General features: G+C 61.6%; 52 protein-coding genes. 24 read left to right on the forward strand and 28 right to left on the reverse strand.

The genetic code is table 11. From position 1 onward, the window contains the following. On the forward strand, nt 1–471 hold a 471-nt coding region (locus tag MOV76_RS18930; RefSeq protein WP_247265073.1), incomplete at its 5' end, for a hypothetical protein. Between the two features lie 220 nt (nt 472–691). Here MOV76_RS18930 and MOV76_RS18935 read toward each other — a convergent pair. Continuing rightward, entirely contained in the window at nt 692–1,594 is a 903-nt protein-coding gene (locus tag MOV76_RS18935) for a proline iminopeptidase-family hydrolase (protein ID WP_018246938.1), read from the reverse strand. Nucleotides 1,595–1,657: 63 nt separating this feature from the next. After that, nucleotides 1,658–2,470, reverse strand: a complete 813-nt coding sequence (locus MOV76_RS18940) for a LuxR family transcriptional regulator (protein WP_018246939.1) — start codon at nt 2,468–2,470, stop codon at nt 1,658–1,660. Nucleotides 2,471–2,599: 129 nt separating this feature from the next. On the opposite strand from MOV76_RS18940, the gene MOV76_RS18945 reads away from it, so the two are divergent. Genes MOV76_RS18945 through MOV76_RS18965 form a run of 5 tightly spaced genes read left to right on the forward strand, consistent with a single transcriptional unit; the run spans nt 2,600 to nt 8,568 of the window. Beyond that, nucleotides 2,600–3,490, forward strand: coding sequence for a proline iminopeptidase-family hydrolase (locus MOV76_RS18945; protein ID WP_018449004.1), 891 nt, complete (start codon nt 2,600–2,602; stop codon nt 3,488–3,490). Between the two features lie 51 nt (nt 3,491–3,541). Beyond that, nucleotides 3,542–4,480, forward strand: coding sequence for an ABC transporter permease (locus MOV76_RS18950; RefSeq protein WP_018246941.1), 939 nt, complete (start codon nt 3,542–3,544; stop codon nt 4,478–4,480). Continuing rightward, the gene (locus MOV76_RS18955) at nt 4,477–5,328 is read left to right on the forward strand and encodes an ABC transporter permease (RefSeq protein ID WP_018449003.1); all 852 of its coding nucleotides are present in this window, start codon (nt 4,477–4,479) and stop codon (nt 5,326–5,328) included. Before MOV76_RS18950 ends, MOV76_RS18955 begins: the two co-directional genes overlap by 4 nt. After that, complete coding sequence (locus tag MOV76_RS18960; RefSeq protein ID WP_193445082.1) at nt 5,325–7,034, forward strand: ABC transporter ATP-binding protein; 1,710 nt, start codon at nt 5,325–5,327, stop codon at nt 7,032–7,034. The genes MOV76_RS18955 and MOV76_RS18960 overlap by 4 nt, the downstream gene beginning before the upstream one ends. Nucleotides 7,035–7,053: 19 nt before the next feature. Beyond that, nucleotides 7,054–8,568, forward strand: a complete 1,515-nt coding sequence (locus MOV76_RS18965) for an ABC transporter substrate-binding protein (RefSeq protein WP_247265061.1) — start codon at nt 7,054–7,056, stop codon at nt 8,566–8,568. Between the two features lie 84 nt (nt 8,569–8,652). Here the strand turns inward: MOV76_RS18965 and yghU are convergent, their stop codons facing one another. Then, a complete protein-coding gene (gene yghU / locus MOV76_RS18970) occupies nt 8,653–9,528 on the reverse strand; it encodes a glutathione-dependent disulfide-bond oxidoreductase (RefSeq protein WP_130654194.1) in 876 nt (291 codons plus the stop codon). A 192-nt stretch (nt 9,529–9,720) separates the two neighbouring features. Next, on the reverse strand, nt 9,721–10,623 hold the full coding sequence (locus tag MOV76_RS18975) for an NAD(P)-dependent oxidoreductase (protein ID WP_130654193.1): 903 nt from the start codon (nt 10,621–10,623) through the stop codon (nt 9,721–9,723). 160 nt (nt 10,624–10,783) lie between these two features. On the opposite strand from MOV76_RS18975, the gene MOV76_RS18980 reads away from it, so the two are divergent. The 3 genes from MOV76_RS18980 (at nt 10,784) to MOV76_RS18990 (ending at nt 12,612) form a co-directional block, all read left to right on the forward strand. Further along, entirely contained in the window at nt 10,784–11,251 is a 468-nt protein-coding gene (locus tag MOV76_RS18980; protein ID WP_130654192.1) for a universal stress protein, read from the forward strand. Between the two features lie 120 nt (nt 11,252–11,371). Continuing rightward, nucleotides 11,372–12,286, forward strand: coding sequence for a DnaJ C-terminal domain-containing protein (locus tag MOV76_RS18985; protein WP_130654191.1), 915 nt, complete (start codon nt 11,372–11,374; stop codon nt 12,284–12,286). Nucleotides 12,287–12,288: 2 nt separating this feature from the next. Next, complete coding sequence (locus MOV76_RS18990) at nt 12,289–12,612, forward strand: chaperone modulator CbpM (protein WP_018246950.1); 324 nt, start codon at nt 12,289–12,291, stop codon at nt 12,610–12,612. 13 nt (nt 12,613–12,625) lie between these two features. Here MOV76_RS18990 and MOV76_RS18995 read toward each other — a convergent pair whose 3' ends face one another. The 3 genes from MOV76_RS18995 to MOV76_RS19005 are packed head-to-tail and all read right to left on the reverse strand — an operon-like array spanning nt 12,626 to nt 14,798. Then, nucleotides 12,626–13,555, reverse strand: coding sequence for a phosphatidate cytidylyltransferase (locus tag MOV76_RS18995; protein ID WP_130654190.1), 930 nt, complete (start codon nt 13,553–13,555; stop codon nt 12,626–12,628). Then, the gene (locus tag MOV76_RS19000) at nt 13,552–14,172 is read right to left on the reverse strand and encodes a 1-acyl-sn-glycerol-3-phosphate acyltransferase (RefSeq protein ID WP_018246952.1); all 621 of its coding nucleotides are present in this window, start codon (nt 14,170–14,172) and stop codon (nt 13,552–13,554) included. The genes MOV76_RS18995 and MOV76_RS19000 overlap by 4 nt, the downstream gene beginning before the upstream one ends. Continuing rightward, entirely contained in the window at nt 14,169–14,798 is a 630-nt protein-coding gene (locus MOV76_RS19005) for a CDP-alcohol phosphatidyltransferase family protein (RefSeq protein WP_018448995.1), read from the reverse strand. Before MOV76_RS19005 ends, MOV76_RS19000 begins: the two co-directional genes overlap by 4 nt. Nucleotides 14,799–15,006: 208 nt before the next feature. Between MOV76_RS19005 and MOV76_RS19010 the strand changes: the two genes are divergently transcribed. From MOV76_RS19010 to MOV76_RS19035, 6 genes are read left to right on the forward strand one after another with little or no spacing between them, the layout of a single operon-like run. Continuing rightward, nucleotides 15,007–15,993: a BMP family protein gene (locus MOV76_RS19010; RefSeq protein ID WP_018448994.1), complete on the forward strand. Its 987-nt coding sequence runs from the start codon at nt 15,007–15,009 to the stop codon at nt 15,991–15,993. 8 nt (nt 15,994–16,001) lie between these two features. Beyond that, nucleotides 16,002–17,414, forward strand: a complete 1,413-nt coding sequence (locus tag MOV76_RS19015) for an amidase (RefSeq protein ID WP_130654189.1) — start codon at nt 16,002–16,004, stop codon at nt 17,412–17,414. Continuing rightward, the gene (locus MOV76_RS19020) at nt 17,411–18,943 is read left to right on the forward strand and encodes an ABC transporter ATP-binding protein (RefSeq protein ID WP_130654188.1); all 1,533 of its coding nucleotides are present in this window, start codon (nt 17,411–17,413) and stop codon (nt 18,941–18,943) included. The genes MOV76_RS19015 and MOV76_RS19020 overlap by 4 nt, the downstream gene beginning before the upstream one ends. After that, nucleotides 18,933–19,982: an ABC transporter permease gene (locus MOV76_RS19025; RefSeq protein WP_130654187.1), complete on the forward strand. Its 1,050-nt coding sequence runs from the start codon at nt 18,933–18,935 to the stop codon at nt 19,980–19,982. Before MOV76_RS19020 ends, MOV76_RS19025 begins: the two co-directional genes overlap by 11 nt. After that, nucleotides 19,979–20,923: an ABC transporter permease gene (locus MOV76_RS19030; protein ID WP_028732446.1), complete on the forward strand. Its 945-nt coding sequence runs from the start codon at nt 19,979–19,981 to the stop codon at nt 20,921–20,923. The genes MOV76_RS19025 and MOV76_RS19030 overlap by 4 nt, the downstream gene beginning before the upstream one ends. Nucleotides 20,924–20,948: 25 nt before the next feature. Next, the gene (locus tag MOV76_RS19035; RefSeq protein ID WP_130654186.1) at nt 20,949–22,238 is read left to right on the forward strand and encodes an amidohydrolase family protein; all 1,290 of its coding nucleotides are present in this window, start codon (nt 20,949–20,951) and stop codon (nt 22,236–22,238) included. Between the two features lie 63 nt (nt 22,239–22,301). On the opposite strand, the gene MOV76_RS19040 is transcribed toward MOV76_RS19035, so the two are convergent. Both MOV76_RS19040 and MOV76_RS19045 read right to left on the reverse strand, forming a co-directional pair. Beyond that, entirely contained in the window at nt 22,302–23,000 is a 699-nt protein-coding gene (locus MOV76_RS19040; RefSeq protein ID WP_130654185.1) for a ribonuclease activity regulator RraA, read from the reverse strand. Between the two features lie 27 nt (nt 23,001–23,027). Beyond that, the gene (locus MOV76_RS19045) at nt 23,028–23,813 is read right to left on the reverse strand and encodes an SDR family oxidoreductase (RefSeq protein WP_247265062.1); all 786 of its coding nucleotides are present in this window, start codon (nt 23,811–23,813) and stop codon (nt 23,028–23,030) included. Nucleotides 23,814–23,906: 93 nt separating this feature from the next. On the opposite strand from MOV76_RS19045, the gene MOV76_RS19050 reads away from it, so the two are divergent. After that, complete coding sequence (locus tag MOV76_RS19050; protein WP_247265063.1) at nt 23,907–24,779, forward strand: LysR family transcriptional regulator; 873 nt, start codon at nt 23,907–23,909, stop codon at nt 24,777–24,779. A gap of 6 nt (nt 24,780–24,785) precedes the next feature. Here the strand turns inward: MOV76_RS19050 and msrA are convergent, their stop codons facing one another. Then, nucleotides 24,786–25,295: a peptide-methionine (S)-S-oxide reductase MsrA gene (gene msrA, locus MOV76_RS19055; RefSeq protein WP_247265064.1), complete on the reverse strand. Its 510-nt coding sequence runs from the start codon at nt 25,293–25,295 to the stop codon at nt 24,786–24,788. A 185-nt stretch (nt 25,296–25,480) separates the two neighbouring features. On the opposite strand from msrA, the gene MOV76_RS19060 reads away from it, so the two are divergent. The 4 genes from MOV76_RS19060 to MOV76_RS19075 are packed head-to-tail and all read left to right on the forward strand — an operon-like array spanning nt 25,481 to nt 29,454. Beyond that, on the forward strand, nt 25,481–26,626 hold the full coding sequence (locus tag MOV76_RS19060) for an extracellular solute-binding protein (protein ID WP_130654182.1): 1,146 nt from the start codon (nt 25,481–25,483) through the stop codon (nt 26,624–26,626). After that, the gene (locus tag MOV76_RS19065; RefSeq protein ID WP_130654181.1) at nt 26,626–27,516 is read left to right on the forward strand and encodes an ABC transporter permease; all 891 of its coding nucleotides are present in this window, start codon (nt 26,626–26,628) and stop codon (nt 27,514–27,516) included. The genes MOV76_RS19060 and MOV76_RS19065 overlap by 1 nt, the downstream gene beginning before the upstream one ends. After that, nucleotides 27,513–28,340, forward strand: a complete 828-nt coding sequence (locus tag MOV76_RS19070; RefSeq protein ID WP_047622145.1) for an ABC transporter permease — start codon at nt 27,513–27,515, stop codon at nt 28,338–28,340. The genes MOV76_RS19065 and MOV76_RS19070 overlap by 4 nt, the downstream gene beginning before the upstream one ends. Nucleotides 28,341–28,374: 34 nt before the next feature. Further along, the gene (locus tag MOV76_RS19075; protein ID WP_130654180.1) at nt 28,375–29,454 is read left to right on the forward strand and encodes an ABC transporter ATP-binding protein; all 1,080 of its coding nucleotides are present in this window, start codon (nt 28,375–28,377) and stop codon (nt 29,452–29,454) included. Between the two features lie 19 nt (nt 29,455–29,473). Here the strand turns inward: MOV76_RS19075 and MOV76_RS19080 are convergent, their stop codons facing one another. From MOV76_RS19080 to MOV76_RS19155, 16 genes are all read right to left on the reverse strand, one after another. Next, nucleotides 29,474–30,307 carry an inositol monophosphatase family protein gene (locus MOV76_RS19080; RefSeq protein ID WP_018246967.1) on the reverse strand — a complete coding sequence of 278 codons (834 nt, stop codon included), beginning with the start codon at nt 30,305–30,307 and terminating at the stop codon, nt 29,474–29,476. A gap of 96 nt (nt 30,308–30,403) precedes the next feature. Further along, nucleotides 30,404–31,297 carry a ribokinase gene (locus MOV76_RS19085; protein WP_130654179.1) on the reverse strand — a complete coding sequence of 298 codons (894 nt, stop codon included), beginning with the start codon at nt 31,295–31,297 and terminating at the stop codon, nt 30,404–30,406. A gap of 24 nt (nt 31,298–31,321) precedes the next feature. After that, nucleotides 31,322–31,969 carry a TenA family protein gene (locus MOV76_RS19090; protein ID WP_018246969.1) on the reverse strand — a complete coding sequence of 216 codons (648 nt, stop codon included), beginning with the start codon at nt 31,967–31,969 and terminating at the stop codon, nt 31,322–31,324. 2 nt (nt 31,970–31,971) lie between these two features. After that, nucleotides 31,972–32,814, reverse strand: coding sequence for a BtpA/SgcQ family protein (locus MOV76_RS19095; RefSeq protein WP_018448981.1), 843 nt, complete (start codon nt 32,812–32,814; stop codon nt 31,972–31,974). A 35-nt stretch (nt 32,815–32,849) separates the two neighbouring features. After that, nucleotides 32,850–33,623 (reverse strand): glutamine amidotransferase, encoded by a 774-nt coding sequence (locus MOV76_RS19100; protein ID WP_018246971.1) that lies wholly within the window; start codon nt 33,621–33,623, stop codon nt 32,850–32,852. Nucleotides 33,624–33,659: 36 nt separating this feature from the next. Further along, the gene (locus MOV76_RS19105) at nt 33,660–34,739 is read right to left on the reverse strand and encodes a phosphotriesterase (protein ID WP_130654178.1); all 1,080 of its coding nucleotides are present in this window, start codon (nt 34,737–34,739) and stop codon (nt 33,660–33,662) included. A 4-nt stretch (nt 34,740–34,743) separates the two neighbouring features. Further along, nucleotides 34,744–35,748: an ABC transporter permease gene (locus MOV76_RS19110; protein ID WP_130654177.1), complete on the reverse strand. Its 1,005-nt coding sequence runs from the start codon at nt 35,746–35,748 to the stop codon at nt 34,744–34,746. Beyond that, nucleotides 35,745–36,566 (reverse strand): ATP-binding cassette domain-containing protein, encoded by an 822-nt coding sequence (locus MOV76_RS19115; RefSeq protein ID WP_018246974.1) that lies wholly within the window; start codon nt 36,564–36,566, stop codon nt 35,745–35,747. Before MOV76_RS19115 ends, MOV76_RS19110 begins: the two co-directional genes overlap by 4 nt. Further along, nucleotides 36,563–37,516 carry a substrate-binding domain-containing protein gene (locus MOV76_RS19120; RefSeq protein WP_247265065.1) on the reverse strand — a complete coding sequence of 318 codons (954 nt, stop codon included), beginning with the start codon at nt 37,514–37,516 and terminating at the stop codon, nt 36,563–36,565. The genes MOV76_RS19115 and MOV76_RS19120 overlap by 4 nt, the downstream gene beginning before the upstream one ends. A gap of 38 nt (nt 37,517–37,554) precedes the next feature. Next, nucleotides 37,555–38,577: a LacI family DNA-binding transcriptional regulator gene (locus MOV76_RS19125; protein ID WP_247265066.1), complete on the reverse strand. Its 1,023-nt coding sequence runs from the start codon at nt 38,575–38,577 to the stop codon at nt 37,555–37,557. A 252-nt stretch (nt 38,578–38,829) separates the two neighbouring features. Continuing rightward, nucleotides 38,830–39,906 (reverse strand): ABC transporter ATP-binding protein, encoded by a 1,077-nt coding sequence (locus MOV76_RS19130; RefSeq protein ID WP_247265067.1) that lies wholly within the window; start codon nt 39,904–39,906, stop codon nt 38,830–38,832. Between the two features lie 58 nt (nt 39,907–39,964). Next, complete coding sequence (locus tag MOV76_RS19135) at nt 39,965–40,852, reverse strand: carbohydrate ABC transporter permease (protein WP_130654173.1); 888 nt, start codon at nt 40,850–40,852, stop codon at nt 39,965–39,967. 3 nt (nt 40,853–40,855) lie between these two features. Then, the gene (locus MOV76_RS19140) at nt 40,856–41,764 is read right to left on the reverse strand and encodes a carbohydrate ABC transporter permease (RefSeq protein ID WP_131703184.1); all 909 of its coding nucleotides are present in this window, start codon (nt 41,762–41,764) and stop codon (nt 40,856–40,858) included. Between the two features lie 66 nt (nt 41,765–41,830). Beyond that, entirely contained in the window at nt 41,831–43,093 is a 1,263-nt protein-coding gene (locus tag MOV76_RS19145) for an ABC transporter substrate-binding protein (protein ID WP_247265068.1), read from the reverse strand. 103 nt (nt 43,094–43,196) lie between these two features. Next, on the reverse strand, nt 43,197–44,096 hold the full coding sequence (locus tag MOV76_RS19150; protein WP_247265069.1) for a sugar phosphate isomerase/epimerase: 900 nt from the start codon (nt 44,094–44,096) through the stop codon (nt 43,197–43,199). 11 nt (nt 44,097–44,107) lie between these two features. Next, a complete protein-coding gene (locus MOV76_RS19155) occupies nt 44,108–45,142 on the reverse strand; it encodes a Gfo/Idh/MocA family protein (RefSeq protein WP_168278630.1) in 1,035 nt (344 codons plus the stop codon). 134 nt (nt 45,143–45,276) lie between these two features. On the opposite strand from MOV76_RS19155, the gene MOV76_RS19160 reads away from it, so the two are divergent. The 3 genes from MOV76_RS19160 (at nt 45,277) to MOV76_RS19170 (ending at nt 47,115) form a co-directional block, all read left to right on the forward strand. After that, nucleotides 45,277–46,320, forward strand: a complete 1,044-nt coding sequence (locus MOV76_RS19160; RefSeq protein WP_247265070.1) for a substrate-binding domain-containing protein — start codon at nt 45,277–45,279, stop codon at nt 46,318–46,320. 103 nt (nt 46,321–46,423) lie between these two features. Next, nucleotides 46,424–46,684, forward strand: coding sequence for a type II toxin-antitoxin system Phd/YefM family antitoxin (locus tag MOV76_RS19165; RefSeq protein WP_018246983.1), 261 nt, complete (start codon nt 46,424–46,426; stop codon nt 46,682–46,684). Continuing rightward, entirely contained in the window at nt 46,684–47,115 is a 432-nt protein-coding gene (locus MOV76_RS19170) for a type II toxin-antitoxin system VapC family toxin (RefSeq protein WP_018246984.1), read from the forward strand. The genes MOV76_RS19165 and MOV76_RS19170 overlap by 1 nt, the downstream gene beginning before the upstream one ends. On the opposite strand, the gene MOV76_RS19175 is transcribed toward MOV76_RS19170, so the two are convergent. Beyond that, nucleotides 47,112–48,449, reverse strand: a complete 1,338-nt coding sequence (locus MOV76_RS19175) for an LLM class flavin-dependent oxidoreductase (protein WP_247265071.1) — start codon at nt 48,447–48,449, stop codon at nt 47,112–47,114. The two genes, MOV76_RS19170 and MOV76_RS19175, sit on opposite strands and share 4 nt — an antisense overlap. A gap of 320 nt (nt 48,450–48,769) precedes the next feature. On the opposite strand from MOV76_RS19175, the gene MOV76_RS19180 reads away from it, so the two are divergent. After that, entirely contained in the window at nt 48,770–49,987 is a 1,218-nt protein-coding gene (locus MOV76_RS19180) for an SfnB family sulfur acquisition oxidoreductase (RefSeq protein WP_247265072.1), read from the forward strand. A gap of 78 nt (nt 49,988–50,065) precedes the next feature. On the opposite strand, the gene MOV76_RS19185 is transcribed toward MOV76_RS19180, so the two are convergent. Then, nucleotides 50,066–50,326 (reverse strand): acyl-CoA dehydrogenase family protein (locus tag MOV76_RS19185; protein ID WP_258719793.1); only part of this gene is annotated, 261 nt, incomplete at its 5' end.

Consider the following 50,326-nt stretch of genomic DNA (forward strand, 5'->3'; position numbering starts at 1 on the left):
ATTGGTCAGGACGCGATTGTTCCAGATTGCTTCCAGCGACGGAATGAATTCTTCGAGCGGCGGCAGGCTGGGCTTCGTTACATAGATCTTTTCGTTTTTCATGACGCCGTCGAGGAGTTGGGCATTATCGCGCAATGGGCCTGGTACGAACATCACGGCTTAACCTGTTCCCAGGCTGACCAGAACATGATGCCGCAAAGTGTGAGCGGTTTTCGGACGACATCATACTCTAATTATATGCAGCACGATTGCCTCCACGGGATCGCGGCCGAGGTCGATCGCAGCCCGATGGAAAAGATCCTTGCTGATCTTCCGCCGCAGGATCATGCATTCGTGGTCGTCCTCCCAGACGCCATCAAGGCCGGCCGGCACCCCGTCGATATCGCCATGCTTCTGCAGTCGGCGGTGCTCCCGCCCGTCACAGCGGCATTGCGCCCGCACCAGCCGGCCGAATTGATTCCGAGGCGATGATAGGGCGTGCCTGAAATATGCGTGCGGCCGCGCGGAATGCGCAGAAGCTCGCCTCCAGACCGCGCCAGGTACGGCCCCTGCTCGTTGCGAGGATGTTCGCGCTTTCTGTTTGCGGATGATCGTTCATCGGTCCGTTCCATTCACTCTTGAATGGGACGGAGACTATCGCAAGCGCCACTGCCGCAGCAAGAAACGGTGTAGCCGGCGCGGGCGAGTTTTCTCAATCGTGCCGCGACAGGAAACCGGAAACGGTCGCCAGGCAAAGCTGCTTTTCCTCGACATGCGGCATGTGGCTGGAATTTTCGAAGAGCACCCATTCGCAGCCCGGAACGCGTTCGAGATAGGGCCTTACCACCAGGGGCGTCGCTTCGTCGTATTTTCCCGAAATCAGCAGCGTCGGGGCCTCGATTCGGTCGAGCCTGTTCTCGATCGTCCAGTCCTTCATCGTGCCGATGACGTGAAATTCGGTCGGGCCGTTCATGTTGCGGTAGACGGTGTTGTCTTCGTCCATGATCGCAAAGGTCCGCGCCACTTCAGGCGGCCACGGCACCACCCTGCAGACATGGCGGTCATAGAAGACGCGCGAGGCGGCGATATATTCCGGATCGGTGAGGCTTCCCGCCAGTTCATGCTTCAGCAGCGTGTCCTGCACCTCTTTCGGCAGTTCCTGCCTCAGCCGGTTCGCCTCCGAAACCCAGGTGTGCATGTTGGCCGGCGAGTTGGCGATGACGAGCGCCTTCAGGCCTTGTGGCCGGCGCACCGCATGTTCGGCACCGAGCATGCCGCCCCAGGACTGACCGAGGAAGGCATAACGATGCTGAATGCCGAGATGGGAAAGCAGCGCGTCCAACTCTTCGAGAAACAGACCGACCGTCCAGAAATCCGGGCCCTTTTCCGGAAGTCGGGTGGAGTTGCCATTGCCGAGCTGGTCGTAATGGATGACCGGACGGCCGTCGAGGGCGGCGATATCCTTGAAGGAATCGACATAATCATGGGTGCAGCCGGGCCCGCCGTGGGCGACGACGAGAGGTAGCTTGCCGCTCTCCAGCGAACCGGTGACGCGATACCAGGTGTGATAGTCGCGAAAGGGCAGATAGGCTTCGTTGGTCGTGACTTCGCCCACTGGCGTCTCCATCTCTTAGCAATGAGAAAAAGCATAACGCGGCGACGACGGTGAAGGCAGCTATCACAAGTTATAGGGTGGCCAATTATGGGTCGGCCGGTCTTCGAGCAGGCGGTAGTGGGTGGCACGCACCACGGCCTGGGTGCGGTTGCGGGCGCCGAGTTTCTTTGTCGCGGCGTTCAGATGCATCACGACGGTCGGTACGGAACGGTCGATGATGCGGGAAATTTCCTTGGCGGAGTAACCTTCCGCCGAATGACGCAGGCACTCACGTTCCCGCTCGGTCAGGCGGATCGTGCCGACGCTCTTCGCCCGCGTGTCGAAAAGCGAATAGGCGGTCTCATGGAAAACATGGGCAAGCAGGTTAAAGTCGGCGATATAGCGCAGTGCGTGCCGTTCGAAATCTTTGTTCCGGCCGAAGCGGATGCCGGTGACGGTCGCATAGTCGCCGCGTGGCATGTGAACCGGAACGGTGACGCCGGTCGACATATCGCGTTCGCTTAAATAACGCGTCACCGGCGCGGTGTCGTCGTTCATGAAACGGTTGATCAGCGTGTCGGCGTCCGGGTCGTAGTTCCAGAAGAAGGGCGCGGAGGTGCGCAGCGCCACCTGTTGCACCGGATCGATACGGAAATAGCCGCGATTGAACCAGTAGTCGTGCATGTCGTCGGAGATATTCCGCAGCTTCAGCAGCGATGGTATCATGATCGCGCCGTCGAGATCGTAAGGCACCGGCGTATAGTCGTAGATCAGCGCCTCGAAGCCGATCTGCTTCATCGCCTCGAAGGCCTGGTCGATCCGGCCGTCCAGCGTCTCATGCGCTGTGAACTGCCGTCTGATCGTTCCAATGTCGTCAAGAATGGGGTCGTCAAGCATGGGCGGCTCCCGGGTTCGGCATTTCGGCCCACCCTATCACTTCTTATAGCTGGCACAGAATGCGGTTTAAGGTAAAAATTTAGCCGTGCCCAAATATTGAGCAAGCGAAATCTTCTGCCGGAGCGATCAATGTGGCGTGAAATACGGCCAGACGAGCGATTCGAGATCGATGTGGATGGCTATCGCGTCGTTGCCTATAGTTTCGGGACCGGCAGCGAGACAGTTTTCTGCCTGAACGGCGGGCCGGGTCTGCCCTGCGATTACCTGCGCGAGGCGCATTCCTGTCTCACCGACAAGGGCTATCGTGTCGTCGCCTTCGACCAACTCGGCACCGGCGCTTCCGACCGGCCGGACGATCTCTCGCTCTGGACGATCGGCCGTTATGTCGAGGAGACCGAGACGGTGCGTAAAGCGCTGGGGCTCGGCAAGATCCATATGCTCGGCCATTCCTGGGGCGGCTGGCTGGCGATCGATTACGCCCTGACCTATCCCGAGAACCTCAAGACACTGATCCTCGAAGATACTGTCGCCGACATGCCGCATCTGATCTTGGAACTGGAACGGCTGCGCGCAGCGCTCGGCCCGGAAACGGTCTCGATGATGCAGAAGCACGAGGCGCAGGGCACCTACAATCATCCGGAATATCTCGCTGCCGTCACCATCCTCAACTATCGCCACGTCTGCCGTCTGCCGGAATGGCCGGCGCCGGTGCGCCGCTCGCTCGACGATTGGAACATGGCGCCCTATGAGACGATGCAGGGGCCGAACGAGTTCCTCTATATCGGCAACCTCAAGGACTGGAACCGCATCCCCGATCTGCCGCGGCTGACGCTGCCCGTGCTCATCACGACGGGAGAGCATGACGAGCTGACGCCGGCCTGTGCGCTCAGGATGAAGCTTGCGCTGCCGAATGCCGAGCTCAAGGTATTTGCCAATGCCAGCCATATGCCGTTCTATGAGAACCCGCAGGACTATTATCCGGCGCTTCTCGATTTTCTCGACCGGCACGAGGCAGGCTGATGCAAGAGGGAGCGGACCGAACCCGACGAAGACAAAGGGGCGATCGCCGTCATGCATCGCTATAAATTCGTTCTGACGCGACCGCTGCAGTTCCTGCCCGTCATCTTCGGTATCAGCGTCATCACTTTCATTCTGGTCCGGCTGATCCCCGGCGATCCGGCGCGCAATATCCTCGGGACGCGCGCGACGCCGGCAGCGCTTGCCAGCATTCGCGCCCAGTACGGCCTCGACCAGCCGATGTGGCTGCAATATGTCTATTTCCTCAAGAACCTCGCCAACGGCGAGATGGGCAAGTCGATCCTCTACAAGATCGACGTGCTGAAGCTGATTGTCACCCGTATCGAGCCGACACTCGCGCTCGTCGTCTCCAGCGTCGTGCTTTCGGTCCTGATCGCGGTGCCGATGGCCGCAATCGCCGCACGTAATGCCGGCCGGGCGCCGGATCATGCGGTGCGCATCGTCTCGACCTTCGGCATCGGCTTTCCGCCCTTCTGGCTGGGTTTGATGCTGATCATCCTCTTCAGCGTCGAACTCGGTGTGCTGCCGGTCTCGGGCTATGGTGCGACGATCGGCGAAAAGCTGTCGCATCTGGTGCTGCCGAGCCTGACGGTGGCGCTGTCGCTTTCGACCGTGCTGACGCGCAGCCTGAGGGCGGCGATGATCGACCAGCTGAAATCGGATGTTGCGACGGCGGCGCGCGCCCGCGGCATGCCCGAAGGTATCGTCTTCTGGCGGCATGTACTGCCGAATTCGCTGGTGCCGACGATCAACCTGCTCGCCGTCAACATCGGCTGGCTGATCGGCGGTACGGTGGTGGTCGAAAGCGTCTTTGCGCTGCCCGGCATGGGGCAGTTGCTGGTCCGGGCGATATTCTCGCGTGACTACATGGTGGTCCAGGGCGTCGCCATGGTCTTTGCCTGCGCCACCGTGCTTATCAACTTCATCGCAGACATCGTCACCGTCGCAGTCGATCCGAGGGTGAAGCTATGAGCATCGAGGCGAGTGCCCCCGCATCTCTCGGCTGGCGCCGGTTCTTCGGCCGGCGGCTGATGCTTGCCGTCGGTGCCGGCTTGCTGCTGTTCTTCGTCCTGCTGGCGATCGGTGCGCCCATCATCGCGCCCTACGACCCGATCATGCAGAATGCCGAGGTGCGCCTGCAGGCGCCTTCACTGTTGCACCCCTTCGGCACTGACAATTTCGGCCGCGATATTCTCTCCCGCGTTATCTGGGGCGCGCGCCTCGACCTGCAGATGGCGCTGATCGGCGTCATCTTCCCCTTCGTGATCGGCACAACAGTTGGCACGATCGCCGGCTTTTTCGGTGGAATCGTCGATGCGCTGTTCATGCGCCTCGTCGATATCATCCTCGCCTTCCCCTTCCTCGTGCTGATGCTGTCGATCATCGCGATCCTCGGCCCAGGCCTCGGCAGTTTCTATATCGCCATGGCGCTGGTCGGCTGGGTCTCCTATGCGCGGCTGATCCGGGCGCAGATGCTGGTGCTGAAGGGCAGCGACTATGCCGTTGCTGCCGTCAGCCTCGGCTTTAGCCGCCCACGGATCATGTTCCGCCACCTGCTACCGAACGCGATCGCCGGCTCGATTGTCTTTTCGATGTCGGATGCGACGCTGGTGCTGCTCAGCGGCGCTGCTGTCAGCTATCTCGGCCTCGGCGTCCAGCCGCCGATCGCCGAATGGGGTGTCATGGTCGCGGAAGGACAGAGCTTCATCACGACCGCATGGTGGATCACGCTGTTTCCCGGCCTCTCCATCGTTTGCCTCGCCTTCGGTTTCAGCATGCTGGGCGACGCGCTCGGCGAACTGCTGGGGGTGCACGAATGAGCGGCTCCGTGCTGTCCGTCCGTGATCTCACAGTCAGGGCGCATGTCGATTCCGGCCCGCGCACGCTGCTCGATGCGGTCTCGCTCGACCTCGGCAAGGGCGAGATCCTTGGTCTCGTCGGTGAGAGCGGCTCGGGCAAGAGCCTGTTCTGCCGTTCCCTGGTGCGCCTGCTGCCCTCCTCGCTGCTGAAGATCGAAAGCGGTAGCGTGCTGCTCGAAGGGCGCGACCTCATGCGGGTCGACGATGGCGAGATGCTGAAAGTGCGCGGCGGCGAGATCGGCATGATCTTCCAGAACCCGACCAGCCATCTCGACCCGGTGATGCGGATCGGCGATCAGATCGCCGAGGGCATCCGCTATCACCAGGGCCTCAACACCCGGGAGGCTCGCGTCGCGGCGACGGAAATCCTGGCGCAAGTCGGCTTCCCCGATCCGAAGCGCCAGTATGATAGCTATCCGCACGAATTTTCCGGCGGCATGCGGCAGCGGGCGATGATCGGCGTGGCGCTGTCCTGCAATCCGAAGATCCTGATCGCCGACGAGCCGACCACGGCGCTCGACGTGACCATTCAGGCGCAGATCCTGCGGCTGTTGATTGACATTCGCGACCGGCGCGGCCTGTCGATCATTCTGATCACCCACGATCTCGGTATTGTCGCCCAGACCTGCGACCGTATTGCCGTGCTGCGCGGCGGCAAACTGCTCGAAGAGGGGCCGAAGCGGACGATCCTGGCGCGACCGCAGCATCCCTATACGATCAACCTGATCAACAGCCACCCTTCCCTGCCGAGCGCGATATCGGCGCCGTTACCCGAGCTTGCCGGAGCCAGCAACCCGGCGAGGCCGTTGCTCGAAATCGACGATCTCCATGTACGATTCAGAGCGGGCGGCGCCCTGCTCAGGGGGGGTGCCAAGACAGTCAGCGCCGTTGCCGGCGTCAGCCTGCAGATCATGCTGGGCGAGACGGTCGGCATCGTCGGCGAATCCGGCAGCGGCAAGAGCACGCTTGCCCGTGCCGTGCTCGGCCTCACCCCGCTTTCCTCGGGTCACGTCACTTTCGACGGTATCGATCTGGCGCTGCAGAAAAGCGCGGGCCTCGCAAAGCTCAGGCGCGAGACGGCGATGGTCTTCCAGGACCCCTACAATGCGCTCAATCCGCGGCTGACGATCGGGCAGATGCTGGCCGAGGTACTGAAGGTGCAGGGCAAGGTCGCCAGGGCCGATATCCCGGCGCGGATCGGCGAACTGCTCGATCTCGTCGGCCTCGAACGTGAATTCGCCGGCCGCAAACCGCGCAGCATGAGCGGCGGCCAGTGCCAGCGCGCCGGCATCGCCCGAGCCCTCGCCGTCGATCCGAAGATGATCATCGCCGACGAATGCGTGGCCGCCCTCGACGTCACCATCCAGGCGCAGATCATCGAGCTCTTCCGCGAGCTCACGGCGAAGATGAATCTCACGCTGATCTTCATCGCCCATGATCTCGCAATCGTGCGCAATCTCTGCGAACGGGTCGTCGTGATGTATCGCGGCGAGATCGTCGAGGAAGGTCGCTCCGAAGAGGTCTTCGCGCGGCCGAAACATCCCTATACGGCGGCGCTGATTGCCGCCATTCCTGACATCGATCCTGACAAACGGCTGCTTCAAGACGCCGACGGCAAGGACGATCCGCATTCGATGCCGATCCAACCCATCAAACGCATGCCATAACAACGAAGGGAACGAACTCATGACAAACAGGTGGAAATCAATCGGGCTTGCAGCCTTGTTCGCCGGCCTGACGCTCAGTGCAAGCTATGCGGAGGCCGCCGGTGTACTCACCATCGGCCGCCGCGAGGATTCGACGACATTCGATCCGATCAAGACCGCGCAGAACATCGACAACTGGGTGTTCTCCAACGTCTACGACGTGCTGATCCGCGTCGACAAGACAGGCACGAAACTGGAGCCGGGCCTTGCCGAAAGCTGGACCACCTCGGATGACGGGCTGACCTATACGTTCAAGATTCGCGACGCGAAATTTTCCGACGGTACGCCGCTGACGGCGGAAGACGCAGCCTACAGCCTGCTGCGCATCCGCGATGACGCGGCCTCGCTCTGGAGCGATTCCTACAAGGTGATCGACACGGCGGTCGCAACCGACGCCCATACGCTGACGATCAAGCTCAAGAACCCGTCCGCACCGTTCCTTTCGACGCTGGCGCTGCCGAATGCCTCCGTCATCTCCAAGAAGGGCATGGAATCGCTTGGTCCCGATGCCTATGGCGAAAAGCCGATCGCATCCGGCGCCTTCGTGGTCGAGGAATGGCGGCGCGGCGACCGCGTCATTCTCAAGAAGAACCCGAATTTCTGGCAGGCGGACCGGGTGAAGCTCGACGGCGTCGAGTGGATCTCGGTGCCTGACGACAATACCCGCATGCTGAACGTCCAGGCTGGTGAGCTGGATACGGCGATCTTCGTGCCCTTTTCCCGCGTCGAGGAGTTGAAGAAGGACCCGAACCTCAACGTCGATATCGACGCTTCGACCCGCGAAGATCATCTGCTGATCAACCATGCGCATGGCGCGCTCGGCAAAAAGGAAGTCCGCCAGGCGCTGGATCTTGCGATCGACAAGAAGGCGATCGTCGACACCGTCACCTTCGGCCAGGGCACGGTTGCCAACTCCTACATTCCGAAGGGCGCCCTCTATTATTATGCCGACAATCTGCAGCGGCCTTATGATCCCGCAAAGGCAAAGGAGCTGCTGGCGGCTGCCGGCGCCTCGGACCTGACGCTGAGTTATCTGGTCCGCGCCGGCGACGAAGTCGACGAACAGACGGCTGTGCTCGTCCAGCAGCAGTTGCAGAAGGCCGGCATCACCGCCAATCTGCAGAAGGTCGACCCAAGCCAGGAATGGGACATGATCGTTGCCGGCGACTACGACATCTCGGTCAACTACTGGACCAACGACATTCTCGATCCGGACCAGAAGACCACCTTCGTCCTCGGCCACGATTCCAACAACAACTACTCGACCAATTACAAGAGCGAGGCGGTGAAGGAACTGGTTGCCAAGGCGCGCCTCGAGCTCGACCCGAAGAAGCGCGAACAGATGTATGTCGATCTGCAGAAGATGGCCAAGGACGACGTCAACTGGATCGACCTCTATTACAGCCCCTATATCAACGTCTCACGCAAGAATATCGAGAACTTCTACCAGAACCCGCTCGGCCGGTTCTTCCTGGAAGATACGGTCAAGAACTGAGTTCTGACAGCATTCAGATTTTCCGCCGCCGTAAAGGCGGCGGAACATCATTTGTTGCTGCGACACGTGGCTGGGGCCGCTTGCTTACTCGGCGGCCGCGAGCTTGTCCTGCGTCCTGGTGTCGAAGTCGCTGGCGTCGTGGCGCTCATGCAACTGGCTCGAGGGCTCACCGGAGAGGCGGTTGACCATCCGGCCGCGTTGCACGGCCGGCCGGCTGTGGATGGTGTCGGCCCAGCGCAGCACGTTCGTATAGTCCTCGACCTGCAGAAACTCGGCTGCACCGTAGGTCCAGCCCTTCACCAACCCGCCATACCAGGGCCAGACGGCAATATCGGCGATCGTATAATCGCTGCCTGCCAGATACTCGCTTTCGGCAAGGCGACGATCGAGCACGTCGAGCTGACGCTTCACCTCCATGGCGAAGCGGTCGATCGCATATTCGATCTTCGTCGGCGCATAGGCGTAGAAATGGCCGAAGCCGCCGCCGAGATAGGGGGCGCTACCCATCTGCCAGAATAGCCATGACAGGCATTCGGCGCGGGCGGCCGGTTCAGTCGGCAGGAAGGCGTCGAACTTTTCAGCGAGATAGGTCAGGATGGCGCCGGATTCGAAGACACGGATCGGCTTTGGCCCGCTGCGGTCCATCAGCGCCGGTATCTTGGAATTGGGATTGACCGCGACGAAACCGCTGCCGAACTGGTCGCCATCGCCGATCTTGATCAGCCAGGCGTCATACTCGGCACCTTCATGGCCAAGGGCCAGCAGCTCCTCGAGCATGATAGTGACCTTCTGGCCGTTCGGGGTGCCGAGCGAATAGAGCTGCAGCGGATGGCGACCGACCGGAAGCTCCTTGTCATGCGTCGGCCCTGATATCGGGCGGTTGATACTGGCGAATTGGCCGCCATTCGCCTTGTTCCAGGTCCAGACCTTCGGGGGTGTATAATCGGGAGAACCGCTCATCTTTCAAACTCCTGGCATTGATCGGACAGAGCGCGACGCCGGTTGGGGCCGCCGCATTTTTCCTGACATAGCAGAGGCGATGAGGTTTTGTCAGAGGTGTCGGAGAAGGTTCACACAATCGTCAGAGTGTTGGAAAGCCCATGGCTCCATCTCTCATATTCGGTTGCTACGACTATTGCTTGACCATTGCGATCAGTTTTCAGTTCCCGAGGAAGCGATGATCTCGTCCAGCTGTCCGACGAGCACGCGGCTGCCCTCCACGTCGCCAGCCATCCTGGTAAAGAGGTCCGCCATGCCGCGGAAGATGGTCGCCGCCGGATCATCGTCTCCAAGGAAATCGGCAATCTCCTGCATTTCGGCGACCCATCGATAGGCCTTCGGGTACATGTCGGGAATGGATCTCGACAGCTTGCGATCGACGTCCGGAAGGCTTTCGGAGAGTTCGGCTTTCAGGCTTTCGGCAGCACCCGAACGCGATGCGGCAAGCAGCATGGCGGTGCCGAGGCCGGTAAATCCCTTGTTGATGCCGGCATAACACATCTTCAGGGCCGAGGCGGCGCCGAGCGGTCCGTCGAGCCTGCGGATCCGCAGGCCGCAATCCTCGAGCAGCCGGCTCCGCTCCGCGGTATCGCCGCTGATATAGATGGTCGGACCTGATTTGCCGGGGACCGGCGGCCCGCCGATGATCGCACCGTCAAGCACTTCGACGCCGCTGCTTTCGAAGCGTGCCGCCAACGCCTGCATCGTTTTCGGCGCAATTGCGTTAAGGTCGACGAAGGGCGGCGGGGCCGGCATCCCCGACGATATGTCAGCGACGAGGTCGGCGACCTTGATCGCCTCCGATGGCGGAACGATCGACAGGATCAGCTCGGCCTTCGTCAGCTCCTGGCGGCCGACCGGCACCATGCCGGCTGCCTTTGCCCGCGCAATCGTCTGCTCGCTCCTGCCCTCGAGGTAAGTCAGCACCGTGGCGTCGTGGTCGACCAGCCGTTTGGCGACAGCACTTCCCATCGCACCCGATCCGATAATCGCAAAATTCGGCATATGAACCTCAATCAGTGACGACATCGGGTTAGAAATGTTGCTGATGGCCATGCCGTCAACTGCGACGATTCAGCCGGAGGTTCGTTCACAAGCAGCTGGCCGTTTCATGCGCGCTGCCGTTGCGGCGCTTTTTCTTGATATTCGTCAATGCCGGGATGGTCGACACCGGTATGATCGGTGTTATCATTCGCATTCGAGGATTTGGATTTCAATGTATCGAACGATCATCTGCGGCATCGGCATGGGCTCCCGGGAAACGGCAAGCCGCCTTTTGCGTCGGGCTGCTGCGCTGGTGGATGAAGGCGGAAGCCTCGTCGTCATGCACGTCATCGAGAGTATCCCCCACAGTCACCTGACGGAGCTTCCCGAAGAATTCGAAACGACCGCGATCGTCGACGCCGAAAAGAAACTTGCATCGCTTTGTAAAGAGATGGGAGTTCCGGCAACGATCGAGGTTCGTATCGGCGTTGCCGCCTCCGTGCTCGTCTCCGTCGCAAGGCAGAAATCGGCCGATCTCATCCTGCTTTCATCCCATGTGACGGATATCACCGACTATGTCTTCTCCTCGATCGTCGACAAGGTCGTGCGCCACGCCGGGTGCTCGGTTCTCATCGATCGGCGACCCGATCCCGCGCATGAAGGCTCGGCGCCTCAAGTGGAAGACGCGGCGTTGTTTTAGTTCCGCTGCGGATTGATGAAGTCGATCAGACCGACCGGCCTCCCCTCCCCGGCGGCGGCCCGACAACCTATATCATCCCCAAGCCAACCAGCAGTATTCGCTGCCTGACCGGAGATATGCATGAGCCAGGATCCATATGAGCTTCTGGGCGTAAAGCGGGATGCGACGCAAAAGGATATTCAAAGCGCGTTCCGCAAGCTCGCCAAGAAACTTCACCCCGACCTCAACCCCGGCGACAAAAAGGCCGAGGAACGGTTCAAGGAAATTTCAACCGCCTACGAGATCTTGAGCGACGAGGAAAAACGCGGACGCTTCGATCGCGGCGAGATCGATATAACAGGCGCCGAGCGGGCGCAGCGCAATTATTACCGCGACTATGCTTCAAAGAGCGGCCCTGGCGATCCCTATCACAACAGTGCCGGCTTTGCCGATTTCGGCGATGCCGACGATATCTTTGCCAACTTCTTTTCGCGCCGGGCGGGAGGCGGCCAGAACCATGGTCGTGGCCGGGACCGCCAGTTCTCCATGGAGGTCGATTTTCTCGAGGCCGCCAACGGCACCAGGACGGAAGTCAAGCTGCCGAATGGTCCGGCGCTTGACGTGCAGATCCCGCCGGGGACGCGCGACGGCCAGACCTTGCGGCTGCGCGGCAAGGGCGAGCCTGGCATCGGAGGCGGACCGGCGGGCGATGCCCTGATCGAAATCCGTGTCCGCCCGCACCGTTTCTTCACGCGAGACGGTGACGATATCCGCCTGGAACTGCCGATCTCCCTCAGCGAGGCCGTGCTCGGTGGCAAGGTTCGTGTGCCGACGCCGTCCGGAGCAGTCAATCTGACGCTGCCGCCTCATTCGAACAGCGGCAAGGTCCTTCGTCTCAAGGGCAAGGGTGTTGCAAAACGCGGCGGCGAACGCGGTGACGTCTACATTTCGCTGAAGATAGTGCTGCCCGACGCCCCGGATGAACGGCTGACGGCCTTCATGAAGGAATGGGCAACAGCAAACTCCTACGATCCGAGAAAGAACATGGAGGCTTGATCATGGATGATCTCGAATTCCGTCTTTACTTGAAAATCGACATCGTCCAGCTTGACCTCTGGGTCGAAGAGGGTTGGCTGATCCCGGAGACGTCAGGCGGCCAACGGCAATTTCGCGACGCCGATGTCGCACGCGCCCGGCTCATCCTGGACCTCATGGGAAACATGGGTGTCAACGAAGCCGGCGTCGATATCGTCATGGAGCTGGTCGACGAGTTGCACGGCCTGCGGGGAACGATGGGCAAGCTGATGACCGCCATCAGCAAGCAGGAGCGGGATGTTCAGCACCGGCTGTTCGAGAGCCTCGAGGAGATCGACCGGCTTTAGCCAAAACCAGCTTCTACGTGGTGAACCAATAGCGGACGATGTGGAAGAACAGCGGCGCTGCGAAGGTGATGGAATCCAAGCGGTCGAGCACGCCGCCATGGCCCTCGATCACATAGCCCCAGTCCTTGGCATTGAGATCGCGCTTGATGGCCGAGAGCACGAAGCCGCCGAAGAAGCCCGCGACGACGATGACCGTGCTGATCGCTGCGGCCTGCAGCGGAGAGAACGGCGTCAGGCGATAAAGCAACGTTCCCACAAGGATGGCCGAGGCGCCGCCTCCAACCAGCCCTTCGATCGTCTTCGACGGGCTGATATTCGGCGAGAAACGGTGCTTTCCGAGGAGCTTGCCCCAGACATACTGGAAGACGTCGCTGAGCTGCACGACTACGACCAGATAGACGAGAAGAAGTGCCGACGGTGTGCCGGTCTCGAGCATGAGGAGCGCGGGAGCGTGGCTGATCGAATAGACCGTCAGCATCAATCCCCATTGCACCCTGGCGCTGCGAGCGAGGAATTCGTTGACGTCACCCGTCAAGGTCGCCACCGCCGGCAGGATCAGGAATGCATAGACCGGGATGAAGATCGCAAAGAGGCCGTACCACTCCGTTCCGAGCAGTACGTAATGCAGCGGCAAGACGACGAAGAAGGACAGGAAAAGCGCCAGATGATCGCCGCGCCGCGATGGTGTCAGGGTCCAGAATTCGCGAAGCGCCATAAAGGATAGGAATGCGAACAGGATGACGGTCGCCGTGTCGCCGAGCAGGATTGCGCCGCCGAACACTGCGACCATGATCCACCAGGAGCGGATACGGGCGTTGAGATTTTGGACGGTGGCGACGGAGCCGGGCTCGGTTGCGCGCCGCTGCAGAATGAAACCGACCGCGGAGGCGACGGCAAGCAGGCCGAGGATGGCGGCCAGTACGATGGAGAAAATGCTGGTCATGCAATGCGCCCCCCGTCCGCGAGCTCAATGACCGCGGCACGGGCGCGGGCCAGGAATTCGGTCTTTTCCTCGCCCGGTTCGACGCGGAGCGGCTTGCCGAAGCGCGCCGTGCAGGTGATCGGGACGATCAGCATGCTTCCCTTCGGCAGGATGCGCTGAAGATTATCGAGATGGATCGGCACGAGATCGACATCCGGAAAACGGCAGGCGAGGCGATAGATGCCGCTGCGGAACGGGGCGACCTCATCGGTGGCGCTTCTCGTTCCCTCAGGAAAAATCAGGATCGAACGGCCTTCCTCGAGCAGGCGCTCGAGAGGTTCCAGCGGATTGCTGTCGGGCAGAGGTTTGCGGTCTATCAGGACGGCGCGCAGGCACTTCTCCGCTATGAACCGGCGAAAGGCATTGGTTCCCCAATAATCTCGTGCGGCGACCGGATGGGTCAGCCGGCGCACAGGCCACGGCAGGGCAGCCATGACGGCGACGGTATCGACATGGCTGTTGTGATTGGCGAAATAGATGCGGCGGCGGGGATCGGGCGTGCAGCCTCGCCATTCGCTTCGGGCGCCGACCAGAATACGGACGAACAGCACGAGAAGGCGACGGACGAGCGCGATCATGGTCTCTCCAGCGAACGGGCAAGCGTTATCGTGCGTGTGATGCAGGTGATGAGGCTTCCGGCCGCGATGATCGCCGACGCGAGGATCAGCGACCAATTGCTGGCGGATATCAGCGTCTCGATACTCTGGGCAACGAGGCCCGCGGTCAGTACCGCCATGCGGCGCTGTTTGGCCATGATGCCGCTGAAGTCTTGGGGAAGACCGACCGCTCCTCCGAAGACCCTGATATAGGCGGTGAGTGCAGCAAGCAGCGCAGCTAACCAGCCGAGCCAGGCAAAGCCGCAGGCATAGCCGGCCGCGACAAGAAGCAGACTGTCGGCGATCCGATCGGGAAATTCATTATAGAGCGGTCCGCTCTTGGTTTTCTTGCCGCCTTCGATCGCGACCATCCCGTCCAGCAGATTACAGACGAGCCGCAGTTGCACCGAGATCGCCGCACAGACCATCGCAATCGGATGTGATGTAAGCAGGATAAGCGCTGCGCCGATACCGGCAAATAGGGTCGACAGTAGCGAAATGCCGTTCGGCGTGACGCCGGTGCGCGCCAGCCATGCGCTGGTGCCGATCGCCCAGGACGACGATCGGCTCGCGATCGGTCGCCGCGAAGCGTCCTCATCTTCCCCCATTTTCATTTTCCCCAACCCCTATCCTCCTTGCATATCCTGCCAATGTCGTCGCGCCAAGCCGCGACGACACACAGGTTCGGAAAAATTGGCTGCAAAACACAAGGCGCAACAGATTGAACAGCCTGATTTTTAAGCCCATTCGCTGCTTGACACATTTTTAGGCGCTACTATGATTTTTGAACCAAATGGTAAAAAAGGGGAACAATCAATGACCAAAGATATCCTGATTTCACGCCGGGCAGTGATCGCGTCCGGCATTGCGCTTGGGGTCAGCGGCTTTGCCCCGCTGGCAAGAGCCGCCGCGCCGCTGAAGGTTGCCGGCATTCATGCGTCGCCGGTTGAAAATGCCTGGAACTCCTGTCTGCACAAGGCGCTGCAGGACGCGGCCAAGGAAGGCGTCATCGAATATGTCTTCTCCGAAGGCGTCTCCGGCACCGATTATCCCCGCGCCATGCGTGAATATGCAGAACAGGGCAACAAGCTGATTATCGGCGAGGCCTATGCGGTGGAGAAAGAGGCCCGGCAGGTCGCGGCCGACTACCCCGATACCGCTTTTGTCCTGGGTTCGAGCGGCGAGCAGGCCGGCGACAATTTCGGCGTCTTCGGTACCTGGAACCATGACGGCGCCTATCTTGCCGGCATGCTGGCGGGCAAGATGACCAAGTCGAATGTCGTCGGTTCGGTCGGCGCCATTCCGATCCCCGAGGTCAACATGCTGATCAATGCCTTCGCGGCCGGCGTCAAGGCGGTCAATCCGGACGCGAAGCACCTCGTCTCGTTCATCGGCACCTTCTTCGATCCGCCGAAGGCTCGCGAAGCCGGTCTTGCCCAGATCGACGCCGGCGCCGACATCCTGTTCGGCGAGCGCATCGGCACCGCCGATGCCGCCAAGGAGCGCGGCATCAAGTCGGTCGGCTCGCTGATCGACTATACGCCACGTTATCCGGATACGGTGTTTGCCAACGCCATGTGGTATTTCCGGCCGATCCTGGACGCTGCGATCGCCGATGTCGCTGCCGGAAAGCCGGTCGGCAGGAACTACACGTCCTATGGCCTGATGAAGGAAGGCGGCAGCGATATCGTCTTCGTCAAGGGCGTGGCACCCGCCGATGCGGAGGCTGCGATGGAAGCCAAGCGGGCTGAGATCAAGGCCGGCACCTTCGAAGTTCCGAAGATGATGGACGAGCCGAAGTAATTCGGCTCATGAAGGACGATGCGACGGATCTGGCGGCAGCGATCAGAAATGGCAATCTGAGCGCTGCAGAGGCGATGCAGGCTTCTCTTGCCGCAGCTCAGCGGCAGGAGCCGCTCGGCGCCATCGCCTATCTCGATGCCGCCATGGGTCTCGCCTGGGCCGACGGCCGCGACCGGGAAAATCGGAGCGAGCCCGAACGCTTTTCCAACAGGCCGTTTGCCGGCGTGCCGATCTTGGCGAAGGATCTTGGCGGCCCCTTCGCCGGGCTGCCGGTCACGGCCGGCTCCCGTCTCTTCGAAAGAAAAGGCGGCGAAGCGGACTCCGATCTGGCTGCCCGTTTCCGCGAGGCCGGCTTCTGCCTGTTCGGCCTGACGACCAGCCCGGAATTCGGCCTTTCGCTTGCCAGCGAACCGGCAATCGGGCCGATCTGCCGCAATCCGCTTGATCCGGCCCGGACCGCGGGTGGTTCCTCCGGCGGTGCGGCGGCAGCGGTTGCCGCCGGGATCGTCGCGATTGCGCATGCCACCGATGCCGGCGGTTCGATCCGTGTGCCGGCTGCCTGCTGCGGCCTTGTTGGAATGAAGCCGACGCGCGGCGCCATCCCCGGCGGACCATCTTTCGGCAATCACCTCGCCGGCATTGCGAGCGAACTCGCGGTTTGCCGTTCGGTGCGAGATACGGCGCTGATTTTCGACGAACTGAGCGGCAATTCACGAGGCCCCTTTGCTGATCCCTCCCCTGTCGATATCGTTAATGGCCGTCTACGGATCGGCCTGTTGATCGATACCGGAGCGGCCTATCCGACCGAGGGTGATCGGCTCGCAGCCGTCGAGGATGCGGCTCGTGCCCTCGAGAGTGACGGGCACATTATCGTCCCGCTAAGCTGGGCCGAGTTCGAATCGAGCGTCGCCGCCAGCGGCCGCGCCTTCGCCGATATTGTCTCCGTCAACCTTGCGGCGCTCATGAAGGCTGCGGCGCTTGATGAAAGCCGGGCCGAGCCTCTGACGCAGGCTTTCGCGGCGCGCGGACGGGCGCTTTCGGTCACATCGCTCTGGAACACGCTGAACGAGGCCGTCCTGGTGAGCCATAAGCTCTGGGCGCTATTCGACAGAATCGATTGTATCCTCATGCCGATGCTTTCGTCTGCGCCTCTTGTGATCGGCTCCTTTCCGTCCGATCATGCCGATACGGATCTGCATCTCGAGCGGATGACGGCATTTGCGCCGCTTGCCTGCCTCGCCAATATTTCGGGTTTTCCTGCTTTGACTTTGCCTTTCGGACAGGATGAGCATGCCATGCCGCTGCCGGTGCAGATCATGGCGCCGATGGGTCACGAGCCGAGGCTCCTGTCGCTTGCCGCACGCCTGGAGGCCGAGGGGCGGTGGCAGCACCGTTTTCCCGTTGCAGGACTGACGTCATGACTGGGCCGGTGCTGGAGATTATCGGCGTCAGCAAGCGCTTCGGCGCCAATCTCGCCAATGACGATATTTCCATGACGCTTGCCGGGGGTGAGGTCGTCGCCCTGCTCGGCGAGAACGGCGCGGGCAAGACCACGCTGATGAGCATCCTTTTCGGTCATTACATGCCGGATGCCGGCCGAATCCTGATCGAGGGCACGGAGGTGCCGCCGGGCAAGCCGCGCGCAGCGATCCGTGCTGGCGTCGGCATGGTCCATCAGCATTTTTCGCTTGCGCCCAATCTGAGCGTTCTCGAAAATGTCATGACCGGCACGGAAAGACTCTGGTCCTGGCGCTCGGGGACGCCAGCGGCGCGGACAAAGCTACTGGCAATTTCCGAGCGCTTCGGCCTCAAGGTCGATCCGGATGCCCGCCTTGGCGACCTATCGGTCGGCGAGCAGCAGAGAGTCGAGATCCTCAAAGCGCTTTACAACGACGCCCGTATCCTGATCCTCGACGAGCCGACAGCAGTGCTGACCAACATCGAAGCCGAGCGGCTGTTCACAACGCTGAAGGAAATGGCCCGCCAGGGCCTGTCGCTGATCTTCATCTCGCACAAGCTCGACGAGGTCATGGCAGCGGCCGACCGCATCGTGGTCTTACGCGGCGGCAAGATGGTCGCCGAACGCAAGGCGTCGGAAACCAGCAAGGCGGAACTCGCCGAACTGATGGTCGGGCGCCGTGTGACGCGGCCCGTGCGCGAGCCGTCGACACCCGGCGCCGTTGCCCTCGAAGCGGTCGATGTGACGGTGCGCACCGGCGGCATCGATCGGCTGAAGTCGATCAGCTTCCGGCTGCACCAGGGCGAGATCCTCGGCATCATCGGCGTTTCGGGCAATGGCCAGGCGACATTGGCGCATCTTCTCTCCGGTATGCTGGCGCGCAGCGCTGGCGACCTGCTGCTGTTTGGCGAAGCCATCGGCAATCTTGGTGTTACAGATGTCGTCGACGCCGGCATCGGCCGCATTCCCGAGGACCGCAACGAGGAGGGCGTGATCGGCGAAATGGCGATCTGGGAAAACACCGTGCTTGAGCGCATCGCATCACCGGCCTTTTCTCGCCGTGGTTTCGTCAACCGCAAGGCGGGCATGGCCTTTGCCAGGGAGATTATCGACGGGTTCGATGTTCGAGGCGGCGGCCCGGCCATCCGCACCCGGCTGCTCTCGGGCGGCAATATGCAAAAGCTCATTCTCGGCCGCAACCTGCATCAGCGGCCGCGCATCCTGATTGCCGCGCAGCCGGCGCGCGGTCTCGATGAAGGGGCCGTGGCGGCTGTCCACGCGCGCCTGCTCGAAGCCCGCCGGCAAGGTACCGCCGTGCTGTTGATCTCGGAAGATCTCGACGAGGTGATCGCGCTTGCCGATCGCATACAGGCAATCGTCGGCGGCCGCCTGTCTCCGCCCGTCGAGGCCGAAAGCGCCGACGCCCGTAAGCTGGGGCTGATGATGGCCGGCGAATGGCAGGAAAGCCCAGAGGCCGGCCATGCGATTTGAGCGCCGCGAACATCGTCCGCTTTACCTGCTGATCGTCACCCCTGTGATCGCGGTCATCGCGGCACTGGCGCTGGCCGGCATCCTGATATCAATTGCCGGCGCGCCTGTTATCGATGCCTATTGGCGAATCCTGACCGGTGCCTTCGGCTCGCGGCTGTCGGCGACCGAAACGCTGACGCGGGCAACGCCGCTGATGCTGACGGGGCTTGCCGCCGCCGTCGCTTTCCGGGCGCGGCTCTGGAATATCGGTGCCGAGGGGCAATTCTATCTCGGCGCTGTCGCCGTTGCCGCGGCGAGCTCGAAGCTGCTCGGCAATCTTCCCGCACCCATCCTCATTCCGCTGCTGCTGCTGGTCGGCGCCATTGCCGGCATGGTGTTGATCCTGATCCCCCTCTGGCTCAGGTTGCGCTTCTCGGTCGATGAAGTCGTCACCAGCCTGCTCTTGAACTTCATCGCTGTGCTCTTCGTCTCGATGCTGATCGACGGCATCCTCAAGGACCCGCTCGCCTTCGGCTGGCCGCAATCGCAATCCGTCAGCGATCACGCCATGCTGCCGAAGCTGATCGCCCGCTCGCGCCTGCATATCGGCTTTGTGATCGCGATCGCCCTGGCGGTCGTCGTCCATTTCATCCAGTCGCGCACCGTGTTCGGCATGCAGTCGCGCGCCGCAGGTCTCAATCCCGGCGGCGCGGTCTTCGCCGGCGTCCCGCTCGGCAGAACGCTGGTGAAGGTCGCCTGTCTCTCCGGCGGGCTTGCAGGGTTGGCGGGAGCGATCGAGGTCATGGGCGTCAAGGGTTATGTGACGACCGATCTGTCGCCGGGTTTCGGCTATGCCGGTATTGTTGTCGCGATGCTCGCCAACCTCAATCCTCTCGGCGTCGTCTTCGCGGCCATTTTCACCGCCACCATGTTCGTGGGCGCGGATGGCATGAGCCGAGGCCTCGGCATACCCACATATATCGCCGATGTCACGGTGGCGCTGTCGCTGCTGACGATGCTGATTGCCTTGTTCTTCACCCAATACAGGATCCGGCGATGATGCAGCTGTTCGACATCATCGCTTCATCAGGGCTCTGGGCGGCAATCCTGCGGATCGCCACGCCGCTGATTTTCGGCACGCTCGGCGCACTGCTCTGCGAACGGGCGGGTGTGCTCAATCTCGGCATCGAAGGCATCATGACCTTCGGTGCGATGATCGGTTGGCTTTCTGTCTATCACGGCGCCGATCTCTGGACCGGCCTGCTGATTGCTGGCGTGGCCGGTGGGGTCTTCGGCCTGCTGCATGCCGGGCTGACGGTGACGCTCGGCCTCTCCCAGCATGTCTCCGGTCTCGGGGTGACGCTGTTTGCCTCGAGCTTCAGCTATTATGTCTTCCGGCTGATCGTGCCGCTTGCCAATACGCCGCCCACCATCGTGCCGTTCCAGCCGATCGCTATTCCCGGCTTGTCGACGCTGCCTTTCATCGGGCCGGCCTTCTTCACGCAGACGGCGCCGACCTATCTTGCGATCGTAATCGCCCTGCTGATGGCCTACATCATCTTCCGCACGCCCGTCGGCCTTGCGATCCGCATGACCGGCGAGAACCCGCATGCGGCGGAAGCTCAAGGCGTCAATCCGATGAAGGTGCGTTACGGCGCGGTGATTGCCGGAAGCGCGCTGATGGGAATGGGCGGGGCTTTCCTGACTTTGTCGGCGTTCAACAGCTTCTTTCCGACCATGGTTCAGGGGCGCGGCTGGATCTGCATCGCGCTCGTCGTCTTCGCCTCCTGGCGGCCCGGCCGAGCGCTGTTCGGCGCGCTGCTCTTTGCCTTCTTCGACGCCTTTCAGCTTCGGCTGCAAACCGCACTCAGCGGGCTCGTGCCCTATCAGCTCTTTCTGATGACGCCCTATATCCTTTCCATTGCCGCCCTTGCCGTCATGGCCCGCCGCGCCCGCGTTCCGCAGGCGCTGATGCAGCCCTATCGGCGCGGCGAACGCTGAATCACTTCTGTCCAATGAGGCTCCGATGTTCGATCTGATCGTCAGAAATGCAAATCTCCCCGATGGCCGAAAGGGGATCGATATCGGTATCCAGGGCGGCAAGATCATCGCTGTCGAGCCTAATCTCCAGGCGCAGGCAGGAGAAGAGATCGACGCGACCGGCCGGCTCGCCACCCCGCCCTTCGTCGATCCGCATTTCCATATGGACGCTACGCTGTCGCTCGGCCTGCCGCGTATGAACGTGTCCGGCACGCTGCTCGAGGGCATCGCGCTCTGGGGGGAATTGCGGCCGATCGTGACGAAGGAGGAACTGGTCGATCGCGCGCTGCGTTATTGCGATCTGGCGGTCACGCAGGGCCTGCTCTTCATCCGCAGCCATGTCGATACCAGTGATCCCAGACTGGTGACCGTCGAGGCGATGATCGAGGTTCGCGAGAAGGTCGCGCCCTATATCGATCTGCAGCTGGTCGCCTTCCCCCAGGATGGTTATTACCGCTCGCCGGGCGCGATCGACGCGCTCAACCGCGCTCTCGACATGGGCGTCGATATCGTCGGCGGCATTCCGCATTTCGAACGGACGATGGGTGAAGGTACGGCGTCGGTCGAGGCGCTCTGCCGCATCGCCGCCGATCGGGGCCTGCCGGTCGATATCCATTGCGACGAAACCGACGATCCGCTCTCGCGCCATATCGAGACGCTGGCTGCGGAAACCATCCGCTTCGGCCTGCAGGGGCGCGTCGCCGGCTCGCATCTGACCTCGATGCATTCGATGGACAATTATTACGTCTCCAAGCTCATTCCGCTGATGGCGGAGGCCGAGATCAACGTCATCCCCAATCCACTGATCAACATCATGCTGCAGGGCCGGCACGACACCTATCCGAAACGCCGCGGCATGACTCGCGTGCGGGAGCTGATGGATGCTGGGCTCAATGTTTCCTTCGGGCACGACTGCGTCATGGACCCCTGGTATTCGATGGGGTCGGGCGACATGCTGGAGGTCGGCCATATGGCAATCCATGTCGCTCAGATGGCCGGCATCGACGACAAGAAGAAGATCTTCGACGCGCTGACCGTCAATTCGGCGAAGACGATGGGGATTGCAGATTACGGCCTGGAAAAGGGATGCAACGCCGACCTTGTCATCCTTCAGGCCAGCGACACGCTGGAAGCGCTGCGGCTGAAGCCGAACCGGCTGGCGGTGATCCACCGTGGCAAGGTCATCGCCCGCTCGGCGCCACGCATCGGTGAGCTTTTTCTGGACGGGCGCCCGGCCCGGATCGACGGCGGCCTGGATTACGTACCTCGCTATTGAGATAGGGCGAAAGCAAAAAGGGCCGAGAAGCCGCGGCCCTCCTCAATCCGCCTGGCCTGGAGCCTATTTCTTCGAGGCCTCGTAGAGCGCCTTTGTTTCGGCGTTCATCGGGTAGAGGCCGGGCAGCGGTACTCCCTCATCGATCCTGGTCATGATCCAGGCTTCCATGCGCTCCTGTTCCAGCGCTTCATCAAGCACCGCCTCCAGCAGATCGGCCGGAATCAGCACAGCGCCGTCCTGGTCGACGACGATAATATCGTCAGGGAAGACAGCCACGCCGCCGCAGCCGATCGGTTGCTGCCAAGCGACGAAGGTGAGGCCGGCGACCGATGGGGGTGCTGCGACGCCGCGGCACCAGACCGGCAGGTTGGCATCGAGCACACCGGCAAGGTCGCGCACGACGCCGTCGGTGACGAGTGCGGCAACGCCTCGCTTCTGCATGCGGGCGCAGAGGATATCGCCGAAGATGCCGGCATCGGTGACGCCCATCGCATCGACGACGGCGACACAGCCCTCCGGCATCGCCTCGATCGCGGCGCGGGTCGAGATCGGCGAGGCCCAGGATGCCGGCGTCGCCAGATCTTCACGAGCCGGAACGAAGCGCAGGGTGAAGGCCGGGCCGACGATGCGCGGCTGGTCGGGCTTCAGCGGAACGGCGCCGCGGATCCAGACGTTGCGCAGGCCCTTCTTCAGAAGAACGGTCGTCAGGGTCGCCGTCGAGACGGTCTTGAGGGTTGCTATCGCTTCAGCGCTGAGGGCCATCGGGTATCGGTTCCAATTCGGTTTCTGTCAGATGCCCTGGATCATGCCGCCATCGACGCGGATCACCGATCCGGTAAGATAGGAGGCAGGCTCGCTCGCCAGGAAGGTGACGACATTGCCATATTCTTCCGGCCGGCCATAGCGGCCGAGCGGAATGCTGCCGGTGCTTTCTGCGACGACGTCATCGACGGAGCGGTTTTCGCGTTTGGCCTTCTGCTCGTCGAGGAAGGTGATGCGGCCGGTGGCGATCCGGCCCGGCAGGACGATGTTGACGGTAATGCCGTCGCGCCCGACCTCACGCGCCAGCGTTTTCGACCAGCCGACCAATGACAGGCGCAACGCATTCGAGATGCCGAGATTGGGGATCGGCGCGACCACGCCCGACGAGGTCGAGGTGACGATGCGACCCCATTTGCGCGCTCGCATCTCAGGCAGCACGCGATCGGTAATGGCGATGACGGAGAGCACCATGCTCTGGAAATACTGGTTCCAAAGCATCGGATCCTGGCCGGAGACGGTGGTCGGCGGTGGGCCGCCGGTATTGTTGACGAGGATATCGACCGGTCCGAACTGCTGTTCGATTGCAGCGACATGCGCATCGATCGAACCGAGATCGGAAAGGTCCCATTGCAGAGCCAGTGCCTTGCCGCCTTCGGATTCGATCGCCGCCGTGGTCTTCTCAGCGGCGGCGAGATCGATATCCGCCGCGGCAATTCTGGCGCCTTCGCGCGCAAGCTTGACGGCAATCGCGCTGCCCAATCCGCCGCCGGCACCAAGCACCAGGGCCGTCTTGTCCTTCAGGCCGAAATCCATTTCATCTCCTCATATGGTCGGGCCATCTTTCGGAGCAATGGATCGTAAATAAAATATGGCTTCTGCTTCGTTCAAGAGATAGAAAAACTATCGATGGACACACGTTTTCTCGAAACCTTCATTGTCGTTGCCGAGCGGCACTCGCTGGCGGAGGCCGCCCAGCGGCTGAACCTCACGCCTGCGGCCGTCGCCCAGCGCATCCGCGCATTGGAGGCCGAGCTCGGGGTGCGGCTGCTGGTGCGTTCCGGCCGCGTCATGCGGCCGACGGAGGCGGGTTTTGCCATTCTCGACCGTTGCAGGGATCTGGTGCGCGATACACGCGACCTGAAGGCGATGGCCGGTTCCGCGACGATTTCGGGCGAGATGCGGATCGGGGCGATCAATACGGCGCTGACCGGCCTCGTTCCCGACATTCTCCACCGTCTCGCCCAGGACTATCCGCTGATCGAGATCTTCCTCAAGCCGGGCGCGTCGATGGACCTCTATGCCGAGGTTTTGAACGGCGCGCTGGATGCGGCCTTCATCATCGAACCGCGATTTCCGATGCAGAAGACACTGACCTTCAACAAGCTGCGCCAGGAACCCCTGGTGCTGATCGCTCCGCGGGACTGTGAGGGGGCGGATCCGCTCGAACTGTTGAAGGCCCTGCCCTTCATTCGCTACGACCGCAACCAGTGGGGTGGTCACATCGCCGATGAATATCTGCGCGAGATCGGCATCCATCCGGTCGAGCGCTATGAGCTCGATGCGCTGGAGGCGATCGCGGTGATGGTAGACCGCGGTCTCGGAATCTCGATCGTGCCGGATTGGGCGCCGCCCTGGCCGGCTGGCCTTGATATTCTCAAGCTGCCCCTGCCCCGCTCGTCCGCCGTTCGCACCGTCGGCATCGTGGTGACGCGATCCTCGCCGAGGACAAATCTCGTCGCCGCGCTTCTAGAAACCAGCCGCGCGGCGATGGGAACCTGATCAATTTCAAGCGATCTTCTGGTGGACCGGCAGTTTCCAGCCGGGCCGAACGAAATGGCAGGTATAGCCGTTCGGAATCCGCTCCAGATAATCCTGGTGCTCGGGTTCTGCCTCCCAGAAATCGCTAACCGGCACGACTTCGGTGACGACCTTGCCGGGCCACAGGCCTGATGCGTCGACATCGGCGATCGTATCCTTGGCGACACGCTCCTGCTCAGGGGTGACGTAGAAGATCGCCGAGCGGTAGCTCAAGCCAACATCATTACCCTGGCGGTTGCGCGTGCTCGGGTCGTGGATCTGGAAGAAGAATTCGAGGATTTCCCGAAAGCTGATCCTTGTGGGGTCGAAGATGATCTCGATCGCCTCGGCATGGGTTCCGTGGTTGCGGTAGGTGGCATTCGGCACATCGCCGCCGGTATAGCCGACGCGGGTCGAAATCACGCCCTTGTATCGGCGGATGAGGTCCTGCATGCCCCAGAAGCAACCGCCGGCGAGGACTGCACGTTCTTCGGTCATTGGATATCTCCTTTTCCGCAACAGATAGTATCTCCTGTCGCCGATTTCCACACGGTGCAAAGAGCACAGCTGTGCAATTTCCCTCAGATACGCCCGATCTGTCATGTCGATGTTACGCGCCGGCGCTAGCAAGGCCTCGGACAATCCTGCGGAGGCCGAGCCTCGACACCTGATGGAGACGGGTTATGAATAGACGCGAATTTCTGATCACATCGTCAGCTACAGCCGGTCTGCTGGCTCTTCCGCGTTTCGCATCGGCCGCAGCCGGCACGATCGATCTCTACAGCGGTTCGGATGCCAATATCGTCGACCTCTGGAACAACGTCATCCGCCCGGCCTTCGAAAAGGCGCATCCCGGCGTTGCCCTGAAGGTGACCGATGCCGGCGACAATAACGGCTTGGGCGCCATCGCCGACCGTGCGCTTGCCGCGCTGAAGACGAAGACCGATCCGCAAGCCGACCTCTTCGAGCAATTCGATCCGCGTCTGCCATCCGGCGGCATCGATGCCGGCCTCTGGGTGAAGTTCTCCGCCGAGAACATCGAGGGCTACGACCATATCAACCCGCTTGCCTTCGATACCCCCTACTCCCTTCCCTATCGCGGTTCGCAGGTCCTTCTCGCCTATGACACGACCAAGCTCGATCCGAAGGATGCGCCGAAGAGCTGGGATCAGCTCACCGCCTGGATCAAGGCCAATCCGGGCCAGTTCATCTACAACCGTCCCGACAAGGGCGGTTCGGGCGGAAACTTCGTCCGCCGCGCCATCCATGAGGCCAATGGCCGCGATCCGAAGAAGTTCAAGGTCGACAATTTCACCGCCGACTTCGCCACTGAGACGCTGACACCGGCCTGGAAGATCCTCAACGACCTCGCCCCGGCGCTTTACGACAAGGGCGCCTATACGGCCGGCAACACCCAGTCGATCCAGTTGCTCGCCCAGGGCGTCGTCACCATGGTGCCGGTCTGGTCGGACCAGGTGCTGCAGGCGATCTCCCAGGGTGTGCTGCCTGATACGACCGGCCTCGTGCAGCTTACCGATCTCGCCCTCTGCGGCGGTTTCTCCAGCATCACCGTCTTCTCCAACGGCGCCAACAAGGATGCGGCGCTGAAGCTTGCCGCATTCATGCTGACGAAGGAAATGCAGGAAGCGATCATCACCGAGATCGGCGGCTTCCCCGCCATCTCGTGGGATCACATCTCCGACGATCTTCGCAAGAAATATGCCGACGTTATTCCCTCAACCATTCCGACCTTCCCGGGAGGCGATTGGGAAAAGGCGATCGCCGACGGCTGGTACCGCAACGTCGCTCCGGGCATCAGCCGCACCTGATGTCCACTGACACTGCGCCGGCGGTTCTGCGCCGTCACCGGTCCATGAGAAGGGGGAGCTCTATCGGGCTCCTCCTCGTTGCTCTGCCGGTCTTCCTGGTTGCATGGCTGGTCGTCTTTCCGATCCTTTCGGCGGTCGTCGGCACAATCTTTGTTCGAGGCCCTAACGGAGCGACGGAATTCTCGCTTGCCTCCTACCGCTTCTTCTTCACCGACGGCTACAGCCTCGGCAATCTGTGGCTGACGCTCTGGACCACCGCCGTCTGCGGTATCCTGCTTCTGGCGATCGGCCTTCCGATCGCGCTTTACCTTCGGTTCTCGCAGGGGCGATTTGCCGCCTATGTGCAGGGCATGGCGATCTTTCCAATGTTCGTCCCATCGATCATCCTCGCTTATGCGCTGATCAGGACGATCGGCCCGAACGGCACCGTCGACCTGTTGCTGAATTCCGTCGGCCTACCCAAGCTGCGCACGCCCTATCTGACACCGTGGGGACCGGTCATCGGTCTCGTCTGGGACAATCTTCCGCTCACGGTGCTGATGCTGACATCAGGGCTTTCCTCCATTTCGAACAGTGCGATCGAAGCCGCGCGCGATGTCGGCGCAAGGCCGCTTCGGGTCTTCGTCTCGATCATCCTGCCGCGCATGGGTAACTCGCTGCTGGTGACTGCATCCTTTGCGGTGCTTGGCATCTTCTCCGCCTTCACCCTACCCTATGTGCTCGGCTCGGCATCACCGGAGATGATGGGGCCGTTCATGCAGCGCACTTTCGCCGATATGAACGACCCGCTGAACGCCATGACCCAGGCCGTCATCACATTCGGCTTCTGCCTGATCTTCGGCATCCTCTACATCAGGTCGATCGCCCGCAACCGCGAGGCCCAGCCATGAATGCCGGCGGATCGAGCTTCGGCCTGCGCTTCGACTGGATCGGCCTGCTCTTCGCGTGCCTGCTGACGCTGTTCATCGCGCTGCCGCTTATCGTCGTCGGCACATGGGCCTTCACCGAGATCTGGCGTTACCCCTCGGTGATCCCGCAGCAGTTCGGCCTGCGCTTCTGGGGCCAGACGCTGGCGCGCGGGGATGTCTGGGACGCACTCTTCCTCAGCCTACGGCTGACGACGACGGTCACCATTCTTTCCGCCGTCATCTGCCTTCCCGCCGCTTATGCTTTCGCGCGCATGCGCTTTCCCGGCAGAAACATCCTGTTCCTGTCGTTTCTGGCATCGCATGCCTTTCCGAAATTCGGCCTGCTCGTCGCCATTGCCGGCATCTTCCTGCAGCTCGGCCTGATCAGCACCTTCTGGGGCGTCGTGCTGATCCAGCTCGTCGGCACGCTGATGCTGATGATCTGGATTCCCGTCGCAGCCTTCCAGAATGTCGACCGGCGCATGGAAGAGGCAGCACGCGATGCCGGTGCAACGCCGCTGCGCGTCTTCTGGTCGATCACGCTGCCGCAGGCGGCGCCGACGATATCAGCCGCGCTGCTCTTGACCTTCGTCGGCACCTTCTACGAGACCGAAGGCGCCTGGCTGATCGGCGCGCCCGAGATTCGCACCATGCCGGTGCTGATGATCAGCTTCATCAACAACCAGATCGTCGTGCAATACGGCGCCGTGCTCTCCGTCATGCTGTGGGTGCCGTCCTTCATCGCGCTGATGTTTGCACGCCGCGTGATCGGCACCGGCGCCTTTGCGAGAGGCTTCGGCGCGTGAAGCTTTGCGTGTCAGTTCAGGGAAGGGTTTGAGAATGGCACATCTGGCGATCGAAGGCGTTTCGAAGCTGTTCGGGACCACTTTTGCTGTTCGCGACTTCTCGCTCGAAGTCGGCGACGGCGAGCTCGTTTGTCTGCTCGGCCCATCCGGTTCCGGCAAGTCGACGCTTCTCAGAATGATCGGCGGCTTCGAGCGACCGAGCGGCGGAACCATCCGCATCGACGCCAAGGATGTGACGACGATGCCGCCCGAGCGGCGCCCGACCGGCATGGTGTTCCAGAACCATGCGCTCTGGACGCACATGGACGTCTTCAACAATATCGCTTTTGGCCTGAAGCTCCGCCGGCTGCCGAAAGCGGAAATCCGTGAGCGTGTCGAGGCTGCACTGGCGCTTGTCGGTCTTGCCGATTACGGCCGCCGGATGACGACGCAACTGTCGGGCGGCCAGCAGCAGCGTGTCGCCCTTGCCCGCTCGCTCGTGCTCGAGCCGAAGATCCTTCTGCTCGACGAGCCCTTCGCCAGCCTCGACCAGCATCTGCGCGAGAGGCTGCGGGAGGAGGTGCGCGATATCCAGCAGCGCCTCGGCATCACCACGCTCTTCGTCACGCACGGTCAGGACGAGGCCTTAGCGCTGGCCGACCGCATCGTCGTCATGCGCGACGGACGCACCGAACAGATCGCGCCACCAAGCACCATCTACCGACAGCCGCAGACGGCCTTCGTCGCCGGTTTCATCGGCTCGATGAATTTTGTCCAGAGCCGCGTTAGAAACGGTGTCTGCGAGCATCCGCTCTTTCCGCTTGCCGTTCCCGTCGAGGACGGGCCGGTGACGCTGGCCGCCCGCCCGGAAGCGCTGACGATCCGTCCCTCGGATCGGGCGGATGCCGCGACAGTCCATCGCGCCGTCGATTTCGGCACCCACAAGATGGTCGATGTCGATCTTGCCGACGGCAGCCGTCTGAAGGCGATGGTGGCGCCCGACGATCGCGTCCGGGCCGGGATGAGGGTCGAGCCGAGCTTCGCCGGCTTTTTCGTCTTCCGCGACAACGAACTCGTCCATCAGTCGATGCCGGCAAAGGGCGATGTGGAGATCGAAGAGCTCCTGCGGGTTTAGACGCTCCGAATGCGCCGATTCACGCCTTGCTCTCGAAGCCTTCCAGCAGCCAGGGATGCAGCGCCTTGCTGGCGGCAAGGATATCGCCCCGCCCGTCGACTTCGGCCCCAGAAAACCGGGTGACGATGCCGCCCGCCTCTTCGACCAGCAGCGCCGAGGCGCCGAAATCATGGATCGCGAGCCCGTCCTCGAAGAATCCGTCCAGCCGGCCGCAGGCGACATAGGCGATCGACAGTGCCGCCGAGCCGAGCCGGCGCACACCCGCCGTATTGGCCATCAGCCGTCTGACGGCTTCGAAATATGTCTCTTCCGCAACCGCCTTGACCTGGCCGGGGATCGGCAGGCCGGCGCCGACAAGCACATTCTCGATGTCATCCACATCGGCGCAGCGGATGCGTTCGCCGTTGAGATAGGCGCCGCCGCCGATCTCGGCGCTGAACAGCTCATCCTGCATCGCGTCATAGACGACGCCCATGACGAGCCTGCCGCTTTCGACGATCGAGATGGTCATGCCGAAATGCGGAATGCCCCAGGCGTAATTGGTCGTGCCATCGATCGGGTCGATGTAGATAACAGGCGTTTCCGGCGCGGCCGTGCGGTTGCCGACGGCCTCCTCGCCCTGGATGGCATAGTCCGGGAAGGCCTTCGTCATCTCGTCGACGATGATCCGCTCGACGGCGACATCGATTTCGGTCTGATAATCGCGCGGCGCCTTGGCGAGCATTTCTGCCGACGTTCGTCGCCGCAGCGAGCCACGGGCGGTTTCGCCCGCCTTCAATACCGTTTCTGCAAGCACGACGAGGCGGGACGAGGCGGTCGGGGAAAGACGCGCGGAAATCGAGGGTGATGTCATGAGGAAAGTCCGGATGTAACGGAGGGAATCGCGAGAAGCCCATCCCTTCGCAGAGGCTGATGATGGTTTTATGAAACGCCCGTCACACCGAGCCGGTTATGTCAGGATCGCTTCAAGCTCGGAAATGGTCGGAAACGCCTTTCTGGTTCCATGTCTTGAGACGGTGATAGCCGCGGCCGCGACTGCGTGTTCGATGGCTAGCCGGTCCAGCCGCTGCCGGCGCAGCGCGCAGGATGCTAGTGCTGCGGCCATGAAGGTATCGCCTGCGCCCGTTGTATCCACAACATCGCAGACCTGGGCGGGCACTTCGATGCTGTCGTGCCGGTTCACGAGCGTCGCGCCATCGCCGCCCAGCGTCAGGACGACGTCTCGCAGGCCCCGGCTGAGCAGATATTCGGCAGTCTCCCTGCCCGTCGTTCCCGTCAGGGTCTGCGCCTCGCCCTTGTTGAGGAAGGCGATGTCGATCAACCCCCAAAGATCAGAGAAATAGGAGCGCACCGGCGAGGGATTGAAGGCGGTGACCATGCCGATCGCTCTTGCATGCTCCAGGATCTCGCGGGTCGTCTGGTCGGACAGATTGCCCTGCAGCATCATGAGATCGCCGGTGCCGGCCGTCGAGAGGATCCGCCTGACATCGGAGAGGGACAGGCTCTGCGCCGATTCCGTCGTCGTGACGATGGCATTTTCGCCGCCCGGCAGTCGGAAGATGATCGAGACATCGCTCGATGCATTTTCCATTTCGATCAGTTCGCTCCGAAGCGGTTCGTCCGCGAGGTAATGGCGAATGGTATCGGCCCTCGCATCCCTGCCGACAGGCGCTACCAGCGTTGTCGGAACGCCGCAGCGGGCCATGACGACCGCCTGGTTCGTGCCCTTGCCGCCGAGATCGCTGCCACCGGCATTGCCGAGGATGGAGGCGCCGATGACGGGAAGTTCGGAAACGGCGATGGTTTCGTCGATGGCGACGTTACCGACTATATAGGCGCGCATGCATCTGCTTTCGCAAGGCTGAAGCTAAAGGTAAGGCGCATCGTGAAAATCGATCTCGAGCTGCATCGCCCGGCCGAAGATCGCGCTGAGCCGCGCTTTTTCATCCTCTTCCAGCGTTTCTCCTGCCATGTCGAGTTCATTCTTCAGCCATTGCGCCTGGGCGGCGAAATTCGGATCGACATGCAGGTCGACCCATTCCTTCAACAGGGGATCGCTGATCGGGCGGTTAGCCGCTTCCTTCGACCAGGTCCAGTACATCCACTCGGCCGCAAACATCGCCGCAACCGTGTCGAGGAAGCCGCCCTGGCGGGCGATCTCCAACATACCGGCGCGAAAGGCCTCGACCTCGGCGATGCCGGTATCGAAGGACGAGGGATCGATGCGGCGGCTGGCGAAGGTGCGCTCGAAATAGGTGATCTGCTCGTTGGCAAGCGCGTCGAGAACCGCGATCAGCCAGCGCTTCTGCGTCATCGTCCTGGCGGTCGCCGCCGCATAGGCAAAGATCGAAATGGCGCTGTCGACGAAGGCGCCTTCATAGACGAGATAACGCTCGAAGGCCGCCTTGCTCAACGTGTCGTTTTTCACATCTTCGACGAAGCGGTGGTTCAGCATCGCGCCAAGGACAGCGTCGTTCTCGCGCAGGATGCGGGCCGAAAGGCTCTCTGCCGCCATACTCAGCCCTCCAGTCCCGGTTCGGCCGCCGCCCGGAAGGTGCGCACGCGCTCGACGTCGACCGGGTTCCACCAGACGCCGCCGTGCTTCAGCGAGGAAGCGACGATGACGCCATTGGTGCGGCTCAGAATATCGACGATATTGTCCTTGTTGACGCCGGAGCCGACGAGCAGCGGCAGGTGTGTCGCCGCGCCGATTTCCTCGATCTCCTCCATCGTTGCCGAATTGCCGGTCCGCTGGCCGGTGGCGATGACGCCATCGGCATCGAAGAAGGCGAGATCACGCGTCAGCTCCTGGATCGAGCGGTCGGCGACGATGGCGTGGCTGCCATGCTTGACGTGGCTGTCGGCGAAGACCTTGATGTGCTCGGCCCTGAGCAGCGAGCGGTAGCGCATGGCTTCGGCCGCCCTGCCCTCCATGAAGCCTTCATTGGCGACATAGGCATTGGCCCATTGATTGACGCGGATGAATTTGGCGCCACCGGCCGTGGCGATGGCGAAGGCCGGGATCGGCGCGTTGGCCAGCACGTTGACGCCGAGCGGAATGCCGGCCGCGCGCGCGATCCGGTCGGTGACAACAGACATGAAGCCAGTCGTCTCGGGGCCGATATCCTCGGGCTTCGAGAACGGTACATCGCCATGATTTTCGATGATCAGCCCATGCAGGCCGCCTTCCACGCAGGCTTCGGCGTCGCGCATGCACGCGTCGTAAATCGCATCCATCGCAGCACCCCGGTAGCGCGGCGCGCCCGGAAAGGCCGGGCAATGGATCATGCCGATCAGGACCTTGTCCCTGCCGAAGATGTCCCTGATGGCGTTGGACGGCCTGTCCGAAATTTCCTGCATGTCATTCCCTTTCCAATTCCCGCCGCGTGCTGACATCACGCCTGCTTTTCCGTGAGCCAGCCGAGGATGTTCTTCCAGAGCCGGCCATAACCTTCCCATTCGCAGAAAGCGGGCGACAGCCAGTGCGGGCCGATATCCGACGTCCAGGCCGCCGTCCGCCCAGTGCCATGCGTGCCGACGACGAGCAGCGGATGGCCGCCCTGATCCTCAGGCAGGCGCGCGACGATCTCGACATCGGCACGGTCTCGCACTTCGACCTCGTTGACGCCGAGAAGCACCGGCCAGGCGCCTTCAAGGCCCTGCATTGTCGGATGCTCCGGCTTCACCACTTCGGCAACAGTTCCCTCGGGAATTTCGACGCGGTCGTCATAGGGCAGGCACGTGACGGGCAGCGTGTCTTCGACGGGGGTGCGCCGCCAGCGGGCCTTGCCGTCGATGCCCTGGAAGGAGAAGTAGCCACCGACCATCAGCAGGCCGCCGCCCTTCTCCACCCACGCCTTCAGAAGCTTCAGCCGGTTCGGCACGGTGCGCGAATGCAGCCACACATCCGGGGGCAGCAGCAGCGAATTGGCGCCGATATCGGAGAGAATGATGGCGTCGTAGGCGTCGAGCCCGGTCATCTCAAAGGGGAATTTCTCCACCGCCTCGTGCGCCGGCATATAGGTGAGCTCGAAGGCGCTGCCGGCGAGCGCCTTCACCAACGGTTCGGCGCCAAGATGGAAGGTGACGCTGCCGAACTGGTCGAAGCCTTTGTAATGCGTGGCGGAGCTGACCCAGCTCTCGCCGACAAGGAGGATTTTTTTTGTCATGGTCTGCCGTACCTGTGATCGATTGAATGGATGGAGCTAGGCTCCGGCATGAAAGACGCGGCGCGGATTGCTGCGCATCATTTCGTCGAGAACCGTCTTGTCGAGGCCGTGCCGCTGAAGACGGGGAAGGAAGTGGCGAAGGATATAGGCGTAGCCATTGCCGCCGTAACGCGTCAGCATCATCTTCAGAAAGACATCGTGCGACAGGAGAATCCGGTCGAGATAGCCGGCCTCGACGAGACGCACGATCGCGCGCGCCGCCTCCTCGTCGCTCGGGCACTGCACCTGCTGGTCGGCATAGAAGAAATCCATGCCGATCATGTCGTATTCGATGAAGGCGCCGCGCGCGGCCAGCTCGCTTTGATAGGCGATGTCGTTATGCGACGGGTTCATGTGGCAAAGCACGGTGTGGCGGAGATCGGCCCCCTCCTCCGCCACCACGTCGAGCACGCGGTGACCGAGGCGGAACCAGCCCGGCAGATGCACCATCAGTGGAAGTCCGGTCAGCACCTGCGCGCGTGCGGCACCGCGCAGCGATTTCTCCTCCTCGGCGGTGAAATCCGAGGAGACACCGATCTCGCCGATCAGGCCGATCCTGACGCCGGTGCCGTCGACGCCTTCCTTCGCCTCGCGGACAATTTCCCGTGCGATGTCATCGACGCTCATTGCCGCGACGCCGTCCGGATGTGAGGAGCCGAGGTAATAACCCGCCCCCATCACGATGTTGAGACCGGATGCTTTCGAGATGCGCTGGAGCGCCAGGGGATTTCGGCCGATGCCCTTGCAGGTTGGCTCCACCACAGTGCGGCCGCCCGCCGTGGCGAAATCCTGGAGCTCGGCGACCGCCAGATGTTCGTCGTCGAGCGTGATATTGTGCTTGTTGACGAAGGGGTCCTGCCTGAGTTCGCCGAGGATCTCCATGCAGACGAAGCTTTCCGCGAGATATTGCCGTTCCGGCGTCTTCGGCGCATGCCACCAGCAGCGGCAGTCGTTGAGGATATGCTCGTGCATCAGCGTCACGCCGAGCGCATCCGCCGAAATCGGACCGGTGACGGTCATCACCTTACCGGATCGGATATGCGCTTCGGACAGGCTCTCTGCTGTCTGCTCGCTCATCGCTTCATCCTTTCCTGCCCAGCCGGAAATGGAAATTGGCCGTGAAGATGCGCGTGTTCAGCCAGATGGCAACGAGGATAATGGCACCGGTGACGATCTGGGTGAAGAAAGGCGATATGTGCATCAGGATCAGGCCGTTGCCGATGACGGCGATGGTCAGCGTGCCGAGCACGGTGCCGAGGATGGTGCCGCGTCCGCCCATCAGCGACGTTCCACCGAGCACCACGGCCGCAATCACCTGCAGCTCGAAACCGACGGCGGCATTGGACGAGCCGGAGCCGAGACGAGCGGCAATCAGCAGGCCGGCGACGGCGCAGGCGATGCCGGAGATGATATAGACCGATGCGATAATCCATTTGGCAGGCATGCCGACACGCCGTGCCGCCTCTGCATTGGAGCCGACCGCCACGACCTGCCGGCCATATTTGGTCGCGGTGATGACGACGTAACCGAGAATGGCGATGACGACGGCAATGACCGCAGGGATCGGGAAGCTGAGGATTTCGCCCCGACCAAGCGCGAAGAAGCCCGGCGCATCCTTGATCGGGATGGAATAGCCCTGGGTCAGATAGAGCGCCAGACCGCGCAGGATCGAGAGGCCGGCAAGCGAGACGATGAAGGCGGGAATGCCCTGATAGGCGATAAACCAGCCCTGAACCAGCCCCATGAAGCCGCCGAGCACAATCATGCCGATGACCACGGACGGCCAGGGAACACCCATCGCCATGACGATCGCCGCGACGGCATTGACGAGCGCGACCTGTGAGCCGACCGAGAGATCGATGCCGCCGGTGATGATGACGAAGGTCATGGCTATGGCAACGATCAGGATGGGAGCGGCCTGCCGGACGATGTTCAGGATATTGCCAAGCGTGAAGAAGGTTTCGCTGCCGATCGAGAAGAAGATCATGCAGGCCAGGAAGAAGATGGCGATCGACAGGACTTGCGCGTGTTCGCCGAGGAAATCGGCGATGCGCGAGCCATGGCCGCGTTCCGTATAAGCCGTCATTGCCTGGCTCCTTCACCGACGATCAAATGGACGAGATCCTCGAGGTTGGTGCTGCCGATCTGCCGTTCGGCCACTTTCGTGCCCTCGTACATCACCGCAATGCGGTCGCAGACCCGGAAGAGATCCTGCAGCCGGTGGGTAATGAGGATCACCGAGACCCCGTTCGCCTTGACGCGGTTGATCAGGGCCAGAACCGCCTCGACCTCGGCGACGGCAAGTGCTGACGTCGGCTCGTCCATGATCAGCACCTTCGGCTTGAAGGAAGCGGCGCGTGCAATGGCGATCGCCTGACGCTGCCCGCCGGAGAGCTGGGCGACCTTGCCGGTCAGTCTCGGGATGCGGATTTCAAGCGAATCCAGCATCTTGCGGGCTTCGGACAGCATCGTCCTGGTGTCGAGAAACGGCCCGCGGCTGAGTTCGCGGCCCAGGAAGAGATTGCCGACAACATCGATATGGTCGCAGAGGCTGAGATCCTGGAACACCATTTCGATGTTTCTGCCACGCGCATCCGCGGGGCCGGAGAAGCGAACCTCTTCGCCTTCCATGGTGATGGTGCCGGCATCGGGAATGTAGGTTCCCGAGATGATTTTCGTCAGCGTCGATTTGCCGGCGGCGTTATCGCCGACAAGGCCCAGGCATTCGCCGGGGAAGATGTCGAGATCGACGCCGCGCAGGGCCTGGTGCGAGCCGAACGACTTGCGGATACCGCGCAGCGAGATGCGCGGGTCGGATCGGGTGCCGCCGGATGTTCCGGTTCCGGAGGGTGCGACCCCTCCGGAACCGGCGGCAGCGATGTCACGCTGTCCGCTTTCGATCATTTGAAGACGGCCCGGTACGGCTCGACATTCTCCTTGGTGACGATGGTGATCGGCACCGAGATCGTCTTGGTGACGGTTTCGCCGGCCGAGGCCTTGACGAGCGCGTCGACGGCGGCACCGCCCATTGCAGCCGGATCCTGCTGGACGACGGCGACGACGAAGCCGGCATCGATGCCGGCAATGGCTTCGGCAGTCAGATCCCAGCCGAACACCTTGATCTTATCCTGCTTGCCTTGGCTCTGGACAGCGGCGATCGCCCCCATCAGGGCTGGCTCGCCGGTGGCGTAGATCGCGGTCAGATCAGGATTGGCGGTGATCAGGTTTTCAGCCGCCGCAAGAGCGTTGTCCTGGATGTTCTGGCCATCGACGACGCCGGCTATTTCAATGCCGTCGACGCCTTTCAGGGTCTTCTCGAAGCCCTCCTGGCGGATGTTCTGGATGAACGAATTCAGCGCGCCGACGACGCCAAGCTTGGCCTTGCCGCCCATGTTCGCCTTGACGTAGTCGAGGAAGTATTTGCCCATATCGGCTCCGGCCGCGGCATTGTCCACGCCGATCTGCGCCTTCTGTGGGCCATCAGGCAGGATGGCGTCGATGGCGACGACAGGAATGCCGGCATCGGCCGCCTGCTTGACCGCCGGCATGATGCCGTTGACGTCGATCGCCACGACGGCAAGACCGGAGACCTTTTCCTGGACGTAGGTTTCGATCGCGCTGTTCTGCGCGGTCGTCTCGTTGTTAGCGTTGAAGATCACCAGTTTGACGCCGGCGGCATCGGCCGCCTTCTGGGCGCCCTCATTCATCTGATTGAAGAAAAGCGCCTGCTGGTTGATCTGGACTAGCGCGACAGTCTTCTTTTCCTGCGCCGCGGCGCCGGACAGGCCGATGAAGGTCAATGCCGTAAAGCCGGCGGCGGCGATCATCGTTCGTCTTGTCAAATTCAGTGTCATGTTCTCATCCTCTTTTGGTTTTTTGACGTTGCTGATTATTATTTCGCAGGCGGCGCAACGGAGTTCCGCACCACGATTTCGACCGGCACGAGCTCTTCCGAAGCGGATGGTTTCCACTCGTGCCAATTGGTTTCCAGAAGCAACTCCAGCGACCGCCGGCCGATCTGGCGCACTGGCTGGCGGATGGCCGTCAGCGGCGGTGCAAAAAGATGAAGCGGACCGACATCGTCGAAGCCGATGACCGAGATGTCATCGGGGATCGACACGCCTCGGCTTCTGAAGACCTCGACCAGCCCGATGGCGATCTCGTCGGAGCTGGCGAAGATCGCCGTCGCCTTTCGGTCGCCGGAGAGATAGTCGAGCGCAGCCGCACGGCCGTATTCGATCGTATATTCGCCGGCATAGCGGTCGGCCCGGGCCTCGTCGCCATGCCGTTCGCTGAGCGCCTTCAGCAGGCCGTCATAGCGCCTGCGGGCGCTGATCATGCGCTCGTCACCGCCGATGAAGAGCACATGGCGATGGCCTTGCTCGGCCAGATGCTGGCCGGCGAGATAACCACCCTGCTCGTTGTCGCAGAACAGCTTCGGCGCCTTCGAATCAGGAATGTCCTCGTCGACGATGATGACCTTGCCGCTGCCGTTGATCAGCGCGGCAAGCGCGCCATCGTCGGGGTGGTTGGTGACGAAGATCAGGCCGTCGACGTGATTGCGTTCGATCAACTGCAGATATTCGATCTCGCGCCCTGGCCGGTTGAGGGTGGCGTGCAAGGAGACCGCGAGCTTTTTTTCATCGGCCGCCTGCTCCACGGCGGCGACGAGGGTCGCGAAGAAGGGATTGGCGATATCGGGCACGACGAGACCGATCGTATCCGAACGCCCCCTGCTTAACCGACGCGCATGCGGGTTCGGCCGGTAGTTCAGCGTCTTGATCGCATCCTCGATGCGCTTCTTGGTCTGAAAGGGAAGATCGAGACTGCCGTTGACGAAACGCGACACTGTCGTGACCGACACGCCAGCGGCCGCCGCAACATCCTTCAAGCTTGGTGTCGTTCCCTTGGCCATTGGCTGGACCTAATGTAAAGCGGTTTAGTAAAGCGCTTTACAAGACAATATCGATTGCTCGCCGTTGTCAACAGCGTTGATCGTGCGGGATTTGTTTTTCTTGCGATCCGATCGAAGCTCGACCGGACAGGCCCTCAGGCGATCGTTGGGCCGAGCTTGTCGCGCCAGTCGCCGGTCGTGCTTTCGAGATCTGGCTCGACGGCGTCACCCGGTTCGATTTTATGACACTTCCAAGCCGACAGGCTGCTGCCTTTATATGACGTGATCCGTCGAAGTGTCGAAGAGATGGATCTGGTCCGGATCGACCGAAAGTCCGATCATGTCTCCTGCCTTGACCCTGTCGCGGCGCGTCTCGACGATCGTTAGCTCCGGCTGGGTCTCCGCGACGATGAAGGTCGAGGAGCCGGTCGATTCGACGAAGGCGATCGGCACATCGAAGCTGCCATGTCCGGGCTCGACGACGCCGATATGTTCCGGCCGGATGCCGGCGATGAGCTTACGTCCGGGCTCGATGGCGCGTGATATCGCAAGCGTCTGCTTCACCGCGCCGAAATCCAGGATCAGGCTCTTGCCGCCTTCCGCGGCAATCGCGGGAATGAAATTCATCGCCGGCGAGCCAATGAAACCAGCAACAAACCGGTTCGCCGGCCGGTCGTAGAGGTCGAGCGGCGCGCCCTGCTGTTCGATGATGCCGTCGCGCATCACCACCACGTGATCGGCCATCGTCATGGCTTCAATCTGGTCATGGGTAACATACACCGAGGTGGCGCCCAGCCGGTCGTGCAGGGCGCGGATTTCCTTGCGCATCGAGACACGTAGCGCTGCATCAAGGTTGGAAAGCGGCTCGTCGAACAAGAAGGCCTGGGGGTTGCGGATAATGGCGCGGCCCATGGCTACACGCTGCCGTTGGCCTCCCGAAAGCTGGCGCGGATAACGGTCGAGCAGCCGGGAAAGACCGGTGATGACAGCGACTTCCTCGGCTTTCTGTTTTGCCTCAGCCTTGGGGACGCCGTGCATTTTCAGCGAATAGGTCAGGTTCTGTTCCACCGTCATATGCGGATACAGGGCGTAACTCTGAAAAACCATGGCGATATTGCGCGCCCGCGGCGGCACGTCGTTCATCACCTCGCCGGCAATCTTCAGCGTGCCGCCGGTAATTTTTTCCAGCCCGGCAAGCGAGCGGAGCAACGTGGACTTGCCGCATCCGGACGGACCGACCAGCGCCACAAACGTGCCCTTGGGAATTGAAAGGTTGACATTCTTAAGCGCGTGAAAGGCGCCGTAGTGCTTCTCGATGCCCAAGAGTTCGATCTGGATGTTCTGGCTCATGCCGAAAACCTTGCTGGTCCCCAACCGGGACCGATTGGATGGCCAAGGGTTAAAATCATCATTTGACTGCCCCGGCGGCGATACCGCGCGTTAGCGTGCGTTGGAAGATCAAGAAGAAGATCACGGTCGGTATTATACCCAGGAAAGCCGCCGAGGCCTGCAGCACAGGGTCCGACATATTCTGACCGCGGGTGAGGCCCATGGCGACCGAGACCGTCTGGTTGTTGTTGGACACCAGCATGACGAGCGGGATCAAGAATTCGTTCCAAGTCCAGATGAAAAAGAAGGTTCCCAGGACCATGAGTGTCGGCCGCAGTACTGGGACGACAACGAACCACAGCGTTTTCCAGTGGGTCGAACCATCCATCTCGGCCGCTTCGAGGATTTCCTTGGGAAAGGTACTCAGCACGGTCGAGAGCAGGTAAGTCCCGAAAGCGCTTTGCAGGACCGCGAAAATGATGATCACGGAAAGCTGCGTATCGTAGAGACCGCTCGCTTTCGCCATGTAGTATAGTGGGTAAATGATTGACTCCTGCGGCACCATAATGCCCAGAAGAAAGACCACCAAAATCACGCGCGAACCCGGCACCTTGCCGACCCCAATCGCATAGGCGTTGAACAGGCTTATCAGTACCCCCAACACCGACACAGCGAGACTGATCACCACGCTGTTGAGCAGCTTGCGGCTGAAATCAGACACCGTCCAAAATTTCTCGATCGCCGTGAGATCGATCGACCGGGGAATCGATAGCGGTCCGCCGATCGCGTATTCGGCACTCGCCTTGACGGCGTTGAGCAGAGCAAGGAAAAAGGGAAAGAGCGTAAAGGCGAGGAGTAGAATAAGGATAGCCAGCACCACCCACCGCATCGGATCGCGTCGCGCGCGATCGGCTGCCGCCGTCGCCTTTGCCTTGGTCGTACCATCGCTGAGAACTGAGTAAGCCATGATCTACTCCTTCGACTCCTGCTGGCTCTGGAAGCGTAGGAAAATGACAGCCAAAGCGATCGTCAGAGTCGTTTGCACGACCGCGATGGCTGCGGCATAGCCGACGCGCTGTGTGGTGAAGAAGTGGTAGTAAGTCAGATAGGATGGTACAAGCGTGGCATTGTCGGGGCCGCCGGCGGTGATGACAAAGATTGGCGCAAAGACTTTAAGCGCCGCGATCAGCGTGGTCAGCACAACGACGAAAATCTCCGGCGCCAGGAGTGGAATGGTGATCGTCACCAGCCGGCTCCACCAGTTTGCCCCATCGAGCTCGGCAGCCTCGTAGAGAGAAGGGTCGATGCGCGAAAGACCGGCCATGAAAACCACCAGACAGTAGCCGACCTGTATCCAGACAATGACGAGCGAGACGGCAGCAAGCGCGTATGTCGCATCACCGATCCAGTTCTGTGCGAGATTTTCAAGGCCGATGGCCTTTAGCGTGATGTTGATGACACCTACGGGATTGAGAATCCAGCCCCAGAGGACGCCCGCGACCGTTACGGGAAGAATCTGCGGTAAGTAAAAACCGGCCCTGAAAAAGCTCGAGACCCATTCCCCGAATTCGTCCCTGACATAGTCGAACAGCAGAGCGGCCAGCACTAGGCCGATGCACACCGGTATCACGGTCATCGAAACGATGAACAGCAGCGTGTGATACATCGATCCCCAGAATTGATCATCCGTCAGCAGGCGATGATAGTTCTGCAGGCCGACCGGTCGTGGCGTGCCGACGCCTTTCCATGCCGTGAAGCTCAGCCCGAGATTAGCAAGCTGCGGAATGAGTACGATTAGAATGAAGCCGATCGTCCCCGGAATGAGATAGAGGCTATAGCCTCGTGAACTGTCGCTCGATCGCTGGCTGGATATGGCCATATCATTCTTCCTTCAGCCTCCCATGCTGGGCTGCGCCTTCGGCGCAGCCCATCGTTCAAGGTCGCGCTACTGATTTTCCTGCGTGTCGTCGTAAACCTGCTTGATCTGTTCGACGAACTGCTCCGCAGTAAGACTGCCCTGGAAAAGACCGGTGTCTTTCTGGTTGAGCACGTCGTAGTAGCCGGGAACCGGCCAGTCAGGATAGAAACCGAGGCCGCTTTTGTCAGAGATCTGCTTGAAAACCGCTGCGGCGTTCTTACCAATGGGGTTGGTGATGACGGAAAGATCAGCGGCGATCGGCACGCCGCCGGCATTGCCGAGTTCAGCTTGGTATTTCGGCGACAAGGTCAGGCTGATCCACTCGGCGGCGAGATCGGGATTCTTGCTACCCTTGGGAACGACCCAGAGATTGCCTGTCGAGCCGACCGAATATTTCGGCGTCGGAATGACGAACTGACCCCACTTGAAGTCCTTGATGGTCGAGGCGAAGGTACCGAGATTCCAAGTGCCCGAGACGTACATCGGCGCCTTGCCGGAGGTGAAGAGCAGAGCCGCATCCGGGTCCTTCATGCCCGTGGAGTCCTTTTTGATATAGCCCTTTGTGACCCAGTCGAGCAATGTCTGCGCCGCATAGAGGTAGGGCGCGCCGTCGAGGGGAGCCTTCAAACCCTGATAATTCTGGACCCAGGCGTCATCGGCCTTGGTATAGGCGAGAGAGGCTAGCAAGTGCTGGCCACTGGTGTCGATGGCGCCGAGCGCGAGGGGCGTGAGACCCTTCTGCTTGAATGCTTCCATGTCAGCGACCCACTCTTCGAGCGTCGTCGGCGGCTTGAGGCCTGCCTTTTCGAACATGTCAATATTGTAGAAGCACGAAACATATTCGCCGAAGACCGATACGCCCCAAACAGGGCCGGAGCCATAGATGCCCTTTTCGTCATAACGGCTAAGGACAAAATCGCCTTCGTTAAGGATCTTGTCCCAACCTTCCTTCTTCACATAGTCATCCAGATTGGTCAGTAATCCCTGGCTTGCAACCAAGCCAGCGGTCGCATTGCCCTTGTTGTACTCGAGCACGTCGGGGGCCTGGTCGGAATTGAGGATCATGCCGCCTGAGGCCTGCAACTGCTGAAAGGTCTTCTGCTCGAAGCTGACGTTGATGTCCGGATGTTTCGCCTTGAACTCCTCGAGCGCTTTCTTCCAGACAATGCCCTGAGCCGTGGTCGGCTCCTCGAACCACCAGATCTTGAAGGTCTTCTGTTCGGCATGGCCGACCGATGTCATCAGCATCGCCGTGCCGAGTGCTAGCGCAAGTCTTGCAATTCTTTTCATGCTTTCCTCCCAAAAAAGCGGCTGCGCCGCGAAAAGACCACGTTAGTCAGTCATGGCGCCCCCCGGGCCTCCCAGCCCGGCGGCGCCCACCTTAGGCGGTTGATCAGGGATCAACAATGAAATCTCCGCCCCGGCATTTCCTTAGATAGTTGAGCCCGTGGGCCTGGCCAGTCATTTCGAGTTCGTCGCGATAGACCGGGTCGTGCCAGCCTTCGATGTCGATCGAGCCGGACCAGCCGGCAAGGCGCAGCTCGGAAATGATGTCGGTCCAGTTGCTGTCGCCGAAGCCCGGCGTGCGCATGAAGACGAACTTCTCCTTGCCGAAGATGCCGTGTTCCTTGATGACCTCCCAGCGAATGGTCGCGTCCTTGCCGTGGACATGGAAGAACTTGTGCGCCCATTTGCGGATCTGCGGCAAAGGGTCGATCAGATAGACCATCTGATGGCACGGTTCCCACTCCAGCCCGATATTGTCATCCGGCGTCTCGTTGAAGATCAGTTCCCAGGCATCGGGATTATGGGCGATATTCCAGTCGCCGGTCGCCCAGTTGCCGTCCATGGCGCAATTCTCGAAAGCGATTTTGACGCCCTTGTCGGCGGCGCGCTTGGCAAGCTCGCTCCAGATCTGCTTGTAGCGAGGCAGGCTGTCGGTCAGCGGCTTGCCGCGGATGCGCCCGGTGAAGCCGGCAACGCAGGTGGCGCCGAAGTGATGAGCATTGTCGATGCAGTGCTTCCAGCCTTGCAGCGTCTCAAGGTCGATTGCGGTCTCTTCAAGCGGATTGCCGAACATGCCGAGCGTCGAGATGGTGATGTCGCGGTCGCCGATCGCATCGAGGCAGCGCTTGCCGAGTTCGGCAAGATCCTGGCCTTTGGTCGTCTGCCAGAAGAAGGGTTCGAAGCTTTCGAAGCCCATGTCGGCGATCTCGCCGATGCGGGTTGCGGCATCGCCCTTGTTGCCGCTGACCATGGTACCGATACGAATGGATTTTGCAGGGTTGCTCACGTCACTTCATCCTATGCTGAAATTTCGACGCGCCTGCCCGTCTTGGCGCTTTCGATTGCGCCGAAGACCATGGCAAGGCTTCTGATATTGTCGGAATTGACCGTCTCGGGCTGTTTGCCGGTGCCGATCGCAGCGATGAAGTCGGCGATGACGCTGGCGTGGCCATGGGTTTCCTCGTCATGTTCCGGACCGGGAACGTTTACGGCGACAGAGCCGTGCAAAAGGCCGGGCTCTTCGCCGGCAACAGTCGCCTTGAAACTCTCTTCGCCATCCCAGGTGAGCATTCCCTTCGAACCGACGAGACGCCACTGGCTCTCCCAGCTGGTGCGCTCGCCCTCGGCGCACCAGGAGCCGCGATAGGTGAACACGATGTCGTCGGAAAATTCGAAAATGGCGTTGGCCGAGGCGCCGTGCCGGTACCACGAACCCTTTGGATTGCGCTCGACACAATAGACGGCGAGCGGCTTCCTGTCGGCAACGTAGCGCGCCGCATCGAAGGTGTGGATCGCCATGTCGAGAAGCAGGACGTTGTCCATCTCTTCGCGGAAGCCGCCGAAATGCGGTGCCAGGAAGAAGTCGCAATGGATGCCTGTGAGGTCGCCGATCGCGCCGCTGTCGACGAAACGACGCAGGCGCCTGACGCCTGATATGAAGCGACGGTTCTGGATGACGGCGTGGATGCGGCCGGTCTCGGCGGCAAGATTGACCAGCGCAGCGCCCTCGGCAAGCGAGGCGGCCATCGGCTTTTCGCTGAGCACATGGCAGCCGGCCTTGAGTGCCGTCGAAACGACGTCGTAGCGCGCAGCCGGAATGACGATGTCGAAGACCAGGTCGGCCTTCGTGGCCGTGATGACGTCGGACAGGTCCGAACCGATGACGGCGCCATCAAGGCCGAACTCCGCGGCAAGCTTTTCCGCCGTCTCCCGGTTCAGGTCGACAAGGCCGACGATGGTGATGGAGTCGGCCAGCAGAGGGTTGGAAGCGATGGCTCGCAACCAACCTTTGGACATAGCTCCGCACCCGCACAGAATGGCACTGAATTTCACGATTTCCTCCGAGGGAATGGCGCCAACTCCTGATGACACGCACTCCGTAAACGTTTACGACTGTATGCGGAAACATTTTACCGTGTCAATAGAGGCGAAATGCGAAATTGCAGACTGAAAGAAAAACGCGGCCGATGAAGGGGATTCGCCAGCTTGCCGAATACCTGGATATCTCGATCGGCACGGTGTCCCGTGCGCTGAACGGCAAGCCCGATGTCAATGAGGAAACCCGCCGGCGGGTGCTGGCGGCGGCCGACGAACTCGGCTACGTCGCCAACCAGTCTGGGCGGAGCCTGAGGCAGGGGGAGACGAAGGTCATCGGGCTGATGATCGAATCTAGCAAGGAAACGGTCGAGAACGCCGACAACTTCTTCCTCGGCGTCACCAGCGGCCTGCAGAGCGTCCTTGCCCGCCACAAGCTCGACCTCATCATGTTGCCCTGCCCGAGCGACGAGGACCCGCACGAATATCTGAAGCGGATGGTGGCGCGGCGCATCGTCGATGCGATGATCATCTCGGACACGCAGCGCGTCGATCGGCGCATCGACTTTCTGTCGCGGGCGAAGATCCCCTTCGTCGCGCTCGGCCGCAGCCTTTCGGCCAGCAATTTTCCCTGGATCGATCTCGATTTCGAGGGCGTGGCCGACCATGCCGTCGAGCGGTTGATCGCGCTGGGACATCGCCGGATCGCAATCACTGCGCCGTCGAGCGAGGCCAACCTCGGCTATCTCTTTATCGAAAGCTATCGCCGCGCGCTCGAGCGGCACGATATTCCCTTCGACCCCTCGCTCGTCATCCGCGTCAAGTCGAGTGAACAGGGCGGCTATCAGGCGGCTCACGAGCTGCTGCTCCTCGAAGAACGGCCGACGGCGGTGATCCTGATCTACGAGCTGATGGCGATCGGCCTTTATCGCTGCCTGATGGAATCGGGCGTCATGCCCGGCCGCGACCTTGCGGTGATCGGCTTCCGCGACGCTCCGCGCGCACGGTTCCTGCAGCCCTCGCTCAGCTGCTTTCGCATGTCGCTCTACGATCTCGGCGTCGAACTCGGCCGGATGCTTCTCGCCAACATGCCGGTCTATCGAGAGTTTTATCCAGGCGACGGGCGCAACATTATCTGGCCGCTCGAACTGATGGCGGGCGAAAGCGACGCGTTTCGGGTTGGGGTCATGGCCTGAGCGCGATCGGCTTGCTTCCGGAAAGCAGAAAGCGAGGCCGTCCATTTCGGCGATCTTGTAAATCGAGCCGGATGTAGTATATTTCTTAACAAATGTAGTATGGATGATTTCGATGAAAATGTCCTTCATGACCAGTGCCGCCTTCAATCAGAATCCGAGCAAAGCGAAGAAGGAGGCGAGCGAGCAGCCACTCGTGATCACCGATCACGGTGAGGCAGCCTACGTGCTTGTCAGCTATGCCGAATTCCAGGCGAACTGGAAGGCGCCCAAGACCCTTTTTGCGGCCCTGCGCGATCCGGGGGCCGATGAAAGAGAGTTCGAACCTGAGCGGCTGAACTTCGACAACAGGACCGTCGAGTTCTAATGGCATTTCTGCTCGACACGAATGTCATCTCTGCTGCGCGAAGGGTCGAACGGCAGGCGGCGGAATTCCAGAACTTCATGAAGGAGTTTTCGGTCGCCGATGCCTATCTCTCGGCGATCACCATTATGGAAATCCAGTTCGGCATCCAGCGCGAGCGGGCAAAGGATCCTGGTTTCGCCGAGGATCTCCGCCGCTGGATGGATGAGATCGTGCTTGCCGAATTCGCCGAACGCATCCTGCCCTTCGATGCCGCAACGGCAAGCCGGGCCGGCCTGCTGCCGACCCCGGACAAGCGCCCCTCCGCCGATGCGATGATCGCCGCCACCGCGCTGGAGCACGAGCTGAAACTGGTTACGCGCAATGTCGCGCATTTCATCCCGCTCGGGATCGAATGCATCGATCCCTGGCGCTTTGCCGGCCTGCAAACCTAAGCACCAGCAGCAAAGAACCGGTTCTCCGGCCGCGGCAATCCGAGATGCTCGCGCAGTGTCGTGCCTTCGTATTCGCTGCGGAACAGGCCGCGGCGCTGAAGCTCGGGAACCAACCGTTCGGTGACGTCGAGGAGACCCTGCGGCAGATAGGGAAAGACGACGTTGAATCCGTCCGAGCCTTCCTCGTCCAGCCAGCGCTCCATGTCGTCGGCGATACTTGCCGGCGTGCCGACGAAGGCAAGGCCGGCATAGCCACCATAACGTTGCGCCAACTGACGCACCGTCAGATTTTCCTCCGCCGCAAGCTTCAGCACCTGGGCGCGGCCGGTCTTGCTGGCATTGGTGTCGGGAATATCGGCCGGCAGCGGTGCGTCGGGATCGAAGCCCGAAGCGTCATGGCCGAGCGCGATCGAAAGCGAGGCGATAGCGCTGTCGTAATGCACCAGGCTGTCGAGCGTGGCGCGTTTGGCGCGGGCCTCCTCGATGCTGTCGCCGACGATGACGAAGGCGGCGGGCAGAATCTTCAGATGGTCGCGGTTGCGGCCGACGGCTTCCATGCGGCCTTTAATATCGGCATAGAGCGCCTTGCCGGCGGCCAGATCGCGCGGCGAACAGAAGACCATCTCGGCGGTCTCCGCGGCAAGCTGGCGGCCAGGGTCCGACTGGCCGGCCTGGACGATGACGGGCCAACCCTGCGGCGGTCGGGCGATATTGAGCGGCCCACGCACGCTGAGTTCGTCACCCTTGTGGTTCAGCACATGCATCTTTGCCGGATCGAAGAACAGGCCACTTTCCCGGTCACGGATGAAGGCATCGTCGGCGAAGCTGTCCCAGAGCCCGGTTACCACGTCGTAGAATTCCCGGGCGCGATGATACCGCTCGCCATGCTCCACATGTTCGTCGAGGCCGAAATTGAGCGCGGCGTCGGGATTCGACGTTGTGACGATGTTCCAGCCGGCGCGGCCGCCGCTGATATGGTCGAGCGAGGCGAAACGCCGGGCGATATGATAGGGCTCGTCGAAGGTGGTGGAAGCGGTGGCGACAAGGCCGATGCGCTCCGTCACCGCTGCCAGCGCTGATAGCAATGTGAAGGGCTCGAAAGAGGTCACGGTGTGGCTGCGCCTCAGCGCCTCGACCGGCATGTTGAGCACGGCGAGGTGATCGGCCATGAAGAAGGCGTCGAATTTTGCCCGCTCCAGCGCCTGCGCGAAGGATTTCAGATGGGCGAAATTGAAATTGGCGTCGGGATAAGAACCGGGATAGCGCCAGGCGCCGGTATGCAGGCTGACAGGACGCATGAAGGCGCCGAGGCGCAACTGCCGTGAACGGGTCATGAATTTCCTCATGGATCGGGCAAGGCGGTCGCCCTGCCCCGCATTGGGCGTTCTTTCTGACCGGCGCGGTGACGCACCTGACATCGACTACGTAGGAGGTCGCCGTCGTCAAATCGAGACCGAAAGCGCCAGTTCTGGGCAGGATTTTTATCGCTTCCCAGGCAACCGCGTCGCACGAGTGCCGGACCGCAACACTAATCGCGGCGGTCTAAGCCTGATAAGCAAACACTTTTCATTTTCCATCGCATCTATAGAATTTGTGCTCTTATCTCGACGCTTAATTTCTTTCACCGATAGGCTCGTCAGAATTGGAGACATCGATGAACACCGTGCTGAGGCAAGCAGATCAGATCCGGCCCGTGGCCGACCGTATCGGCAGCGATGATGAGGCGATCGCCACCGCCCGCAGACTGGCGGCGCAATTTGCCGCACGCGCAGCCGAGCGCGACGCCGACCGGATCCTGCCGTTTACCGAACTGGATCTTCTCGCCCAGTCCGGCCTTCTGGCGATCACCGTGCCAGCGCAATATGGCGGGCTCGACGTCTCCAACGCCGTGCTTGCCGAGATCACCGCGATCCTGTCCGAGGCGGATGGTTCGATCGGCCAGATCCCGCAGAACCATTTCTATATTCTCGAGGCGCTCAGAACCGACGGTGGCGAGGAGCAGCAGCGTTATTTCTTCGGCCGGGTGCTGGCCGGCGATCGTTTCGGCAATGCGCTTTCCGAGCGCGGCACGAAGACGGTCGGCCACTACAATACGCGCATCACCCGCGACGGGCCGGGTTACCGGATCAATGGCCGCAAATTCTATTCGACCGGCGTCCTCTTCGCCGACTGGATCACCATTTTTGCGCTCGATCCGGAGGATCGGCTGACCATGGCCTTCGTGCCGAAGGGCACCGAAGGCGTCGAGATCGTCGACGACTGGGACGGCTTCGGCCAGCGCACCACTGGCAGCGGCACGACGATCCTCGACAATGTCTATGTCAGCGCCGATTCCGTGGTCTTCCATCACAAGGGTTTCGAGCGGCCGACGACGATCGGTTCGGTCGGTCAGATCATCCATGCCGGCGTCGATCTCGGTATCGCACGGGCGGCCTTTGCCGAAACGCTTGATTTCATCAGGACGAAATCGCGCCCGTGGATGGATAGCGGTCTTGACCGCGCCTCAGACGATCCGCTGACGATCGCCAAGGTCGGCCAGATCGCCATCCGGCTGGAAGCCGCAACGGCTCTTGTCGAGCGCGCCGGCCACAAGGTCGATGCCGCGCAGGTCGAGACGACGGAGGAAAAGGTGGTCGCGGCGACGCTTGCGGTTGCAGCCGCCAAGGTGCTGACGACCGAAGTGGCGCTCGAGGCCGCAAACACGCTTTTCGAGCTTGCCGGAACCTCGTCGGTGCAGGCCGGCCTCAACCTCGACCGCCACTGGCGCAATGCCCGCACCCACACGCTGCACGATCCCGTGCGCTGGAAATATCACGTCGTCGGCAACTATCACTTGAACGGCGTGACGCCGCCTAAGAACGGCGCGCTCTGAAGCTTCTATCCTCGCAAACGAAAACCCCATTGCCGGCGTCGGCAATGGGGTTTTTGCTTTTGATGGAAGGTGGCCACCTCAGCTATAGAGGCTGACCTCGGGTATCCTGTCGTTCAGCACGAACTCTCCGACTTCCTTGGCTTTATAGAAGACCGGATCGTGCAGTGTATGGGTGCGGACATTGCGCCAGAACCGGTCGAAGCGATATTTATCGGCCGTCGAGCGCGCGCCTGTCAGCTCGAAGACGCGCGAGGTGATGTCGAGCGAGACATGGGTGGCGTGGACTTTGGCGGTATAGGCTTCCGCCGCCGCCTCGCCGCGCTCGCGCGCCGTCACGTC

Source organism: Rhizobium sp. PRIMUS64, assembly GCF_023006465.1.
Taxonomy (GTDB): Bacteria; Pseudomonadota; Alphaproteobacteria; order Rhizobiales; family Rhizobiaceae; genus Rhizobium; species Rhizobium leguminosarum.

Excerpts from the sequence above, each read along its gene's own strand:
- MOV76_RS18940 (WP_018246939.1), bottom strand. The coding sequence starts at position 2,470 with ATGCTTGACGACCCCATTCTTGACGACATTGGAACGATCAGACGGCAG.
- MOV76_RS18945 (WP_018449004.1), top strand. The coding sequence starts at position 2,600 with ATGTGGCGTGAAATACGGCCAGACGAGCGATTCGAGATCGATGTGGAT.
- MOV76_RS18950 (WP_018246941.1), top strand. The coding sequence starts at position 3,542 with ATGCATCGCTATAAATTCGTTCTGACGCGACCGCTGCAGTTCCTGCCC.
- MOV76_RS18955 (WP_018449003.1), top strand. The coding sequence starts at position 4,477 with ATGAGCATCGAGGCGAGTGCCCCCGCATCTCTCGGCTGGCGCCGGTTC.
- MOV76_RS18960 (WP_193445082.1), top strand. The coding sequence starts at position 5,325 with ATGAGCGGCTCCGTGCTGTCCGTCCGTGATCTCACAGTCAGGGCGCAT.
- MOV76_RS18965 (WP_247265061.1), top strand. The coding sequence starts at position 7,054 with ATGACAAACAGGTGGAAATCAATCGGGCTTGCAGCCTTGTTCGCCGGC.
- yghU (WP_130654194.1), bottom strand. The coding sequence starts at position 9,528 with ATGAGCGGTTCTCCCGATTATACACCCCCGAAGGTCTGGACCTGGAAC.
- MOV76_RS18975 (WP_130654193.1), bottom strand. The coding sequence starts at position 10,623 with ATGGCCATCAGCAACATTTCTAACCCGATGTCGTCACTGATTGAGGTT.
- MOV76_RS18980 (WP_130654192.1), top strand. The coding sequence starts at position 10,784 with ATGTATCGAACGATCATCTGCGGCATCGGCATGGGCTCCCGGGAAACG.
- MOV76_RS18985 (WP_130654191.1), top strand. The coding sequence starts at position 11,372 with ATGAGCCAGGATCCATATGAGCTTCTGGGCGTAAAGCGGGATGCGACG.
- MOV76_RS18990 (WP_018246950.1), top strand. The coding sequence starts at position 12,289 with ATGGATGATCTCGAATTCCGTCTTTACTTGAAAATCGACATCGTCCAG.
- MOV76_RS18995 (WP_130654190.1), bottom strand. The coding sequence starts at position 13,555 with ATGACCAGCATTTTCTCCATCGTACTGGCCGCCATCCTCGGCCTGCTT.
- MOV76_RS19000 (WP_018246952.1), bottom strand. The coding sequence starts at position 14,172 with ATGATCGCGCTCGTCCGTCGCCTTCTCGTGCTGTTCGTCCGTATTCTG.
- MOV76_RS19005 (WP_018448995.1), bottom strand. The coding sequence starts at position 14,798 with ATGGGGGAAGATGAGGACGCTTCGCGGCGACCGATCGCGAGCCGATCG.
- MOV76_RS19010 (WP_018448994.1), top strand. The coding sequence starts at position 15,007 with ATGACCAAAGATATCCTGATTTCACGCCGGGCAGTGATCGCGTCCGGC.
- MOV76_RS19015 (WP_130654189.1), top strand. The coding sequence starts at position 16,002 with ATGAAGGACGATGCGACGGATCTGGCGGCAGCGATCAGAAATGGCAAT.
- MOV76_RS19020 (WP_130654188.1), top strand. The coding sequence starts at position 17,411 with ATGACTGGGCCGGTGCTGGAGATTATCGGCGTCAGCAAGCGCTTCGGC.
- MOV76_RS19025 (WP_130654187.1), top strand. The coding sequence starts at position 18,933 with ATGCGATTTGAGCGCCGCGAACATCGTCCGCTTTACCTGCTGATCGTC.
- MOV76_RS19030 (WP_028732446.1), top strand. The coding sequence starts at position 19,979 with ATGATGCAGCTGTTCGACATCATCGCTTCATCAGGGCTCTGGGCGGCA.
- MOV76_RS19035 (WP_130654186.1), top strand. The coding sequence starts at position 20,949 with ATGTTCGATCTGATCGTCAGAAATGCAAATCTCCCCGATGGCCGAAAG.
- MOV76_RS19040 (WP_130654185.1), bottom strand. The coding sequence starts at position 23,000 with ATGGCCCTCAGCGCTGAAGCGATAGCAACCCTCAAGACCGTCTCGACG.
- MOV76_RS19045 (WP_247265062.1), bottom strand. The coding sequence starts at position 23,813 with ATGGATTTCGGCCTGAAGGACAAGACGGCCCTGGTGCTTGGTGCCGGC.
- MOV76_RS19050 (WP_247265063.1), top strand. The coding sequence starts at position 23,907 with ATGGACACACGTTTTCTCGAAACCTTCATTGTCGTTGCCGAGCGGCAC.
- msrA (WP_247265064.1), bottom strand. The coding sequence starts at position 25,295 with ATGACCGAAGAACGTGCAGTCCTCGCCGGCGGTTGCTTCTGGGGCATG.
- MOV76_RS19060 (WP_130654182.1), top strand. The coding sequence starts at position 25,481 with ATGAATAGACGCGAATTTCTGATCACATCGTCAGCTACAGCCGGTCTG.
- MOV76_RS19065 (WP_130654181.1), top strand. The coding sequence starts at position 26,626 with ATGTCCACTGACACTGCGCCGGCGGTTCTGCGCCGTCACCGGTCCATG.
- MOV76_RS19070 (WP_047622145.1), top strand. The coding sequence starts at position 27,513 with ATGAATGCCGGCGGATCGAGCTTCGGCCTGCGCTTCGACTGGATCGGC.
- MOV76_RS19075 (WP_130654180.1), top strand. The coding sequence starts at position 28,375 with ATGGCACATCTGGCGATCGAAGGCGTTTCGAAGCTGTTCGGGACCACT.
- MOV76_RS19080 (WP_018246967.1), bottom strand. The coding sequence starts at position 30,307 with ATGACATCACCCTCGATTTCCGCGCGTCTTTCCCCGACCGCCTCGTCC.
- MOV76_RS19085 (WP_130654179.1), bottom strand. The coding sequence starts at position 31,297 with ATGCGCGCCTATATAGTCGGTAACGTCGCCATCGACGAAACCATCGCC.
- MOV76_RS19090 (WP_018246969.1), bottom strand. The coding sequence starts at position 31,969 with ATGGCGGCAGAGAGCCTTTCGGCCCGCATCCTGCGCGAGAACGACGCT.
- MOV76_RS19095 (WP_018448981.1), bottom strand. The coding sequence starts at position 32,814 with ATGCAGGAAATTTCGGACAGGCCGTCCAACGCCATCAGGGACATCTTC.
- MOV76_RS19100 (WP_018246971.1), bottom strand. The coding sequence starts at position 33,623 with ATGACAAAAAAAATCCTCCTTGTCGGCGAGAGCTGGGTCAGCTCCGCC.
- MOV76_RS19105 (WP_130654178.1), bottom strand. The coding sequence starts at position 34,739 with ATGAGCGAGCAGACAGCAGAGAGCCTGTCCGAAGCGCATATCCGATCC.
- MOV76_RS19110 (WP_130654177.1), bottom strand. The coding sequence starts at position 35,748 with ATGACGGCTTATACGGAACGCGGCCATGGCTCGCGCATCGCCGATTTC.
- MOV76_RS19115 (WP_018246974.1), bottom strand. The coding sequence starts at position 36,566 with ATGATCGAAAGCGGACAGCGTGACATCGCTGCCGCCGGTTCCGGAGGG.
- MOV76_RS19120 (WP_247265065.1), bottom strand. The coding sequence starts at position 37,516 with ATGACACTGAATTTGACAAGACGAACGATGATCGCCGCCGCCGGCTTT.
- MOV76_RS19125 (WP_247265066.1), bottom strand. The coding sequence starts at position 38,577 with ATGGCCAAGGGAACGACACCAAGCTTGAAGGATGTTGCGGCGGCCGCT.
- MOV76_RS19130 (WP_247265067.1), bottom strand. The coding sequence starts at position 39,906 with ATGAGCCAGAACATCCAGATCGAACTCTTGGGCATCGAGAAGCACTAC.
- MOV76_RS19135 (WP_130654173.1), bottom strand. The coding sequence starts at position 40,852 with ATGGCTTACTCAGTTCTCAGCGATGGTACGACCAAGGCAAAGGCGACG.
- MOV76_RS19140 (WP_131703184.1), bottom strand. The coding sequence starts at position 41,764 with ATGGCCATATCCAGCCAGCGATCGAGCGACAGTTCACGAGGCTATAGC.
- MOV76_RS19145 (WP_247265068.1), bottom strand. The coding sequence starts at position 43,093 with ATGAAAAGAATTGCAAGACTTGCGCTAGCACTCGGCACGGCGATGCTG.
- MOV76_RS19160 (WP_247265070.1), top strand. The coding sequence starts at position 45,277 with ATGAAGGGGATTCGCCAGCTTGCCGAATACCTGGATATCTCGATCGGC.
- MOV76_RS19165 (WP_018246983.1), top strand. The coding sequence starts at position 46,424 with ATGATTTCGATGAAAATGTCCTTCATGACCAGTGCCGCCTTCAATCAG.
- MOV76_RS19170 (WP_018246984.1), top strand. The coding sequence starts at position 46,684 with ATGGCATTTCTGCTCGACACGAATGTCATCTCTGCTGCGCGAAGGGTC.
- MOV76_RS19175 (WP_247265071.1), bottom strand. The coding sequence starts at position 48,449 with ATGACCCGTTCACGGCAGTTGCGCCTCGGCGCCTTCATGCGTCCTGTC.
- MOV76_RS19180 (WP_247265072.1), top strand. The coding sequence starts at position 48,770 with ATGAACACCGTGCTGAGGCAAGCAGATCAGATCCGGCCCGTGGCCGAC.